General features: G+C 41.4%; 47 protein-coding genes and 1 other RNA gene (1 of these 48 running past the window's edge). 22 read left to right on the forward strand and 26 right to left on the reverse strand.

The genetic code is table 11. The annotated features are described in order from the left end of the window. Positions 1–364: 364 nt before the first annotated feature. From HMPREF3208_RS05000 to HMPREF3208_RS05010, 3 genes are read right to left on the reverse strand one after another with little or no spacing between them, the layout of a single operon-like run. Entirely contained in the window at positions 365–712 is a 348-nt protein-coding gene (locus HMPREF3208_RS05000; RefSeq protein ID WP_064347496.1) for a hypothetical protein, read from the reverse strand. Further along, positions 700–1,071, reverse strand: a complete 372-nt coding sequence (locus HMPREF3208_RS05005; RefSeq protein ID WP_004130966.1) for a hypothetical protein — start codon at positions 1,069–1,071, stop codon at positions 700–702. Before HMPREF3208_RS05005 ends, HMPREF3208_RS05000 begins: the two co-directional genes overlap by 13 nt. After that, positions 1,071–1,751: a DUF4417 domain-containing protein gene (locus tag HMPREF3208_RS05010; RefSeq protein WP_230953106.1), complete on the reverse strand. Its 681-nt coding sequence runs from the start codon at positions 1,749–1,751 to the stop codon at positions 1,071–1,073. The genes HMPREF3208_RS05005 and HMPREF3208_RS05010 overlap by 1 nt, the downstream gene beginning before the upstream one ends. Positions 1,752–2,428: 677 nt before the next feature. Here HMPREF3208_RS05010 and HMPREF3208_RS05015 point away from each other — a divergent pair. Together HMPREF3208_RS05015 and HMPREF3208_RS05020 are read left to right on the forward strand one after the other, a co-directional pair. Then, on the forward strand, positions 2,429–3,703 hold the full coding sequence (locus HMPREF3208_RS05015) for an ATP-binding protein (protein ID WP_196488963.1): 1,275 nt from the start codon (positions 2,429–2,431) through the stop codon (positions 3,701–3,703). Positions 3,704–4,076: 373 nt separating this feature from the next. Continuing rightward, complete coding sequence (locus HMPREF3208_RS05020) at positions 4,077–4,763, forward strand: DUF4190 domain-containing protein (protein ID WP_064347499.1); 687 nt, start codon at positions 4,077–4,079, stop codon at positions 4,761–4,763. 93 nt (positions 4,764–4,856) lie between these two features. On the opposite strand, the gene HMPREF3208_RS05025 is transcribed toward HMPREF3208_RS05020, so the two are convergent. From HMPREF3208_RS05025 to HMPREF3208_RS05050, 6 genes are all read right to left on the reverse strand, one after another. Then, positions 4,857–7,436 (reverse strand): ATP-dependent Clp protease ATP-binding subunit, encoded by a 2,580-nt coding sequence (locus HMPREF3208_RS05025; RefSeq protein ID WP_064347501.1) that lies wholly within the window; start codon positions 7,434–7,436, stop codon positions 4,857–4,859. A gap of 146 nt (positions 7,437–7,582) precedes the next feature. Next, complete coding sequence (locus HMPREF3208_RS05030; RefSeq protein WP_064347503.1) at positions 7,583–8,989, reverse strand: DUF3027 domain-containing protein; 1,407 nt, start codon at positions 8,987–8,989, stop codon at positions 7,583–7,585. A gap of 16 nt (positions 8,990–9,005) precedes the next feature. Next, positions 9,006–9,395 (reverse strand): cold-shock protein, encoded by a 390-nt coding sequence (locus HMPREF3208_RS05035; RefSeq protein WP_016637326.1) that lies wholly within the window; start codon positions 9,393–9,395, stop codon positions 9,006–9,008. A 225-nt stretch (positions 9,396–9,620) separates the two neighbouring features. Next, entirely contained in the window at positions 9,621–11,555 is a 1,935-nt protein-coding gene (locus HMPREF3208_RS05040; RefSeq protein ID WP_064347505.1) for a sensor histidine kinase, read from the reverse strand. 2 nt (positions 11,556–11,557) lie between these two features. Then, on the reverse strand, positions 11,558–12,298 hold the full coding sequence (locus HMPREF3208_RS05045; protein ID WP_064347507.1) for a response regulator transcription factor: 741 nt from the start codon (positions 12,296–12,298) through the stop codon (positions 11,558–11,560). A gap of 80 nt (positions 12,299–12,378) precedes the next feature. Continuing rightward, the gene (locus HMPREF3208_RS05050; RefSeq protein WP_064347509.1) at positions 12,379–13,044 is read right to left on the reverse strand and encodes a hypothetical protein; all 666 of its coding nucleotides are present in this window, start codon (positions 13,042–13,044) and stop codon (positions 12,379–12,381) included. A gap of 322 nt (positions 13,045–13,366) precedes the next feature. Here HMPREF3208_RS05050 and HMPREF3208_RS05055 point away from each other — a divergent pair, with 322 nt between their 5' ends. Beyond that, positions 13,367–13,660, forward strand: coding sequence for a WXG100 family type VII secretion target (locus HMPREF3208_RS05055; protein ID WP_032814435.1), 294 nt, complete (start codon positions 13,367–13,369; stop codon positions 13,658–13,660). Positions 13,661–13,780: 120 nt separating this feature from the next. Here HMPREF3208_RS05055 and groL read toward each other — a convergent pair whose 3' ends face one another. After that, positions 13,781–15,406, reverse strand: a complete 1,626-nt coding sequence (gene groL / locus HMPREF3208_RS05060) for a chaperonin GroEL (protein WP_032814436.1) — start codon at positions 15,404–15,406, stop codon at positions 13,781–13,783. Positions 15,407–15,609: 203 nt separating this feature from the next. Further along, positions 15,610–16,293: a LytR C-terminal domain-containing protein gene (locus HMPREF3208_RS05065; protein ID WP_064347511.1), complete on the reverse strand. Its 684-nt coding sequence runs from the start codon at positions 16,291–16,293 to the stop codon at positions 15,610–15,612. 122 nt (positions 16,294–16,415) lie between these two features. Between HMPREF3208_RS05065 and HMPREF3208_RS05070 the strand changes: the two genes are divergently transcribed. From HMPREF3208_RS05070 to HMPREF3208_RS05125, 12 genes are all read left to right on the forward strand, one after another. Further along, entirely contained in the window at positions 16,416–17,132 is a 717-nt protein-coding gene (locus HMPREF3208_RS05070; RefSeq protein WP_064347512.1) for a uracil-DNA glycosylase, read from the forward strand. Between the two features lie 79 nt (positions 17,133–17,211). Next, positions 17,212–18,345, forward strand: a complete 1,134-nt coding sequence (locus HMPREF3208_RS05075) for an AAA family ATPase (RefSeq protein ID WP_155639976.1) — start codon at positions 17,212–17,214, stop codon at positions 18,343–18,345. Then, positions 18,342–19,430 (forward strand): DUF58 domain-containing protein, encoded by a 1,089-nt coding sequence (locus tag HMPREF3208_RS05080; RefSeq protein WP_081091185.1) that lies wholly within the window; start codon positions 18,342–18,344, stop codon positions 19,428–19,430. The genes HMPREF3208_RS05075 and HMPREF3208_RS05080 overlap by 4 nt, the downstream gene beginning before the upstream one ends. Beyond that, positions 19,430–19,963 carry a hypothetical protein gene (locus tag HMPREF3208_RS05085; RefSeq protein ID WP_064347517.1) on the forward strand — a complete coding sequence of 178 codons (534 nt, stop codon included), beginning with the start codon at positions 19,430–19,432 and terminating at the stop codon, positions 19,961–19,963. The genes HMPREF3208_RS05080 and HMPREF3208_RS05085 overlap by 1 nt, the downstream gene beginning before the upstream one ends. Beyond that, positions 19,960–21,096, forward strand: coding sequence for a vWA domain-containing protein (locus HMPREF3208_RS05090; protein WP_064347519.1), 1,137 nt, complete (start codon positions 19,960–19,962; stop codon positions 21,094–21,096). The genes HMPREF3208_RS05085 and HMPREF3208_RS05090 overlap by 4 nt, the downstream gene beginning before the upstream one ends. Further along, positions 21,093–22,205 carry a vWA domain-containing protein gene (locus tag HMPREF3208_RS05095; RefSeq protein WP_064347590.1) on the forward strand — a complete coding sequence of 371 codons (1,113 nt, stop codon included), beginning with the start codon at positions 21,093–21,095 and terminating at the stop codon, positions 22,203–22,205. Before HMPREF3208_RS05090 ends, HMPREF3208_RS05095 begins: the two co-directional genes overlap by 4 nt. After that, a complete protein-coding gene (locus tag HMPREF3208_RS05100) occupies positions 22,202–22,768 on the forward strand; it encodes a DUF6466 family protein (protein ID WP_064347521.1) in 567 nt (188 codons plus the stop codon). The genes HMPREF3208_RS05095 and HMPREF3208_RS05100 overlap by 4 nt, the downstream gene beginning before the upstream one ends. 65 nt (positions 22,769–22,833) lie before the next feature. Then, a complete protein-coding gene (locus HMPREF3208_RS05105; protein WP_016637311.1) occupies positions 22,834–23,022 on the forward strand; it encodes a hypothetical protein in 189 nt (62 codons plus the stop codon). A gap of 1 nt (position 23,023) precedes the next feature. Next, complete coding sequence (locus HMPREF3208_RS05110; protein WP_064347523.1) at positions 23,024–24,673, forward strand: PGAP1-like alpha/beta domain-containing protein; 1,650 nt, start codon at positions 23,024–23,026, stop codon at positions 24,671–24,673. A 57-nt stretch (positions 24,674–24,730) separates the two neighbouring features. Further along, positions 24,731–26,173 carry an adenylosuccinate lyase gene (gene purB, locus HMPREF3208_RS05115; RefSeq protein ID WP_016637309.1) on the forward strand — a complete coding sequence of 481 codons (1,443 nt, stop codon included), beginning with the start codon at positions 24,731–24,733 and terminating at the stop codon, positions 26,171–26,173. A gap of 15 nt (positions 26,174–26,188) precedes the next feature. After that, on the forward strand, positions 26,189–28,624 hold the full coding sequence (locus tag HMPREF3208_RS05120) for a lysylphosphatidylglycerol synthase transmembrane domain-containing protein (RefSeq protein ID WP_016637308.1): 2,436 nt from the start codon (positions 26,189–26,191) through the stop codon (positions 28,622–28,624). Between the two features lie 204 nt (positions 28,625–28,828). Then, a complete protein-coding gene (locus tag HMPREF3208_RS05125; protein WP_004127774.1) occupies positions 28,829–29,110 on the forward strand; it encodes an HU family DNA-binding protein in 282 nt (93 codons plus the stop codon). Between the two features lie 357 nt (positions 29,111–29,467). Here HMPREF3208_RS05125 and HMPREF3208_RS05130 read toward each other — a convergent pair whose 3' ends face one another. The 3 genes from HMPREF3208_RS05130 to HMPREF3208_RS05140 form a co-directional block, all read right to left on the reverse strand. Beyond that, entirely contained in the window at positions 29,468–31,819 is a 2,352-nt protein-coding gene (locus tag HMPREF3208_RS05130; protein WP_016637307.1) for a RelA/SpoT family protein, read from the reverse strand. A gap of 120 nt (positions 31,820–31,939) precedes the next feature. Beyond that, positions 31,940–32,419, reverse strand: coding sequence for a dUTP diphosphatase (dut, locus tag HMPREF3208_RS05135; protein ID WP_016637306.1), 480 nt, complete (start codon positions 32,417–32,419; stop codon positions 31,940–31,942). Beyond that, positions 32,420–32,713 carry a DUF4193 domain-containing protein gene (locus HMPREF3208_RS05140; RefSeq protein ID WP_016637305.1) on the reverse strand — a complete coding sequence of 98 codons (294 nt, stop codon included), beginning with the start codon at positions 32,711–32,713 and terminating at the stop codon, positions 32,420–32,422. Between the two features lie 164 nt (positions 32,714–32,877). On the opposite strand from HMPREF3208_RS05140, the gene sepH reads away from it, so the two are divergent. Beyond that, positions 32,878–34,068 (forward strand): septation protein SepH, encoded by a 1,191-nt coding sequence (gene sepH, locus HMPREF3208_RS05145; RefSeq protein ID WP_064347526.1) that lies wholly within the window; start codon positions 32,878–32,880, stop codon positions 34,066–34,068. 135 nt (positions 34,069–34,203) lie between these two features. Here sepH and HMPREF3208_RS05150 read toward each other — a convergent pair whose 3' ends face one another. After that, complete coding sequence (locus HMPREF3208_RS05150) at positions 34,204–35,463, reverse strand: alkaline phosphatase family protein (RefSeq protein ID WP_064347593.1); 1,260 nt, start codon at positions 35,461–35,463, stop codon at positions 34,204–34,206. A gap of 159 nt (positions 35,464–35,622) precedes the next feature. Between HMPREF3208_RS05150 and HMPREF3208_RS05155 the strand changes: the two genes are divergently transcribed. Further along, positions 35,623–38,283 (forward strand): DNA gyrase/topoisomerase IV subunit A, encoded by a 2,661-nt coding sequence (locus tag HMPREF3208_RS05155; protein WP_064347528.1) that lies wholly within the window; start codon positions 35,623–35,625, stop codon positions 38,281–38,283. Between the two features lie 55 nt (positions 38,284–38,338). On the opposite strand, the gene HMPREF3208_RS05160 is transcribed toward HMPREF3208_RS05155, so the two are convergent. From HMPREF3208_RS05160 to HMPREF3208_RS05170, 3 genes are all read right to left on the reverse strand, one after another. Next, on the reverse strand, positions 38,339–39,514 hold the full coding sequence (locus tag HMPREF3208_RS05160) for an MFS transporter (RefSeq protein WP_064347530.1): 1,176 nt from the start codon (positions 39,512–39,514) through the stop codon (positions 38,339–38,341). 83 nt (positions 39,515–39,597) lie between these two features. Further along, positions 39,598–39,825: a DUF3791 domain-containing protein gene (locus tag HMPREF3208_RS05165; protein ID WP_016637300.1), complete on the reverse strand. Its 228-nt coding sequence runs from the start codon at positions 39,823–39,825 to the stop codon at positions 39,598–39,600. 14 nt (positions 39,826–39,839) lie between these two features. Continuing rightward, a complete protein-coding gene (locus HMPREF3208_RS05170) occupies positions 39,840–40,034 on the reverse strand; it encodes a DUF3791 domain-containing protein (protein WP_050567763.1) in 195 nt (64 codons plus the stop codon). A 650-nt stretch (positions 40,035–40,684) separates the two neighbouring features. Between HMPREF3208_RS05170 and HMPREF3208_RS05180 the strand changes: the two genes are divergently transcribed. Next, entirely contained in the window at positions 40,685–41,794 is a 1,110-nt protein-coding gene (locus HMPREF3208_RS05180) for a type II TA system antitoxin MqsA family protein (protein ID WP_016637297.1), read from the forward strand. 131 nt (positions 41,795–41,925) lie between these two features. Here the strand turns inward: HMPREF3208_RS05180 and HMPREF3208_RS05185 are convergent, their stop codons facing one another. The 3 genes from HMPREF3208_RS05185 to HMPREF3208_RS05195 all read right to left on the reverse strand — a co-directional run bounded on the left by HMPREF3208_RS05185 (position 41,926) and on the right by HMPREF3208_RS05195 (position 46,872). After that, the gene (locus tag HMPREF3208_RS05185; protein WP_032818735.1) at positions 41,926–44,307 is read right to left on the reverse strand and encodes a DNA gyrase/topoisomerase IV subunit B; all 2,382 of its coding nucleotides are present in this window, start codon (positions 44,305–44,307) and stop codon (positions 41,926–41,928) included. A 98-nt stretch (positions 44,308–44,405) separates the two neighbouring features. Then, positions 44,406–45,875 carry an RNA polymerase sigma factor gene (locus HMPREF3208_RS05190; protein WP_064347533.1) on the reverse strand — a complete coding sequence of 490 codons (1,470 nt, stop codon included), beginning with the start codon at positions 45,873–45,875 and terminating at the stop codon, positions 44,406–44,408. Positions 45,876–45,972: 97 nt separating this feature from the next. After that, complete coding sequence (locus HMPREF3208_RS05195; RefSeq protein ID WP_032814446.1) at positions 45,973–46,872, reverse strand: hypothetical protein; 900 nt, start codon at positions 46,870–46,872, stop codon at positions 45,973–45,975. A gap of 178 nt (positions 46,873–47,050) precedes the next feature. On the opposite strand from HMPREF3208_RS05195, the gene HMPREF3208_RS05200 reads away from it, so the two are divergent. Next, positions 47,051–48,163 carry a polyprenyl synthetase family protein gene (locus tag HMPREF3208_RS05200; RefSeq protein ID WP_032814475.1) on the forward strand — a complete coding sequence of 371 codons (1,113 nt, stop codon included), beginning with the start codon at positions 47,051–47,053 and terminating at the stop codon, positions 48,161–48,163. Positions 48,164–48,259: 96 nt separating this feature from the next. Continuing rightward, on the forward strand, positions 48,260–50,653 hold the full coding sequence (locus HMPREF3208_RS05205; protein WP_064347534.1) for a protein kinase domain-containing protein: 2,394 nt from the start codon (positions 48,260–48,262) through the stop codon (positions 50,651–50,653). A 139-nt stretch (positions 50,654–50,792) separates the two neighbouring features. Here the strand turns inward: HMPREF3208_RS05205 and HMPREF3208_RS05210 are convergent, their stop codons facing one another. Continuing rightward, entirely contained in the window at positions 50,793–51,488 is a 696-nt protein-coding gene (locus HMPREF3208_RS05210) for a lysophospholipid acyltransferase family protein (RefSeq protein WP_064347595.1), read from the reverse strand. A 76-nt stretch (positions 51,489–51,564) separates the two neighbouring features. Between HMPREF3208_RS05210 and HMPREF3208_RS05215 the strand changes: the two genes are divergently transcribed. Next, positions 51,565–52,230, forward strand: coding sequence for a hypothetical protein (locus tag HMPREF3208_RS05215; RefSeq protein WP_016637291.1), 666 nt, complete (start codon positions 51,565–51,567; stop codon positions 52,228–52,230). 160 nt (positions 52,231–52,390) lie between these two features. On the opposite strand, the gene secA is transcribed toward HMPREF3208_RS05215, so the two are convergent. Both secA and hpf read right to left on the reverse strand, forming a co-directional pair. After that, positions 52,391–55,180, reverse strand: coding sequence for a preprotein translocase subunit SecA (secA, locus tag HMPREF3208_RS05220; RefSeq protein WP_016637289.1), 2,790 nt, complete (start codon positions 55,178–55,180; stop codon positions 52,391–52,393). Positions 55,181–55,351: 171 nt separating this feature from the next. After that, positions 55,352–56,026, reverse strand: coding sequence for a ribosome hibernation-promoting factor, HPF/YfiA family (hpf, locus tag HMPREF3208_RS05225; RefSeq protein ID WP_064347536.1), 675 nt, complete (start codon positions 56,024–56,026; stop codon positions 55,352–55,354). Positions 56,027–56,235: 209 nt separating this feature from the next. Between hpf and rnpB the strand changes: the two genes are divergently transcribed. Beyond that, positions 56,236–56,608: RNase P RNA component class A (rnpB, locus tag HMPREF3208_RS05230), an RNA gene on the forward strand. A gap of 1 nt (position 56,609) precedes the next feature. Here the strand turns inward: rnpB and HMPREF3208_RS05235 are convergent. Together HMPREF3208_RS05235 and recN are read right to left on the reverse strand one after the other, a co-directional pair. Then, a complete protein-coding gene (locus tag HMPREF3208_RS05235; RefSeq protein WP_064347538.1) occupies positions 56,610–57,317 on the reverse strand; it encodes an HAD family hydrolase in 708 nt (235 codons plus the stop codon). Then, positions 57,304–57,671 carry the 3' portion of a DNA repair protein RecN gene (gene recN / locus HMPREF3208_RS05240; RefSeq protein ID WP_064347541.1) on the reverse strand. 1,423 nt of this gene lie beyond the right edge of the window, so the window shows 368 of its 1,791 coding nt (coding positions 1,424–1,791); the start codon falls outside the window, past its right edge; the stop codon is at positions 57,304–57,306. The genes HMPREF3208_RS05235 and recN overlap by 14 nt, the downstream gene beginning before the upstream one ends.

The raw sequence follows: 57,671 nt of genomic DNA on the forward strand, positions 1-57,671 counted from the left end.
GCGTACGCAACTTTTCTGTTTTTTACGTTGTCATCGACGACACTATGGAAGTGCGCAGACTTCTATATTCAAAACGAAATATTGACGCACTACTGGAATAACTATTCCTAATAACTATCATTATTATGCTAACGATTATTAAAAAAGCTATCGTTAAAAGGTTTAAGATTGGCTTAATAGCTTGATTTTAGGCAAGATATCCATTCTCCTCACACCATGTCCATGCAATATTAGATTGTTGGCTGGAAGCCGTGGTGTTCTAATAATGGGCGTAGATTTCAAGTTCAACTTAAAAATTACGCCCAAAATGGTCAACTTGCTTTTTACACGTAAAAGACACACAGAAAAAGAATTGCTCCGTACACTAAATATATTGCCCTTTATGACTTGATGACATGTATTTCACGCACCGCGCTTTCCAATCATCTTCACGAACGCAAGCAAACGCATCCGTTACAGCCTGCAAACCTAAACTTTTAACATACTTACAAGCAATATTAAAACTATTATCAATGCTAATCTCTTCATTTACTAGCAAACTATACTTTGCATACACAGAAGGAACAGCAGAGCCAATATCATCAAAAAGAAAAGGATTCATATCACTTAAAAATGAAGTCAATTCTTCACTTTTATTTTCTTTCCAATAATGATTTAACGCGTAATAAATCATAGAAAACAATTCAAACTTATTCACAACTATTCCTCCCACGGATCATTATTTAATCCTGTCCTATCATGCCATTGTCTTGGAATACTATTTTTCCCACCCTCATTTATCACTTGGTTCTGATGTCGAACCCAATCCTGAGTACCATCTACGTTAATCCTAGTATGCCAATCGTTACCATACATGTCTTTACCAACATGAAAATGCTCATCGTTTGCCAATTCAGTTAGCATCTTCCTATTTTCTGGCGTATCTGGTAGGTGTCCTTCTCTTTCTTCAAAGATATGTTTTATCTGGGAATCATTCTCAGGCAACTTTATCCTTCCCTTAAATTCATCTGGAATATTATCAGGATTATCGCCATACGTTCCCTTATATAAATCGCTCTGTCCTGCCCCCATTAGTTTTTTCTCACTATGCTAGTCCAATCTTCATATTCAACAAATTGAGTTTTCAAATATTTCTCTTTAATTTCATCTGGCATTTTACTATACACAAGAACTACTTCAGGCTCCAATTCTTCCATCATAGAGTCCATACCAGCTTCAAAATAGTATCTGTTAACTCTGTTCTTCAATTGACCATAACTACCAACAGAAACAATTGAGTGCCTCTCAACACCTAAGAACGCAATCTTTTCAGGCAAAAATTTTGTAGTATATGTCCTATCATCACCCCATCTAACACATGGTATTACATAAACACCATGCTTTTGAAAGCAATATCCAATTGCTCTGTTTCTATAAATATTAGTAATCTGAAGCGATAAAGGCATATCTCGATATATAGAACAATCAGGAGAAATAAATCCCTCATACTGCTTTAAAATTTCAACATATTCATTTGGATGAGCAAGCAAATCACTGAATTCCGTATCATTCTCATATTCACAGACAGCAAACGTTTTTCTGTCAGTCTTGCCAATCTTGCTGAATGGCACAAGTTTATTTGGGATAATAAGATTCTTGGGTTTTTTAATTATTGGAATTTCAAAAATACCATCAAACTCAGCATCTTTAACAAGTTCTGGATTGCAACCATCAGACAGCAGACCTGCGTTACGCACACCACTATCAACCACTGATTTTTTCTTTGTTTCTCTTCTTTTTTGTCATAGTATCCATTCCTCACTTCTCTTATATCCATACTTTTCTTTCTCACAATTAACATAACTAATACTAAAAAGACTCAGCCCTTCTCACAGTTAAGCTAACATCTTTCGTTTTTGCTACAAACTTCCTACTATTCGCCACTTGAACAACTCCCTTGTTAAATATCGGATTATAGGCCAAAATCAAAAGACCAGAATTGATCCGCATTGTTAAGATGCACGTCGGGTACTGTTGTCTGCACATGCTACACCAAAGTGAGTATTTTAGCAAACTAACACAAATTTTTTCTTTCTAACAAGATTATTTAGTCTTACAATCACATTCACAAACACAAACAAATGTCAGAACGAAAACGCAACTTATCACCGCGCACTAAATATTTTGCCTTTTATGATTTGATGACATGTATTTTACGCACCGCGCTTTCCAATCATCTTCACTGATGACGCCAAACATCGGAACAGAATTTCGCCAATCGTCGGAATGAAAGTTCGCCAATCATCGGAACAAAAGTTCGCCAATCGTCGGAATGAAAATTCGCCAATCGTCGGGACAGAATTCCGACAATCGTCGGAAAATGATGATAGAATTCATATTATCAGCAGAAAATACGAGCAGACTTAATTAAAAAAACAGGGTGACAGAGTTGAAAAAATATAGGAAAAGAATTGCCGACGATATTTTGAAAAGAAAGCTAGAAGGCAAAGGCGCGGTACTGATTGAAGGGCCGAAATGGTGTGGGAAAACCACTACTGCAGAACAATTTGCAGCAAGCGTTTTATATATGGACAACCCCGAAAAGAAAGAACAGAATATCGCTATGTCGGAACTAAGCCCAAAGCGATTACTGAAGGGAGCTACCCCAAGATTAATTGACGAATGGCAGCTTGCTCCAAAACTTTGGGATGCAATACGGTTTGAGGTTGATCATCGTAGTGAGCTTGGGCAATTTATACTAACTGGTTCTGCTGTTCCTGCAAACACTACAGAAATTACTCACTCTGGTACTGGGCGCTTCACGTGGCTAACAATGAGACCAATGAGCTTATATGAATCCGGTGATTCCACGGGCGAAGCTAGCTTGGAAAACCTTTTTGCGGGAACTAAAAGTATTGAGGGTGATTCAAACTTAAGTATTGACCGCCTAGCTTTTCTTGTATGCCGTGGAGGATGGCCACAATCGGTGGATATGCGTGATGAAATTGCTTTAGATCAAGCTTTTGATTACTACGATGCTATTGTACACTCCGACATTAATCGTGCCGATGACGTAAAAAAAGATGCTGAAAAAGTTAAGCGTCTTATGCGCTCATACGCAAGGAATCAAGGAGCACAAGTACCAAATACTGTGCTTTCGCGAGATATTTCTGCTAATGAAGATAAGACAATTAGCGAGGAAACCGTTGCGTCGTATGTTGATGCGCTTCGCAAAATATTTGTTGTAGAAGATATGCCTGCTTGGAATCCAAATCTAAGATCAAAAACTGCCATTCGTTCATCCGATACGCGTTATTATATTGACCCATCTATTGCTGCAGCGGCTTTGGGAATTGGACCAAACGACTTGATAAACGACTTAAATACTTTCGGTTTTCTATTTGAAACACTTTGCATCAGAGATCTGCGAATTTTTGCAGATTCTCTAGGCGGCGAAGTTTACCACTACAGAGATAAAGACGGACAGGAATGCGATGCGGTTATTCATTTAAGAAACGGTAAATACGGTCTTATTGAAATTAAACTCGGAGGCGAAAAGCTCATTGAAGAAGGAGTAAAAAGCCTTAAAGCGATGAAAGAAAAAATCGACACCAGTAAAATGAACGAGCCATCTTTCCTTATGGTTTTAACTGGAACATGCGACTTTGCGTATTGCCGCAAAGACGGCGTTTACGTGGTTCCTATTGGCTGCTTAAAAAACTAATATAAATTGAATACTACTACACAAAATAACATACAAAACAATTCATCATGATTCATATAGTTTTCTGGTATATGAAACTCTTCTTGAGACTCCGCTGCTGTTTCCCGATATACGTACGGCAAGCTCACTTCACTATAGGAAGTGTTGATTGCTGTTAGCAGAGGGTCACCAATTTTGTGTGACCCTCTAGCATAATTTAACTCTCTAAAACGGTGCGTAATTAAATTGTGAATCTCCTATCAACTTTTATCCACAATTGCGTGGAAAAATGTTGCTTTTTTTTTAAGTGAATAAGCTTAATTGTGACGTGTGCGAATTTTGGGGTTACCTCTGATTTTGCATAATTTTCAAATCGATTAAGAAAGGAAGAAAGTTGAACGAAGAGAATATGGTCATGCCTCCAGTAAATAATCAACATAATGAGTACAAGCATTTGAGTGGGCTTGGAGTGTCTGCACTTGTATTGAGTATTATTAGCATAGTATTTTCGTTTGTGCCAATTATAAACAATTTATGCCTTGTTCTTGGCGTATTGTCCATTATATTTTCTGGCTGCTCGTTCCGTGCAACAGGTAAAAAGGGAAAGAAACGCGGTCGCGGAATGGTGATTGCAGGACTTATCCTTGGCATTCTTTCTATAGTGATTACTTTGGCAATGCAAGCTAGTTTCAGCGCCTCTTTGGATAAAGCCACAGAGTCTATGAATAAAGCAAGTAAAAAGATGGATAACATGGCAAAAGGTATTGCTAATGATAACGCCAAAGAAATGAAGCTTGAAGTTAAAGGAACTGCTCCTACAGATATCAACTTAACGGTTGCTGGCTCAAGCAGCAATGAAAGTTCTGACAATGGTGTTTGGGAAAAAGTTTTGACTGGTAAGGATGCTCAAAAGGATTGGATGATTATGGCTACTCCAAAGCTTGATGTTAATAATCCAACGCCAGACAATTATAAAGTTGAATGCTCAATTACTGTCGACGGTAAGCAGGTTTCACATAAGAGCGCAACTGGATCAGCTGCCAATGTAATGTGCATGGCTTCTGACACAGCTGCTAAGTAATTTATACGTCTTTATAAAATTTATTCAAACAAAAGCCCGACGAGATTTACTCGCCGGGCTTTAGTGTATTTAGGTTTAGTTATTTAAGTAACTTTACTTACTTTTGTCGCTATCTTCTTTAGCTGCGCTATCTTCAGATTTGTTTTCCTCAGATTTACTATTTTCAGTAGCAACAACAGCAGTTGTGTCTATTGTCTCAAACTTTTCACTCTTAAAAGTGAACTCTCCCAGCAAGCCTTCACCTTCGGCATCCACCTTAATGCGTTCGCCATCAACAAGCTCACCAAGCAGAATCTTCTCGGAAATAGTATCTTCAATATCACGCTGAATTACTCGACGCAATGGTCGCGCACCCAGCAATGGATCGAAGCCCTTCTGAGCAAGCAGATTCTTAGCAGCATCCGTAAGTTCCAGCGACATGTGACGATCAAAGAGCCTGTCGTTCAACAGTCTTACATCCATGTCAACAATCTGACGAACTTCCGGTTCAGTAAGTTGACGGAACACAATCGTATCGTCCAAACGATTCAAGAACTCTGGGCGGAATTGACGTTTCAGCTCAGAATTAACCTGATCTTTCATACGCTGATACGTAGAATCTGAATTATTACCAAGCGTAAAGCCAGTATTGGCAGCCTTTGCAATATCTCGCGTACCAAGGTTAGTGGTAAGAATAATAATCGTATTCTTGAAGTCCACTTTTCGACCTTGGCCATCGGTTAAATGACCATCATCCAACACTTGCAGCAGGGTGTTAAAAATGTCTGGATGAGCTTTCTCAATCTCATCGAAAAGTACTACAGAGAACGGCTTTCTACGAACCTTTTCAGTCAGTTCTCCGCCTTCTTCATAACCAACATATCCAGGAGGAGCGCCGAAAAGTCTGGAAGCAGCGTACTTTTCAGCAAACTCAGACATATCAACGCGAATCAAAGCGTTGTCGTCATCAAACAAGAAGTTTGCCAATGCTTTAGCAAGCTCTGTTTTACCAACACCAGTTGGGCCTGCAAAAATAAACGAACCAGATGGACGTTTAGGATCCTTCAAGCCAACGCGTGCACGGCGAATTGAGCGTGCCAAAGCGGATACGGCTTCATCCTGACCAACAATGCGCTTATGAAGTTCAGCTTCCATTTGAAGCAGCTTCTGAGATTCAGCTTGCGTAAGCTTTACCACAGGAATACCCGTAGTGCTTGAAACAACTGAAGCAATCATGTCTTCGTCAACAACCATTTTGACGTTAGACTCACCTTCGCGCCAAGCTTTTTCTTTCTCAGCAACCTCAGTTTCCAGCTTTTCCTGATTGTCACGAAGGTTAGCAGCTTCTTCGAAGTCTTGCTGCTTGATTGCTTCATCCTTCTTTTTAGAAAGATTTGCGATCTTGTGGTTCAGTTCCTTCAGCTCAGGAGGCTGAGTCAAACGCTTAATGCGCAAGCGCGCACCAGCTTCATCAATAAGATCAATCGCCTTATCTGGAAGGTGACGGTCTTGAATATAGCGGTCAGAAAGCTCAGCAGAAGATTGTAAAGCGCCATCCGTAATAGTTACATGATGGTGATTCTCGTAGCGAGAACGCAAGCCCTTAAGAATCTCAATCGTTTCAGCAATAGTAGGTTCTGGAACCTGAATCGGCTGGAATCTGCGCTCCAAAGCTGCGTCTTTTTCAATATACTTACGATACTCATCGGTTGTAGTAGCACCAATAGTCTGTAGCTCGCCTCGCGCAAGCATCGGCTTCAGCATGTCGGACGCACCAAGCGCACCATCAGCAGAACCTGCACCAACAATCGTATGAATCTCATCAATAAACAGCACAATATCGCCACGTGTTTTGATTTCTTTCAGAACTTTTTTCAAACGTTCCTCAAAATCACCACGATAACGTGAACCAGCAATCATTGAACCCAAATCAAGCGAATACACTTGCTTATCCTTCAACGTTTCTGGCACATCACCTTCAACAATTTTCTGTGCAAGACCTTCTACAACTGCAGTCTTACCAACTCCAGGCTCGCCAATAAGCACAGGATTATTCTTCGTACGTCGGCTAAGCACAACCATAACGCGTTCAATTTCTTCGGAGCGACCTATAACAGGGTCAAGCTTTCCTTCTTGAGCTTCAAGGGTAAGATTGCGACCAAATTGATCAAGTAAAGCAGAGCCAGACTGAGTACGCTTATCTTGTACACTACCCGCGTTAGCTAACTCACCTTTTTCACTATCGCTGCTTGGAACATTATCTCCACGAATGAGATCAACAGTTGTGCTACGCAAATCACCAAGATCAACTTCCATCTTGATAAGCACTTGCGTACCAATGCCCTCACCTTCACGAATCAGACCAAGCAGAATATGCTCAGTACCAATATAACTGTGACCAAGCTGAAGAGCTTCACGCAAACTTAACTCCAGCACTTGCTTAGCATGAGGCGTAAAAGGAATATGACCACTCGGGGAAACTGTGCCCTTACCAATCATTTCTTCAACTTGTTTGCGAGTACCATCTAAGTCTACGCCTTTTGCGCTCAGCGCTTTGGCGGCAATACCCTCACCTTCACGAATCAGACCAAGCAGAATATGCTCAGTACCAATATAATTATGCTGAAGTGAGCGAGCCTCTTCCTGAGCTAGCACAATCACGCGTCGCGCGCGATCAGTGAACCGTTCAAACATAACTGCCTTCCGTTCTTTTCTTTCATTCCATGGTAGCGAGTTGCCATGACGCGGAATCTTACGTTGCTTACGAATACTTCATACATGTATTGTTCTGCATAACATAATTAATATTGCGAGAACTATAAGTATTCTTTGTTGATTATTTATTTATGTTGTCTACGTGACTTTCTCTTATATAAACGCATTGCCGTAGAAGTTGCACGTTGAGCATATTTTTTCGTTTGAGATGCTACTGTTTCTGTAACTTTCTCAACATTTTCTACATTCTCAACAGTGCCTTCATCTTTTTGTATGGTATTATCTTGTACACTCAACTCTACTGCGTTATCCTCGTTCTTCACTTCAGCAAAAGCTTGTACATGGTCTACATGTTCACTAGCATCAGCCTGTTCAACATGCTCTGACTCAGCTACAGGCTGCGTGAGCTGTTCGTTTTCAACTTGAGCTTCCGCTACTACTTGATCTAACTGCTCTTGAGTTTGAGATTGTGAGTCATTGGTTTCTTTATTTTGCAACGATGAATCAGCGCTATCAACTTCTTGAGTATTGCTAAGTTTGCGACGCTTACGGCGATGCTTCTTGCTATCTTCAATTGCTTCTTCAATAAGCTCAACATCAGCTCGTTCTTCACGAGGAGCTTGTTGCAAAATATCAATATGATAGTCATCGTACGCCGGAGCAGATTGTACCCACAGTTGCGATGGCTGAGGAGGTTCAATATCTGAATGCTCTCCACATGCGTGATCAAGCGAAACTACTCGCCCATCATCAGGACTCCACATGTTGGCACATACGCCAAACATGGAGCCTAAGCTTCCTGCTAATGGAATCAAGAATCCGCAAGTAGAGCATGCTTTGCCATCAGCAATCTTTGTAGACAGTGATTTTGGTCCGTGCTGTCCCGCGTACCAACGTTTTGCTGTTTGTGAAAGCGCTTCAGCAGTCATTACGCGTCTACGCGACAATCGCAATGTAGATACAGCTTCCTCAAGATCATCGTTTACAGGATACTCATCTTGAGATGAATCAGAAAGTTGCTGACTTTGATCTCGTTGCTGCTCTTGCTGCTGTTCAGTCGTATCGACTGTACTAGTAGCACTCATAGTGTCAGCTGCACCTTCACTATTCTCAGCCGACTGAGTAACATCACACGCAACCTTTGATTCATCACCAGCATGATGATGAACTGGTCGGAACCCATCTTCAAGACGCGCATCGTGCTCATCAGTGCCAATAGAATCCGTTACAGAAAGATCACTTGGTTTTAAGCGATCTTTCCACGGAATCCAAGCAGGTGGCAGTAACGATTCATCTGTAGGAACAAGCGTTGACTCATTTACAGTCCAACGCTGAGTTTCTTCATCGTGATACAACGTTACAGACCACTGCCAGCCTTCATAGCCGACTAATGTGCTTACAAAACGGAAATCAGTAACATTGTCACCAATTTCCGTAGAAGACACAAAGTCACCTACAGCATCCAAGCGCTCTGAAGCTTCCACAGCTACGCTACGAGCAAGCTCTTGTGGATTCACCACTTCATCAGTCATATACACTAATCCTGCACTACTCCTGAACGTCAAAATTATCAGCTACTGCACGCAATAATGTAGCTAGTTTCTTGCTTTCAGCTGTTGAAGGATAATGACGATGTCTTAAACCATTACCGGCAGAGTCAAGCAATTTAATAAGATCTTCTACAATTGCTGCCATGTCTTCTGCCTTTGGGCGAGTTGCTTTCACTAATGATGGCGCTGCCACAATCACATTAAGTCCCATCGCTTGTGGACCTTTACGACCATCAATGACAGAAAATTCAACACGTGTACCCTTATGCAAAGTTTTTACGGTAGCAGGCAATGCTGCAGCTGGCAAGAAAACATCCTTACCATCATCGCTAGCAATAAAGCCATACCCCTTCTGCGAATCATACCAACGCACGCGCCCATTGGGCATAACACACCTCACTCAAATAATCATTCAATATCGCATAACAAACTGCCACAAAGCACAGCACACTATTGTATGCGAAAGGTCTATAGACAGTGTACCAAATATTCTTACTACTTGTATTATTTTTTATATTGTAGCGCATACACGCGGGCAAATACACGGACTAACTTATAAGCAAGTAAATAATCTTACACATGTACTTTCACATACTTAATAAGTAACCGTTTGCTACGAAACATCTTCTATTTCTTTTATTGGAAGTACAACAGTAAGTGTTAACCCATGAGCTTGAACATCAAGCGGTCGAGATGTATTCATAGTGTCATCGAGATGTTCTGCTGTAGAATCAACAACAGTTAATGGTGTGGAAGTAGTTGCACAAATAAAACCGTGGTGTGCTTTCACAACAGATTGGGCAATAGCCATACCTAAACCAGTACCACCTTTCTCGCGGGCACGAGAAGGATCAGCAATGTAGAAACGTTCAAAAATACGAGAAAGTGACTCTTCTGGCACGCCAGGCCCATGATCAACAACACGAATAACTGCATAAGTGTTACCAGTATTAGTCGATTGGCTTACTTCAGCAGCTTCTAAGAATTCTTTCAATGACTCACTTACAGAAGGCAATTGTGAAAGCTTATCTGGCGTAATAGAAGCTTTCATAACACCTACAGCAATTTCAACAGGCGAATCAGTGGGAGTATAACGGTGAATATTACCTACGATATTAGTCATAACTTGACGTAAACGCGCACCATCACCGAGCAAAGTAACGTCAGGAAGTTTACCACTATTGAACTGCAACTTATGCTCAAAATTACAGCGAGTACAATTCATTAATTTCCATTCGTCAGAAAGTGAAAGTGAGCCTTGCTGCACTAAGCGAGCAGGATCAAGCGCATGCAAATCATTAGCAGCATCAGAAAGTATTGGTGCCAGTTTTACAATTTGCGAAGTATCAATACCACGACCTTCATCAAATCGTGCGAGCGAAAGCAAATCCTCTACAAGTTCAGTCATGCGTTCACTAGAAGCTTTAATATGCGCAATTGAATCATCTGCCTGTTTTTGTCCACCCGGCGAGTTGCGCCACATGGTATACAATTCAGCATAGCCATGAATTGCTGCAAGAGGAGTGCGTAATTCATGACTTGCATCTGAAACGAAACGCTTCATTTTTTCTGTCATAGCTTCTTGTTCATTAAATCCACGTTCGATACGAGCGAGCATCGAATTTAAAGAAGCAGCTAAAGAACCAACCTCTGTGTTTTCTGGCGCTGAAGGAACTCGCCTACTTAAATCACCAGAAGCAATTTTTGAAGCCGTTTTTTCAATACGCTTTAAAGGCCGTAATGTAGTGCGAATAATAATAGCGGCAAATACTGCTCCAAACAAAATAACAGCAATACTTACCATAATGCAGTAACGAGTAAGCGTATTAACAGTATCAAGCTGATCGCTTAAAGATAAAGCAATATACACATACCCTCGCATGCTCATACTTGAGTCGTAGCGGTTTCTTTGACCCCAAGTCAACACTAGTACACGCCAAGGCGCTTTTGCTGCTTTTACAGTAGTGTCATCACTATCGCTAACATTACCTTGAATAATTGCAGGAGATGTATACGGCTTATGAATTGCAATGTGCTTACTAGCAGAACCATCCGCCGGCAACTTAGGCATAGAAACAAAGTTGCCTCTCAGTTTCGGCACCAATGGTGTAGTTATGATTTTATTATGCGTATCTCTAATCTGCATAAAATAATCATTTGGACCAGCAGTTGATTGATTAGCATCTTTCCTACGCAATAAATCAATATTGTCATAAATAAGTTGAGCCTGATCTGCTAACTGAATATCTGTTTTTTCTAGCAGATAACCTCCAACTAGCTGACGAATTGATAACGAAATACAAAATGCAGCTATAGTAAGCACAGCTAACGTGCAAGCTAATAAGCGTGTACTTAACGGTATTGCGCTTACACGACGACGCAACCAACAAATTCTACGCGGTTTCAAATCTGCATTAGCGCCTACGCTTGGCACTATTGCCACGCTTTTGCCTATGTCAGTAGAAGTTGTAGCATTTTTACCGTCGGCAGTCGTGCTGATACTGCGTTGCGTTTCCTGCTTTTCGTCGCTATGATTACTCGGCTGCATAATCAGGCTTGACCTGCCTTTGGTTCACGAATCATATAGCCGATGCCACGTTTAGTCTCAATAAGAGGAACAACTTTTTGCTGATTTCCATCAGCATCAGTAACTTCAATACCGTCTATTTTTTTTCGCAAATAAGAGATATAGGACTCAACAATAGCCGCATCGCCACCCCAATCATATTGCCACACATGATTCAGAATTTGGCTTTTTGACAATACGCGACCTTCATTATCCATCAAATAATGCAGCAACTTATACTCAGTTGGACTAAGCTCAATCGCTACGCCGCTGCGAGTAACATCATGTGAATCTTCATTGATTTCTAGATCGGCTACTCGAATAATAGGAGTTTCTTCTTCTTGTTCTCGTGTTCGACGCAGAATAGCACGAATCCTTGCTACTACTTCTTCCAAACTGAATGGCTTAGTGACATAATCGTCACCGCCAACTGTCAAGCCCATGATTTTATCTTGCGTATCGTCTCTTGCTGTAAGGAATAGAACCGGAACCTTAACTCCATTTTGACGAATACGCCTTGTAACAGTAAAACCATCAATATCCGGAAGCATAACATCCATAACAATAAGATCAGGTTTTACTTGTTCTATGACTTCAATGGCCTCTGACCCAGATGCAGCGGTTTCAACATCAAAACCAGCAAAATGCAACGATGCAACCAAAAGTTCACGAATTGATGGTTCATCGTCGACCACAACTACAGACGCTTCAACATTCTTGCTCATACTGATTAGCATCACCTATAAAGCTGAATATTTCCTGAATAAATACTGAAAATCAAACAAGTTGCTCGATTATTTTTGGATTATCGTCGAGTGCGAGCATGACGTCTATGAGCTTTACGCAATCCTGCACGTATTTGACGCTGAACATAACGTCGACGCAGTAAAATAGCGGTTACTATTGCACATACCGCTAGCAAAACAACCAACATAACAAGTGTGGATACTAAACTTGCAGATGTACTTGTGGAAGTTCGTTTTGAACGTGCAATCTGTTGCATCATCATCATTGCGGATTGCCCCCAATGACTTCCTGAAGTAGTAACTAACGGTCGATATGCAGCATCAGATAGCGCGTCCACTGTGTTCTTACTCTTAAGCCACTCGTCGGAATTAGGTGAAACTGCAACAATAAGTCTTCCATCATGGGTAGCTACAGCAAGTAGTACTGTATTGCGCGCTGGCATTGTGCTAATAAGCAAATCGCTCGCCCATTTTGACGGATTTTTTGTATTACCAAATGTAGCTAAATATAGAAGTTTTACATTTACGCCTGTGCGCTTTTTAGTAGCTACGATAGCGTCTGAAACTTTAGTAACGGAGTCGCCCAGTAAATTCTCAGTGTCTGTTATTGAATCAGTGGCTACAATACCTAAATCTTTTACATTATCGGCAGCATATGCTGAAGTTGGTTGAATGATGCTGAACGGCGAAGGTACAAGCAGAGCAGCAGTTATTATTGCCATCATACATGAAATACTCAAAAGTAATGCCAGCAAAGAAGATGTTATACGTCGTACAAATACCCGTACTGTGCACAAGTTTTGGGAGAAATAAGCTGAAATGTGGATAAGTGGCAGGCTTTTAACCACACGCAAGCACAAAGCTTTCACATAATTTTTTGAAGGCATATATTTATCATAGCGTTACACCACACAACTCAACACAACACGCTACATAAATTATGCATTTGGGGTTATTGCTCAATGAAACTAGGTATGGTGTTTCGCAAAATTTATGAATTTATCAACCATCACGTTGAAAAAACGTGGCGACAGTACGGAGGGGATTATGCCACAATTTCGAGTTGATTCAGAACATATTCAACAATCTGCAGCAGCTGTAGGTTCATCAGTTAATGCAATTAGAAGCGCTGTTAACGGCATGTATGCTAACCTGCAGCAACTGCAAAGCGTATGGACTGGACCTGCTGCTACCCAATTTGCGTCGACTGCACAACAATGGCGTGCAGCACAACAACAAATGGAGCAATCGTTGGAAGCAATTCAGCAAGCGATGCAGCATGCTTCAGGCTTGTATCTTGATGCAGAAACTCAAGCTACTTCCCTATTTGGCATGAGATAATTTAGCAATTAAACAAAGTATTGGCGGTATGTTGTAGAGCATACCGCCAATACTGTTAGCGAACTTGTTTCCTATTATTATGATCTAACAAGTTAAGATTTTGCGTAACTAAACTACTCTTTAGTAGCCCATTTCTGCGCCTGCCTGAGGTGCAGCAGCTGGCTTTTCAGGTTTGTTAGCAACAACAGCTTCAGTAGTTAAGAACAAGCCTGCAATAGAAGCAGCATTCTGTAGAGCAGAACGAGTCACCTTCACAGGATCAGTAACGCCTGCAGCCATCAAATCTTCATAAGTGTTGGTTGCAGCATTGAAGCCTTCACCTTCTGGAAGCTCACGCACCTTATTGAGTACAACGTCACCAGAAACACCGCTATTTTGAGCAATCTGCTTAATAGGGGCTTCTACAGCACGGAACACAATGGCAGCACCCGTAGCTTCCTCACCCTTAAGTTCTGTGATAGCTGGAGTCTTTTCAATCTTTGCAGCAGCCTGAACCAAAGCGACACCACCACCTGGAAGTAAGCCTTCCTCAATAGCAGCCTTAGCATTACGAACAGCATCTTCAATACGATGCTTGCGTTCCTTAGCTTCAACTTCAGTAGCGGCGCCAACCTTAATAACAGCTACACCGCCAGCGAGCTTAGCAAGACGCTCCTGAAGCTTTTCGCGATCGTAATCAGAATCAGTGTTTTCAATTTCTGCACGAATCTGAGCAACACGAGCATCGACATCTTCCTTAGAACCAGCTCCGGAAACAATAGTTGTTTCATCCTTAGAAACAATTACCTTAGCTGCATGACCAAATACAGAAGCATCGATGGAATCAAGCTTCAAGCCGAGGTCATCAGAAACAACCTGTGCGCCGGTCAAAATAGCCATGTCCTGAAGCATTGCCTTACGACGATCGCCAAAGCCTGGAGCCTTTACAGCAACCGTATTGAAAGTACCACGAATCTTGTTAAGCACCAATGTTGGCAGTGCTTCACCATCAACATCTTCAGCAATAATCAGCAATGGCTTGCCAGACTTCATAACAAGTTCAGCGATGTGGACGATATCCTGCTGGCTGGAAACCTTACCAGAAGTGAGCAAAATGTATGGATCTTCGAGCACAGCTGTCTGATCGTCAGCATTAGTGACGAAGTAAGGGGAAATATAACCCTTATCGAAGCGCATACCTTCAGTGAAGTCCAAGTCCAAACCGAACTTGTTGTTATCTTCAACGGTGACTACACCATCCTGACCAACCTTATCCAAGGCTTCAGCGATCTTTTCGCCAACTTCAGGATCTGCTGCAGAAATAGTAGCAGTTGCAGCAATTTGCTCTTTAGTTTCTACATCCTTAGCGGAAGCAAGCAATTCCTTAACGATTGCTTCAGCAGCTTTCTCGATGCCACGGCGAAGAGCAATTGGGTTGCTTCCTGCAACAACATTCTTCAAACCTTCATGCACTAAAGATTGTGCCAAAACAGTAGCGGTTGTAGTACCGTCGCCTGCAACGTCATCAGTCTTCTTAGCTACTTCCTTAACGAGTTCAGCGCCAATACGCTCATATGGATCCTCAAGATCGATTTCCTTAGCGATAGAAACACCATCGTTAGTGATAGTTGGAGCACCATAAGCTTTATCAAGCACAACATTGCGACCTTTTGGTCCAAGGGTTACCTTGACAGTGTCTGCAAGCTTATCGAGACCTGCGAGCATACCCTGACGGGCGTCCTCTTCATAGGCAATAATCTTTGCCATTATTCCTCCGCATACGTTATTCATGGACTATTCACCAAAGTCTTAAGCAATAAGCCGTCAGCTGCTTATTATCACTCTCAAGACTTGAGTGCTAATTGAAGATTAGCACTCTATGCCCCCGAGTGCCAACTTTTTGGCGTTTATAAGAAAAATGCTGGTTAGAAAAGCAAATCTAACCAGCATTACAAACGCATATGCGTATGTTATTTACACAGCACCACTACAATTTGAGAAACAATTCCTTTTTCATTTTCAACTGCGGCAATACCTAAAGTTTTTGCAATATCTTCTGCGGCAGCTTTCTGAGTATCATCCTTATACCAAACAACAGAAGTATTTGGCACTTTACCAGTCGGATTACCTGCTGTTACATTTGCATAACCCGCTTGTTTTAAGGTGTTTGCTGTTTGTGCTGCATGACCATTGATATCGGTAGCATTAATCACTTTTACGGCAACTGTTTTGTCAACCGCAGCTTGAGATTGTGTAGTAGTATCAGTGTTTTTTGCATTATTATTGCTGGATTCATCTGTTTTAGTATCCTTAGTATCTTCAGCATTGGTGCTATCTGCTTCAGTTTTTTCGGAATCATCAGAGGAATCGTCTTCATCATCGGATTTAGGTTTTGTAGTATCAGACTTCTTCGCCACTACCTTAGATTGAGAACTCTGCTGAGAATGGTTCCATGGGAATGAAAGATGCGAAATTTCACCAGAAGCAAATGCCCATACCAAAAGACCGGCTAATACAGCGATAACCAACGTCACAACATAAGGAAGTATTATGGCATACCAAGCAGGATTTCCACGATGCACACCTACAGGACCTTCTGGTGGTTCATCAAAAGCATCAGGCGTATACGACACGCTCCGATTATTTCGCGCCATAATTGCATTCCTCCAACACGTTCATCCAAATAATATGCATCCATACTATCTAATGCTGAGCACAAACCACAAATTCAGTATGGCAGAAACTTTTATGCTACACCTTGTCATACAGTAGCCATATGAATTCTCAACATGTTAAACCTTTAGATGAACTTATGGATCCGGATTGGGCAAAAGCGCTTACGCCTGTTGAACCACAAATTAGAGCAATGGGAGAGTTTTTACGCGAGCAAATGAAGCAAGGACACCATATTTTGCCCGCAAGTCATAATATTTTACGCGCTTTTAGTATACCCCTTATGAGTATAAAGGTTTTGATTGTTGGGCAGGATCCTTACCCTACTCCAGGTCATCCTGTTGGGCTTAGTTTTTGCACTGCTCCTGAAGTACGTCCGTTACCAAAAAGTCTTATCAATATCTATAAAGAATTAGTTGACGATCTTGGAGTTGATGTCCCACAAAGCGGTGATCTAACGCCGTGGACACGTCAGGGCGTCATGTTACTTAATCGTTGTTTAACAGTTGAAGCAGGCAAAGCAAATAGTCACCAAGGTAAAGGTTGGGAAATAGTAACTGATGCTGCTATTCGTGCTTTAAATAGTCGAACCGATAGTAACGGGCATCCCTTACCTTTGGTAGGCATCTTGTGGGGACGAAACGCTCAAAGTTTAGCTCCGTTACTTACGAACGCTACACTCATTACTTCTGCACACCCAAGCCCTCTTTCAGCAATGCGCGGTTTCTTCGGATCACATCCTTTCTCCCGAGCAAATCAAGCGCTTATAGAACAAGGCGCTTCTCCTATTGACTGGTCGTTGCGCACACAAGCTGTATGATGTTCAGATTGTCATGCTACATGCATTACGCAAAGTAAAATGCTGATTTTACGCTCATCGGTACTGCATATCGGTTACCATAGTAACTATGGCATTATTCCCACCGCAACCAAAGAAACAACCACTCAACGCTCAATCAGCCATGGCATCCCCGTCTCATGCTGGTTCAGTATCCTCTCAACCAGTTCCTCCGGTATCAGCTACTTCACAAGCAGCAACAAGCATTTCAGGAGAAGACATACAGCGTTGCCAAAAAATTGCAAATATTTTGCGTGCACGTTTTGCTCAAACATTAGTCGGGCAAGATTCTTTGCGTGAGTCACTTATTCTTACACTTATTGCTGGAGGGCATATTCTTATTGAATCAGTGCCAGGACTCGCAAAAACTACTGCTGCACAGACACTTGCAACTGCTATGTCTGGAAGTTTTCGCCGTGTGCAATGTACGCCTGATTTAATGCCTGCAGATTTAGTTGGTACACAGGTTTTTGATTTTGCGTCGCAACGTTTTACTACACAAATTGGACCGATTCACGCAAATATTATTCTACTTGATGAAATTAATCGTTCAAACGCAAAAACCCAGTCTGCAATGCTTGAAGCAATGGCTGAAGGAGCAACCACTATAGGCGGCGAACGTATTGCTTTACCTCAACCTTTTATGGTTATTGCAACGCAAAATCCAATTGAAGAAGAAGGAACATTTAATCTTCCTGAAGCACAAATGGATCGTTTTATGGTAAAAGCAGTTATGACATACCCTCATCCAGATGAGGAAGTTCGTATGCTGCAATTACTTACTCAACGCGGCTCAGATGTTGTGGATCCTGCAACATTAAATATGCAGCGTATTAGTTTGCAAGATGTTGTATTTTTGCGTACTGCAGCTCGCCATATTCACGTTTCTGAAGCTGTGATGAAATATGCCGTTGATCTCGTTGCTACTTCTCGAGGAGCAGGCACTCACCCGTTACCAACTATTAATTCACTCGTACGCATGGGTGCTAGTCCTCGCGCTTCTATTGCACTTATTCGTATTGCGCAAGCTCACGCTTTACTTTCGGGACGCGATTATGTGATTCCAGAAGATGTAAAGCTCTTTGTGCATGACGTATTAAGACATCGTATTCTTTTGACGTTTGAAGCCTTGGCTGACGCTATTACTGCAGATCAAGTAATTGACGCATTAGTAAAGACGGTTCCTGTGCCATGATACGTATGAGTCGAAAACAAACTGCACCAAAGCAAAAGCGTTTGCCTCAGGAACATACTGCAGTCATGTTTGAGAATCATGTAAAACTGCTATCTAAGGCAGTAGATGCTCGTGCTAATACTTACAAGCGATCAGTTTCAGCATCGAAGCCAGTACGCTTACTCCTGTCCAAACCTGCGCAAGAAGTTCGTCGTAAAATAGAGTTCCTTGATCAGCGAATTGATTTACCTATTGCCCGTAGAGCATTAGGACTTCTAGAAGGCGAACATCCTTCGCATCGTCGTTTTGGCACTGGTGATGTTATTGATGTTCATGCTTGGCAGCCAGGCGATGAAGCGCGCATGATGAATTGGTCTGCTAGTGCTCGAACAGGGCAGCCTATGGTTTCTTCACGCGAACGTACTTCATCTTCTCATACTTGGATTGTTTGCGACGCAAGTATCCATATGAATGGTTCCTGCAATAGTGAAGAAAGTTTATATGAAGTTGCTGCAAATGTTGCCTGTTTTTTCGCATCACTAAGTTTGAAGCGGCATGATGCGGTTTCGTTACTATTCGGAGATGGTAACAATATCACTACTGTGCCTACTGCGCGTAATCTTTCTGATTTTGAACGTAAACTTGATAGTACTTTGCTTCACACTCGGCATCACATGCGCGATATTGATCCACTCATCACTGCAATAAAAAAGATTACGGATAGTAACAGTCTTATAGTGCTTATTACTGATGATTACGCTTTACAGGCACATCATACTGAATCTTTGCGTAAAATTACTCAACATCACAAACTCATAGTTATTACTATTTCGCCAATAAATTCTTTTGACAGCGAGCGAAATATGGCAATAAGTGATGGCGTTACCTTACGAAAAATTCCAGCATTTTTACGCAATCAATTTGTTATGCAGGAGGTCGAAGCTCGCAGAGATTTACGCATTCATGCGTTATACGATATGCTACATGGTGTGCAAGTTTCACTTATTCGAGGATCTTCAAGTCAAGAACTTTTCCATACTGCAGCAAAAACAGTAAGCGGTGCCGGTCATCTTGCCTCTTCATTGCCTCAGGAGGATGCCCAGTAATGAGAATGGAAGATGTTCAACAGCAATTACATAACGATACCTTGTATGCGAGCATGCTTGGCATTGCTTGCATCGTACTGCTTATTGCTGGCATCGTGCTGTACTTTTCTTATAAGCGCGCAAAAACTTCATCAGTAAATACGCGAAATGCGATTGATCCTGCGCATGTACAACGTGCAAATAAGCAAGCATGGCGTAAGGATATTGACAAAATTGTTGAACAATATCATCAACATAAACTCACTCAAGATCAAGCGTGTGCAAAATTAGCAGCCGTAGCAAGAACCTATGTTTCACGTATGAGCGGTGAAAATATTCAAACACATACTTTGGGTGACATAACTTCTTTACGCTTAACATGGCGCAATAAAAAGGGCGCCGACATGTTGCGTCAAACAATTGCCGCGTTATATCCTCCTGAGTTTGCTGATTACAAAGACAATGAACAAGCGCGTAATACGAGTGTTGAACAAGCTGCAGAATGGGTTTTAGTATTGCTTGAGGGGTGGCAAACGAAGGGACAACGCGTATGAGTAGGAACGTGTGGGAAACAGTATGGCCTTGGAGATGGCAATGGCCTTTACTTTTTGCCTTGGGTGTACTTACTTGCGTCACAATCCTAGTTGTTGTGCTTATTGTTGATAGTATTCGTCAGCATATGTTGAAAAAACAATACCAGAATCTTCATCATACTGTAACGCAAAAATTTTATACTTTTACGTTAGATGATGATTTACAAGGTGCAGTCGCTAGTCATTCATGGTATATGTGGCGTATGTTAAACCGGTTTGCTGCATCAGCACTCGTGTTTTCAATATTGGGTTCACTGGCTGTTGCTGCTAGACCATCTCGAGTATTTAATGCTAACGAGCAAGTAAGCTCCAGAGATATTGTGTTGTGTTTAGACGTTTCTGGTTCTGCTTTGCCGTACGATCGCGAAGTGCTTCAAGCGTATCTTAATTTTATTGAGCATTTTCAAGGCGAGCGAATTGGTTTAAGTATTTTTAATTCGACTTCCAGAACTGTTTTTCCACTTACAGACGATTACCGCTTAGCTAAAAAACAGTTACAGTATGCTGCTAATTTGCTGGGCGGAGTGCAATCGCAAAATCGTATTGATCATTTACAGCAACGCCAATATCAAGAGATTTCAGACTGGCTTGAGGGTACACAAAATCGCAAAAATGCAACTTCTCTTATTGGAGATGGTTTAGTAAGTTGTGCTGCAATGCTCCCGGGCTTTATTTATGGAGCTGCACACAACACTCATAAGGCACCGAATCGTTTTAATAGAAGCGCTTCGATTGTATTAGCAACCGATAATGTGGTTTCTGGGAAACAAACATATTCACTCAAACAAGCATTGGATTTAACAAAGCAAGCACGAATCAGTGTTGACGGATTATATTCAGGAGCTCCTCAGAATGAACATGATGATACTACGCTTGAGATGAAACAGCTGATTGAATCACATGGTGGAATGTTTCTTGCACAGCATGATACTGATTCTGTACTTAATCTCGTTAAAGAAATTGAGCAACGTCACACTATTACACCACAAAATACTGCGCAATCTGCATTTAGCGATGACCCAGGCCTGTGGGTTCTTCTTACAACAGTAAGCGTTGTCATATGGTTAGCTCTTGCGAAGAGGATGAAGCGATGATTTCTCAACTATGTTCTTCTACCCTACTGTCAGCATTTGGCAAGATTATTGCTGCTGATACTTCTCAAGCAGGTCAGCTTGTGTTTGCTCCTTCTTACGGATGGATTGTTGCAGCTATTGCTGTAGTAATTGTGCTTATAGCAATGGTTTTGGAAATTGTTCCTTTGCATAAAAATTCTACATACACCGATGAAACTATTGGTATGAGATTACGTCGTATTGGCATATGTTTTATACTCATAATTTGCATACTCTCCCCGAGTATTATGCGCGCTACTTTACAGCGTGCAGTGAATGCAACAAACGTGATTATTGCACTTGATATCACAGGCTCTATGCGTGCTGAAGATGCTAACTATGCACAGAAAGAAAAAATAAAAAGAATAGAAGCAGCACAAAATATTATTCATAACATCACACAATCGTATGCTCACGCAAGTTTTGCTGCTCTCTCGTTTGGAACGTCAACTTCAGTTGACGTTCCATTAACACCAGATGCAAGAGCAGTGACCAATTGGATTGACACTTTACGAACAGAACCAACAAGTATTGCCACAGGAACTAGTCTTGACGCTCCAATAGATCAAACTTTACTGACAGCAAAAGCTATCCATGACGCTCACCCAGATGACACAACAGTTTTATATATTCTTAGTGACGGCGAAGAAACTACGCAACGCAAACGACGCACATTCTCATCTCTGAGAGCTTATATTACCCACGCTTTTGTTATAGGTATCGGCTCAGCACAAGGCGCGCGCATACCATTGGAACTCACTCAATTAGAAATCGACGAAAATTTAAAAAATAGTTCCTCGACAAAATGGGTTATTGATCCTGCTACCGGCAAGCCTGGTATTTCCAAACTCGATGAAAAAAATTTGCGCAATATAGCCGATGAACTGAGCGGCAAATATATGCACGCAACATTACATAAGACTTTTGGAGCAGAAGCAAAACCAATTCTTTCCCATCAATGGCGTATGAACGAAACAGCTAAACCACGTTTACGCCCAGAACCAATCATCTGGCCATTCGCACTTATCGCTGCAATACTACTTATCTGGGAATTAATGGCTTGGTTCATTACATCAAGGAAATTAGTATGAAGCACATAATTACCAAAAAAACAACACGTATTGTTACCATAATTTGCTTGCTTGCTGCCATTGCAATTGCATACTGCACTATTACTAACTGGCGTTCAGAATACTCATACAACGCTGCAACAAATAGTCTTATTGCAAATATGAAAGCAGCAAATAGTATTGATAGTGATAAAAATATATTACTCACTCAACAGCAGCAAACAGACGCTCAATTCAACGACGCGCGCTCGCAATACGCTATTTTACTTCCTCAACTCCGAAATAGCATTAACCATAATGCAGAAATATCGCATCAATTCACTGAAACATTAAAGAAAAAAGTACGTAATAAGCCCACTTCTTCTCCAGCGAAGAAAAGCAAATCACAAAATCACGCTAACTCGAAGAACAATAATCAATCCGAGCCAACAAAACCACAGCTAAATACTACTCAACGCAATAAAGTAGAAAACCTACTGCAACAAAATAATCACGTTAACTCACAATCTTCTCAAGATCAGCAAGAACAAGAAAAAACAACCAAACGTACGACTACCGGCGATAACAGCAATAAGCCCTGGTAATAGCTTTTAACCACATTGCTTGTTCTGTAGTGACTTTGCTGCAATAAACGTGTGTAATACGTATTATGCAAACATATTATGAATGGCAATGGCTCATACAGCGCACGCAACAGTGCGCTCGCTGCATTCTCGCTGAGTCTGCAGCATCAAGATTAGAAGATTGGCAGGGGCTGGCTGCTGAGTATTTTCGACAAAATATGGTTGATCTTGCTCAACAAGCATACGCACTTTACGACGTTCGTGGAGGAATATAGTATGCCTTGGAAAGTTCAATCATCAATTGTCGGCGGTAGATCGCTGAGTGTAGCAAAAAGTCAAGCGTACAGTAGTGAAGCGAGAAAACTTTGTTCTCTTGCTAATGAATTTTCTTCGCTTGGTGCATCTTGGCAGCATGCAGCAATGATTATTGCTCAACAAACATCTGTTTTTCAGCGATCTGCTAATAAAACAGTTTGGCAATATGAATCTTCACCTTTTGCAAAACAAGCTAGTCGATGTGCATTAACCTCAAACATGTGTACGCACTATGCTCGAAAATGTCAGCATTTGTCGCAGCGTTTACAGGAACTTGCTTCACTTATCGTAAGAGCAAACAGTTTATATGGAGATGCCGAATTACGCGCAAAAGAAAATTTTGACAATCAAATTGCATTACTGACTTCAGTTATGCCTTTTACATCTATACCATTTTTTGCTGGAGCTGCACTCGCTGCTCTGGATGATGCAAAACAGCATACTGGATTTGAACATGTTGCTCAATGGTCACGTGCAACTCAATCAGTACAACAAGGAACTATTCGTGGGTTAGCTCAACATATGATGCTTAATCCTGTTACTGGTTTACCAATATTTGCTTTAGGTGTCATACAAAGTAGCCGCAACCATCATTCTTCAACAAAAGGTAGATTTAATAAGGTTCATACTAATTTTTTGCGCTCTATGACACATCATTTCCAATCACCAGTACCGTTTGTTTCAAGTGCATTTAGTTTAATCTCTGCACCAATAAATAATCACATGCAAGGCAATACTTTACGTGTTCATCGCATAAGCCAGCCTTGGAGAAAACCTGCTTTCGTGTTGCCTAGAAAAGGTCGCAATCTTCGTGAGACTCTTGACAATTTAACGGAATTGGGCAGTGGTCATTTAGGAGTTCGCCCTCCTCTTGCTAATCCAGATGCTGCAACTATTGCCATTCAGCGCTTTAAACGAGCTGATGGACGTACTTCATGGTTAGTTATTATACCTGGAACTGATGGTAAAGCACATTCACCATTTGGTTGGGAACAGAACGCCGAAGTTATGAGTCACTCACCTCTTACTAGGAAACAAGCCGATAGTACCCGTATGGTTCTTGAAGCGATGAAACGTTCTGGCATCCAGCGCAAAGACCCAGTAGCTCTAGTTGGACATTCACAAGGAGGCATTGTGGCAGCGAGTATTGCAAGCGATTACGCAAAACAGTATAACATTCAACATGTTGTTACTGCAGGCTCTCCTATTGCTAATCATCCTATTCCCCAACATACTTGGGTTACGAGTATAGAAATGGAAGATGAGCTAGTACCTTCTCTTGATGGGAAAGAAAATCCTCGTAGGAACAATTGGGTTACTATTCATGGACGCGCGTCACATGTTCGAAAAACTCAACGACCTTTACCTCCTGGAGTGACACGATTTTCTGGGAGCATGTATTCGCGACGAAAATTTGATAATACCGGTATTCTGGTCAATGATGTTCCCGAAGAAGGCACATTAACTCATGATCTTCATTACCATACTGCAGCTTACGAGGACGCATTACAATTAGGTTCTCAAAGTGTCCGTAGACAAGATCAACATTTTCAGAAGATTATTGATGGCGAATTACAAAGTACGACACTATGGCAAGGAGTAATGCAGTAAAGCTACGCAATTGCACCAAAATCCTACTCATTCGCAGCATGATGTAACCTTGCAAGTATGAAGCTTACTGATATTTCTCCTGCAATAGCTCTGACTCCTCTTGATGGTCGTTATCATCATCAAACTTCAGCACTCGTCGAGTATTTAAGCGAACCTGCGCTTAATCGTGAACGCATGCGCGTTGAAGTTGAGTGGATGATTCTTCTCACTAATGGTTATGAGGCGAATCAATGGCAGCCGATTGTTAAAGGTGTTCAGCCGCTCACGGATGAAGAGTGCAAGTATCTCCGTGCTATCCCTGAGAATTTTGATGCTGATGGTATTGCTCGTCACGCTGCGCATGAAGCAGTAACACATCATGACGTAAAAGCAGTAGAATACTATATCGATGATGCATTAGATGATGCGGAACATAAGTTAGGACATAGCACCCAGCTATCATCTTTGAAGACACTAGTACATTTCTCTTGTACAAGTGAAGATATTAATAATCTTTCTATTGCTCGCTGCGTGAAAGATGCTGTAGCTCATGTGTATCGTCCAAATCTAGAAGCGATTGTTCATTATCTAGTGGAACATGCACAACAGTATCGTGACTTACCTATGCTTTCTTTAACTCATGGTCAGCCGGCTACACCAACGACTTTAGGTAAAGAACTCGCAGTATTCGCATACCGTTTGAAGCGTCAACTTCATCATCTCGACAATCAAGAGTATTTAGGCAAACTTAATGGTGCTACTGGTACTTTTGGTGCACACCTAGCAGCTTTCCCAGAAGTTGATTGGATTAGTGTTTCTCAAGAATTTGTTGAGAAACGTATGGGTCTTCAATGGAATCCTTTAACTACACAAATTGAAAGCCACGATTGGCAAGCAGAATTGTATAGCACAGTAAGTCACATAAACCATATCTTGCATAATCTTGCAGTTGACGTGTGGATGTATATTTCTCGTGGCATTTTTGTGCAAGTTCCTGTAAAAGGTGCTACTGGTTCTTCTACCATGCCGCATAAAGTTAATCCTATTCGTTTCGAGAACGCCGAAGCTAATCTTGAAATTTCGTGTTCACTATTCGACACTTTGTGTGCAACACTTACAGAAAGCCGCTGGCAGCGTGATCTAACAGACTCGACTACGCAACGTAATGTTGGTTCTGCATTCGGTTATGCGCTTCTTGCTTTAAACAATCTCTTAGGTGGATTGCAATCTATTCACCCTAATACTGATTTTATGGCTCAGGAGTTGGATGCTAATTGGGAAGTTCTTGGCGAACCAATTCAGACTGCTATGCGCGCTGAAGAAATTGCTGGTGTACCCGGCATGGAACGACCATACGAACAAGTGAAAGAGTTGATGCGGGGACATCATATTTCGCAGCAAGATGTAGAATCCTTCATTGCTTCTCGCGCTTTTGATGCAACCACTTCAGCTAGATTGCAAGCAATGACTCCGGCTTCTTACACTGGCTTTGCTTCACGATTGGTGGATTTTGTTCAATAAGTAGACGGTAGCGTTATGCAATCTCACATAAACCCAAATCTCATTATTGAAGATACGCAACCAAGTTTAGTGCGCAATTGGGCTGATTTGCTGTATGCATTGTCGGCAATTATTGTCGGTGTGCTTACTGTTTTATCAACTATGTGGCTGTCAGCAACAACAGCTGGTGTAGAAATTGATGCTCGCAGTGCTAGTAAGATTATTGGATTAACAGTTACTGGTATTCCTTATGCACTCATTCAACAAGCTCTTACACTTATTGTAGTAGCTACCGTAATTGCATATAAAGCTGCTGCAAAACATTGGGTTGATACAGCAATTTCTGTTATTACCTTGTTTATAAGCTATGGAGCAATATGGTTGTTGTCTGGACTACTGTCAGCAACACACAATATTCCGCTCTTGACTTCATTGCACTATCAGACGAATGCATCGTTAACAGAATTACTTCCCGATATGTATGCAGTGATGGTTGCATTCCTCACTGTAAGTGGGCCTAAAAGAGAATATAAGTATGTCAAGTGGGGCTGGAATGCGCTGTTCATTGTTTCTGCAATACTCCTCTTTTCTTCTTGGGATACTTGCGCCGGTGCGCTTATTTCTTGTTGCGTAGGTAGGGCAATAGGAACTCTTATACGTTTTGCAAAGGGTACTCGAAGCAAAGGCGCATGGGGTGATGATATTGTTCTCGCACTACAAAATATTGGTATAGACAATCTTACGCAACTTACTCGCAGAACTCAGCAAGCTGATCATACTGGAGTGCTTCGCTCAAGTCTTGACGATGATTTAATCGAAAATTCGAGGCTGTATGATGCTACTGATATTCACGGAATGCGTTACGTAATTTCTGTATTAGATAATCAAGTTCACTTACCTGGATATTTGAATCAGCTTTGGCAGTGGGTACGTTTAATTGATATTCCTACGCGTAGAGATCGTTCAGCTCGACATTCTGTGCATCATCATCTTTCAATGCTGCTTGTTCTTCGTAATCTTCATTTGCCAACTGCAAATGTTTATGGAGTAAGCGATAGTGATAAATCTTCAATAATGGTGTTTCATGCTGCGAATGCTCTGCTACCCTGCAATTTAAATACCTTGACTATTCACGATGCTGAAAAACTCATGCGCTATGTTGATGCCGCTAATATGCGTGGTGTTACGCACCGCCGTATTACTCCAGAAACCTTAGCTAGATTAGAAGATGGAACTCCTGTGATTGCAGGATGGCAGAATGGCGATGTTGCAAGTGATTCAACTAATATTGCTCTCGATAAAGTGCAATTACTTACGCTTATTGCAGCATGCACAGATATTGATACTGCGATTGAAGCAGCATTGAACACTTGGGGTGCAGATAAATTAGCCGAAATGTTACCATTTATGCAAAAAGCTGCCATTCCTGCTTCTACACGAGGATTGCCTTCTTGGAATAAGAAAGTTTTTGAACATCTTTGCGATAAACTTGGTCAAACAGTTGCTTTACATACTGATGAAGAAGATTATGATACAGTGCGTTTAGCACGTTTTAATATTCGTTTCTTTGTGAGCCTTGTATTAGCTATTGTTGCTGTTGCTGTTATTGTTACACAATGGCATCCACAAGAAGTATTTGCTGCACTTCGTCATGCTGATAGCATAATGGTACTTTTATGCATGGTTTGTAGCATGCTTGCTTGGTCAGGTTCTGCTATTACTCTCGGGTCGTTTATGGATGATCAAAAACCTTCAGCACGCGTTCTTTTTGCTTCGCAAGCAGCATCTGGGTTTACAGCGGTTTCTATGCCTGCTGGCATTGGTCCCGCATTTGTTAATATGCAACTCTTAAAGAAAAGTGGCTATACGTCCACACAAGCTACTGCTATTACGAGTGCAGTATGGCTTATTCAGGCGCTAGTAACTTCTATCGTTCTTATTATTATTGGCATTTTTACTGGCAAGAATGTGCTTTCAGGTATGATTCCAACTCATATGCTTATTACTGTTATTGGAATTATTACGCTGATCGTATGTACACTTATGGCTATTCCTGCGACTCGTAGAGCTCTTCGTAAACATTATTTGCCGATCTTGTCTGACTATGGTCGTCAAATTAAAGAACTTATTTCGCACCCATCGCAGCTTATTGCTGGCTCTTTCGGTGCACTAATACTAGTTGCTTGTACTGGCTTGGGCTATTGGATTGCTTTACTCGCGTTCGGATATTTTACGAATCCGTGGGAAACTATACTGTTATTCTTACTTGCTAATACTGCCGGTTCTGCTGTACCTACGCCAGGCGGTTTAGGTGCTGTAGAAGCGTCACTTACCTTTGCTTTTACTTCTGTGGGTATTCCACCTACCATCGCATTATCTGCGACATTACTATATCGACTTATGTTCTATTGGCTAAGAATTCCAGTGGGTGCCGCAGCTATGAATTGGCTTAATAGCCACGAATTAGTATAGTTCAGTTTGCTTGCGCTTGATGATTCATGCCGAAATATCACATTATGATGTCAGTTATAGTGTTTTTTGTAACGCATAGGGAAAAAATATTAAGAGAATGCGAAGAAAATAAGCAAAATGGCTACATTTGTAGGGAAAATGTACTATTATCAAGTATGAACGTGGCCTTTACAAGAGGAAGGCCCCTAACACAAAGGATGCTGCATGGCATACAACAAGTCTGATCTCGTTTCAAAGATCGCACAGAAGTCCAACCTGACCAAGGCACAGGCCGAAGCCGCCGTCAACGCATTCCAGGATGTGTTCGTTGAGGCTTTGCAGTCCGGTGAAGGTTTGAAGCTTACCGGTCTGTTCTCCGCAGAGCGTGTAAAGCGCGCTGAGCGCACTGGCCGCAACCCGCGTACCGGTGAAACCATTAAGATTCCAGCCTCTTACGGTGTACGTATCTCTGCTGGTTCTTTGTTGAAGAAGGCTGTTGCCGCCTGAAATTAGGTGTTATACGTAAAAATTACGTGTATATAAGAAGAAGGACATTCCAAAGTTGAGTTGTCCTTCTTCTTATATTTGAGATTTTATATATTATTCATCAATTGCATCATCCGCTCATACATCATCTACTTATCACATATTGATAAAATCTACTTTTCGTTGAGATATCAGTTCACATTAAATGCGCGTATGTTACAAAACATATATATGCCAAATCTGACGTCTTCTAAAAACATATGCTGCCAGTATATGCAAATATCCTATTAAGTATGCAAAAACTTAAAAACCTTTTAATAAGCTAGATACTTACAGTTTATTACGCATACGCCTGTGATATAGAGAAAAAATAGAAAACTAAATATCTCCACGTTCCATTTTACGTAAACGAGGTTCTGCACTATCTTTTGCACCCGTAATACGATACACGTCAAAAACGCCTTCAATCTTACGAATAGCAGCAAGTAACGTAGCCAAATGCTGAGGATCAGCCATTTCAAACGTAAATTGGCTAGTTGCAACGCGGTCATCTCCAGTTGCAATAGTTCCAGAAAGAATATTTACGCCATGATCTGAAAGTACTCGAGTAACATCTGATAACAAATGTTGCCTATCCAAAGCCTCAACCTGAACCTTAACTAGGAACAAACCTTTATCGCTAGTCCACTGCACAGGAATAACGCGCTCAGATTGAGTTTTTTGTAAATCAATCATATTCTGACAGTCAGTTCGGTGCACAGATACGCCCTGATTTCTTGTAATAAAGCCAATAATAGTATCACCAGGAACTGGCATACAGCATCTAGCAAGCTTTACCCAAACGTCACCAACACCCTTAACTGATACTCCTAAAGCACCGTTTGATTTACGATTACGTTCTACATGACGAAGTGGAAGTGCTTCTTGTTCTACTTCCTCAGCAACTTCATCAGCACCAGCATCTTTCACTAATCGTGAAATAACATTTTGTGTCGAAACTTGACCTTCACCAATCGCTGCATATAGAGAGTCAACATTAGTCGGCAAATTCAATTCATCAGCAACGCCAATTAATGCCTGCTGAGTCATCAAAGTAGTTAAAGGCAAGTTACGTTTACGCATAGCACGAGTTAGCTCGTCTTTGCCCTCTTCAATCGCCTCAGAACGGCGTTCTTTGCTAAACCATTGACGTATTTTATTTCGAGCACGAGGAGATTTTACAAAACTTAACCAATCACGAGATGGCCCTGCCGTATCAGATTTTGACGTAAGTACTTCGACTGTATCTCCGTTAACAAGCTTAGTATCAAGCGGCACCAAACGACCATTCACTCGCGCACCCATCATTCTGTGCCCAACCTCAGTGTGCACAGAATATGCGAAGTCAACAGGAGTAGCATCTTGCGGAAGAGCAACAATACTCCCCTTTGGCGTAAACACATATACTTCCGAAGCTCCAAGATCTTGCTTCAATGAGCCTAAAAACTCATCAGAATCTGGTGTTTCACTTGTCCAATCAGCAAGCTGTTGAATCCACTTTAAGTTGTCTGCCTCACTCAGCTCTTTGCGCTCTTCAAGCTCACCTTCACGTTTACGATCATCATTATCTGGTTTGCTTAAAGCTCGACCTGCTTGTCCGTTTGCCTTATACTTCCAGTGAGCAGCAATACCAAATTCTGCTCGCCTATGCATATCCCAAGTGCGAATTTGAATTTCTACAGGCTTTCCACCAGGTCCAACAACAGTAGTATGCAAGCTCTGATACATGTTGAGTTTAGGAGTCGCAATATAGTCCTTAAAACGACCTGGTACCGGACTCCATCGCGCATGGACAGCACCTAACGCTGCATAGCAGTCGCGAATAGAATCAACAATAATCCTAACGCCCACAAGGTCATAAATATTGGCAAAATCATGACCGCGAACAATCATTTTTTGATAAATAGAGAAATAATCTTTTGGTCTACCTTTTACTGATGCTTTAACGTGTTGTTCTGCAAGATCTGCATTAATTTCTTCAAGAATTTGCCGTAAATAAACTTCGCGTTGACCGGCTCTACGAGCAACTAAAACCACAATTTCGTTATAAATTTTTGGATACAAAACTTTAAAGCTCAACTCTTCAAGCTCAGTTTTAATAGCATTCATACCAAGACGGTTTGCAAGAGGTGCATACACATCAAGCGTTTCGCGCGCTTTTTTATGTGAACTCGTTGGTTTAACGTATCGCCAAGTTCTTGCATTATGCAAACGATCTGCAAGTTTTACTACGAGTACACGCACATCTCTACTCATTGCAACTACCATTTTGCGAATGGTTTCAGCTTGTGCGCTTTCACCGTATTCCATTTTTGATATTTTGGTAACACCATCTACGAGACCAGCAACCGTGTCACCAAACTCTGCACGACATTCTTCAAGTGTATAATCAGTATCCTCGACAGTATCATGTAGCAAGCCTGCAGCAACAACAATTGGACCCATACCAAGATCTGCAAGAATCTGCGCAACTGCAAGAGGATGAATAATATAAGGTTCGCCAGATTTACGACGCTGCCCAGTATGTTGCTTTACTGCACGTACATATGCCCTGTGAAGAATACTCATATCTTCACCAGGATGATGCCACTGGCACATGCTTAATATTGGCAATAACGGGTTGCGAGAATCCACACTGATTTCACATCCAAGTCTATGAGCACCTTTTACATCTTCTTGAAGTTCACCCATTGCAACACCTCCTGGTATTGTTTACTATCCTACCTGCAATATGCCTTCTGCTCTACAAAATTGACAAATACATACAATAAATCCGACACAGTTTCTAACTGGTCGGATTGTGAGATGAGATTATTGCACGCCTGTTGAGCCAAAACCTTTATTAGCACGATCGGAGCTAGGCAATTGTGCCGCTGGAATAAATTGAGCTTCTACGTAGCGTTGAATAACTATTTGTGCAATACGATCACCACGATGGAATTGCACTGTATGCTCAGCATCTAAATTAATAAGCGGTACTTTAATTTCACCACGATAACCAGCATCAACAGTTCCAGGAGCGTTCAACACAGTAACACCCTGCTTTGCAGCTAAACCAGAACGAGGATGCACTAAAGCAACATATCCTGCAGGCAACGCAATAGCTACGCCAGTTGGCACAAGTGCACGCTCAAAAGGACGCAGTGTAACATCCTGCGTAGTACGCAGATCAGCACCAGCATCACCGGCATGCGCGTAACAAAGCGGAGGCAATGGAGACGCTTCATTATCGAGGTATTGTATTAACACCTCAACCTGTTCGGGGCCAGTATAGGTCTCGTCGTATGCCATTTAAGCTGCGCACTCCTTACAAATCGGTTGACCATCAGCAGTAGTTTCAGCCAACTGACTACGATGCTTTACTAGGAAACATTCAGAACAAATAAATTCATCACCTTGCATAGGAATAACAGTTACCGAAGCATCCTCATTGCTTAAATCAGCACCCGGTAACTCATAGTCTTCAGCAATAGCGTTTTCATCATCATCAATATCGTTGCTTGTATTTTGAGAACTTTTACTCAAAGCTTCCAACGACTCTTCGTCCTCATCTTTACTACGAGGAGAATCATAATCCTGTGCCATTATGGTCCTTTCGTTTTATCATCAAGAATATCTACGCGCATAGCATACATGGAATGCTACCCTGCATATTACACATTTTTTATTTTACATAACATAGTAAAGAATGCAGTGCATGGACTAAAGTATATACATAGTATTGTTAAAAGCGAAGAAAGTGGTGCATAATGCTTGAAAATCCGCCAAAAGAGGCGAGTTTCGACCATGTTGACGCAGACGGCAATTTAATTTTTATTTGCGAAAACACGCCGTTATGTGTACAAGTGGACGACACGCTGGAGCGCGCTATCGCTGAATCACGCCAGATTATGAATAAAAACAGCGATAAAAGTAACGCAGCAGACGCTGGGTTAGTATCCTCGTCAAATACTGCGACTTTGCCTATTTCACAAATTCAGGCTTTGATTCGTGCTGGTCTTGATCCTTCGCACGTGGCACAACGCTATCATGTGAGCGAAGCACAAGTTCGTCGTTTTTCCGCTGGCGTTGAAACAGAAAAACAATATGCAATTGAGCAGTTTCTTTTGGTCCCTGCTCCAAAGCAAAGCAATATGCGTACGCTCGCTGATTTAATTGAACGCACACTAGCTAAAGCACATATTGGCATGGAAACAATACAATGGCGTGCAACACGCCGAGGTTTAGAACCATGGCTTATTACTGCTACGTTCAAAACAGCTACTCGCACAATCAAAGCTGAGTGGACATGGAACATGCACGATAATTCAGTAACATGCGCTAATCCTTCGGCACGCTTACTACTTGGTGAAGAAATAAATGTTGCTGATGCCGCTAAACAAGCACCATATGGCGGTAATTATCGAGATACAGTAAGTATTAATTTCCCATTTACTAGTGAGGAATTGCCTGGTAATTCTATTCGTTCGGCTCGTATTGAGAGAGCAGTTTCTCAATGGGAACTTCGCAATAGCGATAAGCTGGCTGAGATTTCTTCTCAAACAGCAGCAAGCAGACAAGATAATGCATCAAATGCAGCTCAACAAGCAATGAACAGTAGTACAGTAAACGTTTCTGGTGATGTATCTGCAAATTCAGCAGAAAATGGCACAAATCAGGCACCTAAAACGCAATCAACTAAGGTTACTGAAAATCAATCAGTTCAAGTAGCAGAATCACAAGCAGCACAACAATCATTAGCTGCGAAAGTTCGCCAAGTAGAAGCAGCTCATACTGAGATCACACAGTCACAAAATAATACGCTTGCTCATGAGACGGCTGTTGATGAGCAGAGCCAAGAACATGAATCTGGAGAGAAAATTTCTGCAGATCATAACAAGCGACGCAGTGGCAGAGCAGCTGTACCAAGCTGGGATGAAATTTTATTTGGTGAAGGTTAATTTTTAAGTAGTCTCTACTTTCGCTGTAGCATATTTCAAGCATATTCCAACAATACTGTGTGGCACTCTGGTATGGAGTGTCACACATTTTTATATTCTAATATTGCCTTATTCTTAGTAGGCAAATCTACAATGCTACGCTACATCAATAAGACACGGGATATCTACTTCCATGCGAGTCATCGAACCATGTACACTTGGTAAGCTCATAGCTTTTTCTGTTTGTATACGAGAATCAACAATCGTATAAGCATCACGTGCTTGTACTAAAACATCTCCAAGAACAGCTTCTGCCCTAGTATCAACTTGACCAAAAACGCCATCATCAATAGCTTGTCGTTTACTACGGATAAGAGCATGATCACCAAGTATTTTTTGCCAACGAGTAATAATATCTTCAGTACTACTGTTTTGTTGAGCATACAGCATAAGCGAGCGAGGCTCACCACCTACCATAGATACTCCCCGCATAAGTTCTTCATGTTCTGCAATATTAATGCACAAGCGTGGATCAGTCTGAATCATTCCATGATCAGCAGTGACAATAATCACTGTTCCTGGTACACAATTCTGTTGCAATAAACGCAGTTGTGCATCAACCTGCTCAAAAGCTGCAACCCACTGTTCAGAATCCCAACCATAATTATGACCTACTTTATCTGTATCTCTAAGATACAAATATGTTATTCCAGGAGTGCGCGTTGTAGCTGCAGCTTTCATAATACGCGCTCGAGGCGTTCCTGCAGTAATATAATTCGCCCCACGAAAAGCAGCTTGAGTGAGCGGAGAATGCTCAAATTTTGGCAAACTCACGCTATCTGCACGCACACCTTGAGCAACCAGGCTCTCAAATACCGTTGGCTGCTGCTGTAGTTCTAAAGGATTCGGAGCATCTTTAAATTGAATAAGCTGCGCAAGCTTTCCTGTTTGCGCATTTTTCTGCGTATAAGCAGTCATACAAGTAAGACCAGGACATGTGCCTGTGCCAAATGTCGCCATTGCAGCAACCGTAGTGCTTGGCAGGCAAGTACTAATTGGGCGTTGATTAGTTGATTCGTTAAACAACGAACGCAAATATGGTGCATGACCTTGTCGCATAAGAATATTCCAATAACCCAAACCATCAACTAGCACTACAATTGCAGCATGCGCTTGAGGAATCCCAAGGCTTTCACGTAAAGCTTTGGGATTATGATGTACAGCAGTGCTTACAGGCGCATCTATCGCATCGCTCAAAGCTGGCAAAATTGAAGAAAGATGTAACGCTCCGCCTCTCTTCCCAACACTCGCAGCGCCGGGCAGATTAGCATCAACAGAACTTACGTCAGAATCGTTATAAACAACATTACTTACAAACTGCAACAACTCTTTTTTAGACGGAACATCAATACTCATACTCACTATTGAACCACCGATAAAGCGTAGTGCAAAATAAATCCATATTTTACACATATCAAAACTCGCTATACGGTCATAAAATCAACGAATAAACGCAATTTGTGCATAGAAATTGATAGAATTGAGAGCCGTAATATCATCCAAGGAGTTTACAATATGCCTTCACGCCGTCATGCAACACAGCAAACTTTTGATCCACGGAAAGTAAAAGAGCGTATTGTCGAAACTCCATTGAACGAAGAAATGAGTAAATCGTTTCTTGAATATGCTTATTCTGTTATTTACGCTCGAGCTCTTCCAGATGCTAGAGATGGCATGAAACCAGTGCAAAGACGCATTATTTACCAGATGGGCAATATGAATTTAACGCCGGATCACGCTTATATGAAGTCTGCTCGTGTAGTTGGTGAAGTGATGGGTAAGCTGCATCCTCACGGTGATTCTGCAATTTATGAAGCAATGGTTCGCCTAGCTCAGCCATTTTCACTACGACTTCCACTTGTTGATGGTCATGGTAATTTTGGTTCTCTTGACGACGGTCCTGCAGCATCCCGCTACACGGAAGCACGCTTAGCTCCTGCAGCTCTTGGCATGAATGCTGATATTAACGAAGATACTGTTGATTTTGCACCAAATTATGATAATAAACTCAAAGAGCCTACAGTATTACCAGCTGCAATTCCGAACCTGCTAGTGAATGGTGCATCTGGCATTGCGGTCGGTATGGCAACTAATATGGCAACGCATAATTTAGGTGAAGTAGTTGCTGCCGCAAAATACGTGATGAAACATCCTGACGCAACGTTGGATGATCTTATGAAACTTGTACCTGGACCAGATTGGCCTGGTGGCGGGATTATTATTGGAAGAAGCGGTATTCGCGAAGCTTATGCGACTGGCAGAGGCGCATTTACAACACGCTCTACAACGCATATTGAAAATATTACTGCTCGCAAAAAAGCAATTATTGTTACCGAGCTTCCGTTTATGGTTGGTCCTGAGCGTGTTCTTGAACGCATTTCACAAGGTGTAAAGGCTCGCAAACTCGATGGTATTTCTGGAGCTATTGATTTAACAGATAGACACAATGGCACTCGCCTTGTTATTGAAATTAAAACTGGTTTTGATCCTCACGCCGTATTAGCTCAGCTTTTCAGGCATACACCATTGCAAGAAAGCTTTACCATTAACAACGTGGCATTAGTGGACGGCAGACCGCACACTATGGGCTTACGAGAACTGTTAGATGTCTGGATAGCACATCGTAGGACAGTTGTACGCAGACGAAGTGAATTTAGGCGTACGAAAGCACAGGAACGTTTGCATTTAGTAGATGGTTTACTTCTTGCTTTACTTGATATTGACGAAGTAATACAAGTAATTCGATCTTCTGAAGATGCAGATACAGCAAAAGCTAAATTAATAAAAGTTTTTGATCTTGACGAGATTCAAGCGCAATACATTTTGGACTTGCGTTTACGCAGACTTACTAAGATGAGTCGTATTGAGCTTGAGGCTGAACGTGACGATTTGCTTAAAAAAATTGAGAATCTTACTCAAATTTTGAGTTCTGAAGCTAAACTCGATCATGTAGTGATCACAGAAATGGATGATGCTGTAAAACAGTGGAATACCCCTCGTAGGACAATTCTTCTTGATGAACAGGAAGATGGAAGCTTTACTCCAGTAACAACCAACGCAGACGACAATGCTGAAAAGCTCGCTATGCAAGCAGTACAATCAGCGAATCAGCTTACTTCCGCACAAGCGGATATTGCTGCAGCGAATGCAGCAATAAAAGCTGGCGAAACAGAAGCAGCTTCTGCTGCATTACAATTAAGTGATGATCCTTGCGCAATAGTGTTGAGTACTTCTGGTCGTATAGCACGAACAAGCATGGCAATGTTTGAACGTTGGAAAGCTCACAATACTAAGGTATTTGACACTCCTTGCGCAACTATGTTTGCTACTACAACTCGAGCAACGTATGCACTAATTACTACTGCAGGTCGTTTAGTGCTTGCACATGCTGCTGATTTACCTCAGCTACATGATGAAGAAGAAAAACCTGTAAAACTTACTCATGGCGTACTAGCTAAAGAACTGCTTATGTCAACGGAAAGCACTGAGCCTGTTAAAGGAGAAATCGTAGCTGCAGCAATAGCATTTGACGCATCACAAAATGCTGTACCACTTGCAATTGGTACACGAAATGGTGTAGTTAAAAGATGGAATTTTGAGGCTCCGACAACTATGGATTCGTGGAGCGTTATTGATCTAAAGAATGGTGACACAGTTGTCGCTGCTTCACCAGCACGAGACAATGATAGACTCGTGTTTATTAGCACAGATTCTTCATTGCTAACTTTTGAAGCCAAACAAGTTCGTCCTCAAGGAAGAACAGCAGGAGGCATGGCTGGCATTCGTTTATCAGAAGGCTCAACTGTCGCTACTTTTGCAGTAGTGCCGAAAGAAGCTATTGCTTGGCATTATGAAGAGGGTGAAAATGGTTTGTTCTCCGCTACTGGCACAGTAGTGTTCACTGTAGCAGGCGACAGCGAGGCACTTCCTGGCACAGAAAATGGCTCTGCAAAGATTACTCCATTTGATATGTATCCAACAAAAGGTCGTGGAACTGGCGGCGTACGTTCACAACGTTTTCTTAAAGGACAAGATACTCTTATTCATGCTTATGTTGGCTACTACCCATTGCAAGCAGTCACTGAAGGCGGAAGCTTTGTGGAACTACCTAAGCCAGATATGCGAAGGGACGCTTCTGGAACTGAGCTTGTTTCCCCAATTGCACATATTGGATAGCATTACGAACAATTTCTAGAAAATTACTTACTTTATTGCAATAGACGAAAAATTATTATGCACAAACGCGCATCAGACGCACGTGCATAAAAGTCATTACAGCGAGAAGAATAAGCAAATAAGCCGGAAGCAGCACCATAGAAACATTCTGCACGATTATTCCAAAAATCGCAGGCATTACCATAGATCCAATATATGCACTTGCCATTTGCATGCCAACAATAGCTTGCGACTTATCTGCACCAAAATAATGAGGCGTTGAATGAATAATGCATGGGTAAACTGGAGCGCATCCTAGTCCAATAATTACAAATCCTGCAATAAGCTCAATATGATTCGGCAAAGGAAGCAGCAATACTAAAATGCCAACAATCATTACGCATTGTCCAATACGAATCATGGTTGCATCGTTAAAACGCATAGTAAGAAATCCGCTTACAAAACGGCCAACCGTAATGCCAACATAAAACAAGCTTGCCCAACCTGCCGCCACAATTCGGCTAACTCCTCCATGCAAAACCATGTAACTGCTGGCCCATAATCCTGCAGTTTGTTCTAAAGCACAATAGCAAAAGAACATAATAAGAATATTTTTAGCTCCTGGAATGCGCAAAACTTCTGCGTAAGATAGCATCCCAGAAGATTGTTTCTTTACCTTAGTAAGATTATGCGGTTCTTTTCTTGTATTATTTTTCCACAGCGGCAAACTTATGAATAACACAAGAGTGAGAGCAATTTGTATAACGGCAATATACTGGTATCCTGCAGGCCAACGTTGTCCGTGAGAAAGCGCAAAACCCATAACGTAAGGGCCTGCCGAAGCTCCAATTCCCCACATGCAGTGAAGCCAGCTCATATGCCAGCTTTCATAGTGAATTGCAACGTAATTATTAAGAGCAGCGTCCACTCCTCCAGCGCCTAAACCATATGGTATAGCTAGAAAAATAAGCACAAGATAATTCGGAGCAAAAGAAAAACCCAGCAACGCTAAAGCTGTTAAGGAAACTGAAATAAGCGTAACTTTTCCAGGGCCAAACTTATGCGTAAGCCTATTAGATAGTAGCGCAGAAACAATTGTTCCTGCAGAAATAACCATTGATATTCCGCCAGCCCAAGAAATTTGCGCACCAACATCGTGACTCATCGTAGGCCACGCAGCTCCAAGAAGAGCATCCGGCAAACCTAAGCTAATAAAAGCAAGATAAATAACAGCAAGAAGAAGGTTAATCATATTCACACATCAATTCATCAAACGAGTTATATGTTTTAACATTAGGATTTAGGTAGGATTAAAAAACGCCAGCAATATAACATTTACAAATTGTTTTTCTCACTAGATTTACGTATCTCATCAAGCAAATCCTGAACCAAATACTCATCACTCATACAATGCATATCCGAAATACCATTACGCATTAAATCGTAAGTAACAGAATGATAAAACACGTCAAGAGCCTGCTCATAGCTCAACCCAGCACGCTCAGCCAGAAGACTTACAACTCTCACATACTTCTTTTGCAACAAAACAGGATTCGCCTTCAAAATCCCTCACTCCCCTAAATATTTGCCACACCTTTTTCGTGCATGAAAGAAATAATATCGTTCGTAATATATTCTTTGCCTTGAGTATGCAAAACATCATAAGATGGAACAATATAAGACATAAGAATATTACTTTTCTTAGTCAAAGCATCATACGTATCACGAGGGTTTTTATTAAGTTTCTTAGCAACATTTTCAATACAAAATATTGCAAAATCAAGCTTATATTTATCAAAGCCTTCTTGCTTATCATTTTAAAGCATAAAAACAAGCCAAACACATTAATAAGGCTAATAAATTTTATTCTAGAACACATGCGCAATCATTTATGCATCAATTGATGCGTTTTTCTTGATAAATGCACTTATTTTTTGTATCATACTTCTGGAGGTGGTATATGAACAAGAACTATAATCAGAATTACACAAAAGAAGAAATTTCAGCAATACTCGCAAAGATAAAAGACTGCATAAAAAATGACCGCTTTACCATCTCATTAAACGAAAATCGTCAAGAAAACATAAACTTCATTCGAGAATACAACATACGATCAGATATTCAGAAAAATATACTTCTCAACATTGAAGTAGAAGATTTTTGTCATTCGTTAAAAAACAAAAAAGAGGCTATGAGTATGAAACACTTTACGTATTCGCGCCACGAGTAAAACTATCACACGTAGGTAAATGTGAGATGGTAAACATTTACACGAAGTTTAATATCATTACTATTTCTCAGCAAAATAGGACAGTTGTTATTTCATTTCATAAAGCAAATAAACAGATAGATTATTTATTTAAATAATCTAATAAACAACTCAAAAATAATAAATCTGCTAATTCTCAACAAAAGGCTCATAATGAAAGATAATAAAACATTTTGCGAAGAATGCAGGAATGATGTTGAGTACTCAACAAAATCCGTTCCAATGACTGCATCTATTAAAGGAAAACAATATTCCTACCCTGGCACAGAAGCACACTGTAAAGAATGCGGTTCTGACGTATATGTACCAGAAATTATCGACGCGAATCTTAGAGCATTGTATGACGAGTATCGTAAAGAAAACAATATTATTCCGCTTGATGAAATCAACGAAATACCTGCTAAATACGCAATAGGTAAGCGACCACTATCACTACTGCTCGGTTGGGGTGAACAAACGTTTTCTAGATTTACAGACGGAGACATTCCCTCAAAACAATATTCTGACATTTTGCAACGCATTTATAATAACCCGGAATATTACTTGCAATTATTAATCAGCAATAAGAATAATCTGAAATCCGCGCTTAGCTACGAAAAAAGCTACAAGGCAACTCAAAAACTATTGCTTAAGTCCAACAATTCTTCAAGCAATAACGACTTTATTAACACAGATTCAAGCAACAAAATAAACGATGTAATACAATACTTGCTCGTAAAATGCGAGGACATTACTCCCCTTGCTTTGCAAAAATCATTGTACTATATACAAGGTTTTTACTTTGCGTTCTATAAATCGTTCTTATTTACCGATGATTGTCAAGCATGGGTTCATGGACCTGTGTACAAAGACGTCTATTTACGCTATAAAGACTACACTTTTACACCAATCGATTCCTCAACAACAGAAATATCAGGAATTAAATCATCAGGAAAATTAGCTGATTACAAATACGATCAAAAAAGCGAAATCACGAGACTTACAGCAGAACTAACAACTACACTATCCGCTACCGAAAAAGCAGTATGCGATAGTGTGATTGATAATCTTTGCTGCTACAGCGGTAAAGAGCTTGAACGATTTACGCATCATGAGGAGCCTTGGATACTTACTCGCGGCAATCTAAAAGCTGATGATTCATCAGATAAAATAATCAGCAAAAATATGATCGGCGAATACTTTACGAAAATAAAAGAAAAATACAATATGATAAATCCAGATGACATTCACCAGTATGCAAAAGACATGTTTTCTAGTAAATAAACTAACTAAATAACTGTGTTACATAAAAATCCTCCTGCAGCAATTCACTAGACAGGAGGATTTTGTGTAAGTAATTTACGCGTAATTGATAATTCAGTTTCACTTATCAACAAAGTGTTTATATAACAAAATCAGGTATCGATTTTGGAACGATCAAAGTCGTCCGCATTATCAACAATAAACTGCTTGCGCGGAGGAACATCATCGCCCATCAGCAAATCGAATACTTCACTCGCTTGCTGAGCATCTTCCATACGAATCCTTCGAAGCATACGAGTTCTAGGATCCATGGTTGTATCTGCAAGCTGATCCGCATCCATCTCACCCAAGCCCTTATATCGCTGAATATCACTGTTAAAATCAATGCCCTTAGCTTGCAAATCGTTGAGCTTTCCAGCCAATTCATCGTCGGAATACGTGTAAATATACTCGCCCTTGCGCTTTCCAGTGAGTGCAATTCTGTGAAGCGGAGGCACTGCAGCATACACATGACCATGCTCAATAAGCGGACGCATATAACGATAGAACAACGTTAGCAGCAAAATACGAATGTGCGCGCCGTCAACATCTGCATCGGTCATCATAACAATCTTGTTATAACGCGCTTGCGAAATATCGAAACTTGCGCCAGATCCTGCTCCAACAACCTGAATAATTGCAGCGCACTCTTTATTGGAAAGCATTTGCGCAAGACTTGCTTTTTGCACGTTCAAAATCTTACCGCGAATAGGAAGAAGCGCTTGGAAAGCAGAATTTCGAGCAGCTTTTGCAGTACCAAGTGCAGAATCACCCTCGACGATGAAGAGTTCTGCAACATCGTCGTTTCCAGGCTGGCAGTCAGAAAGTTTTGGCGGCATAGAAGCAGACTCAAGAGCGTTCTTTCTGCGAGTAACTTCCTTAGTTTTACGCGCCTGAATACGCGCATGCATTTCGGAAACTATTTTTTCCAAAACTCTAGCAGACTGCTCTTTGAATCCTCGCTTAGATCCGCTAATCATCTCTCCAAATTGAGAGTCCGTCATTTTTGTAACAATCGGCTTAACTTGAGCAGTCCCAAGAACATCCTTAGTTTGACCTTGGAATTGAGGTTCAGCAATGCGAACAGTTATAACAGCAACAAGACCTGCCATAATGTCATCGCGTTCAATTTTCGTATTAGCATCTTTAAGATTTACTTTTAGCTTGCGCGCGTTATCCTCAACTGCTTTTCGTATTTGCTTAGTAATACCCTGCAAGAAGCCATCTACATGCATACCTCCGCCTGGAGTTTCAACCACGTTTACGAAACTAATAATGTTAGAATCGTAACCGTTTACCCAGCGCAAAGCAATATCCACTCCACATGTACGAGTCACTTGCTGAGCATGTAATTCACCCGAAGCATCAACCGCTTGAGTTTCTTCAACGTATGTATCTTCGCCAGAAATACGCCAGATGTCAGAAACAGCTTCACCCTTTGAAAGAAAATCAACGAAATCTTTGACGCCACCATTATGCAAAAATTCAACAACACGAGGATGATGTTTATTTTGCATTGAGTTAGCAGATGCAACATTTATAACAGATTGTGCAGCTGATGCTTCAGATTCAGCATTTTCAGTCGCGATATCCTCAATCTCATCTTCTACTTCACTGTCAGAATCACTATAAGTCTCATCATCAGATTCTAATTCAGTCTTTAAGTCAGCCTCAGATTTTTCACTATTTTCATAGCTGTTATCAATAAGATTACCTGATATAACATTGTCTTCCGGCGTATCAATTTCTTCAATATTAGATAATTCACCTTCAGGCACATGCTCGTCAATAACAGTAATTTTTAAGCCTGGAACCAGGAAACTTGTTTGACGAACGCGAGCAATAAGCTGCTCGTAACTAAAATGCGCAGTTGTATTGAAAATTTCTGGATCAGCCCAATACCGTACGCGCGTACCTGTAGTTTTTGGAGAAACCGTGCCAATAATTTCCAGCTCAGTAGGCTTATTCTTACGCGTGCGCTTAAAAGGTGATGCTGGAGACGGATGCAATGGATCCACGTCAGTATATACACCAGGGTGTCCTTGATGGAATGCCATATGATGCGTTTTACCATCTCTGTCAACTTCAACATCCAAGCGTAAACTTAAAGCGTTTACAACAGAGGAACCAACACCATGCAAACCGCCAGCAGCATTATAAGAAGCGTTACCAAACTTAGCTCCAGCGTGAAGCTTAGTTAAAACAACTTCGACGCCAGTAAGTTTCGTCTTAGGCTCAACGTCTACTGGTATACCACGACCGTTATCTGCAACTTCAATAGAACCATCATCGTGAAGAGTAACAATAATATGGTCACAGGCACCAGCTAAAGCCTCGTCAACCGCATTATCAATAATCTCCCAAAGGCAATGCATCAAACCTTGACTGTCAGTAGTGCCAATATACATTCCAGGACGCTTACGCACAGCATCCAAGCCCTCTAACACAGTCAAACTATCAGCATCATACTGTTCTTGCTCTTTATGAGAGACCACTTCTACCCCTTGTAGCAAACTTCTGAGAACATGCAACAAGTGCCGCACTACTACCAGCAATAATACGACACTTTTTTAAGTACGCTAATATTGTGCAATCACTGATCTAAGAAGTCACGTAACGTTTGCGAACGTGAAGGATGACGTAATTTAGACATGGTTTTTGACTCAATTTGACGAATACGTTCACGAGTAACACCGTAAACGCGGCCAATATCGTCTAAAGTCTTTGGCTGACCATCTTCCAAGCCATAGCGCATCTTAATAACTCCAGCCTCTCTAGGGGCCAAAGTTTCCAAAACTTGCCTAAACTGTTCTTGAAGGAGCGAGAACGCAACAGCATCAGATGGTGCAATTGCATCGGTATCTTCAATTAAATCACCAAATTCAGAGTCACCATCTTCACCAAGTGGCGTATGCAAAGAAATAGGTTCACGGCCATACTTTTGCACTTCCTGCACTTTTTCTACAGGCATATCAAGTTCGCGAGCAAGCTCATCTGGCGTAGGTTCACGACCTAAATCTTGAAGCATCTGGCGCTGAACCCTAGAAAGCTTATTAATTACTTCAACCATATGCACTGGAACTCGAATTGTACGAGCCTGATCTGCCATAGCACGAGTAATAGCCTGACGAATCCACCAAGTTGCGTAGGTCGAGAACTTAAAGCCCTTCTTCCAATCGAACTTTTCAACTGCACGAATTAAACCAAGGTTACCTTCCTGAATCAAATCAAGGAAAAGCATGCCTCTACCCGTGTAACGCTTAGCAAGAGAAACAACAAGACGCAAGTTTGCTTCAAGAAGATGATCTTTAGCTTTCTTTCCATCTGCTGCAGCCCACTTAAGCTCACGCTTACGCTTAAACTCCATTTGGTCAATTTGTGTATCAAGCAAATGCTGAGCATACAAGCCAGCCTCAATGCGCTCAGACAAATCAACTTCCTGCTCTGCGTTTAACAAGCTTACGCGGCCTATCTGCTTCAAATAATCCTTCACAGGATCAGCAGTAGCACCAGTAGCAATAACGCGTCGCTTTGGGTTGCCAGATGGAGTCAGATTATCGTCGTCGTCATCATCGCGAACAATAAAAGCGCCTTTAGCTTGTGGAACTTGAGGAACATCATGCTTATGCTCATCATGCTCATCAATATCGTCAAGATCATCTGGTTCATCATCAAGATCGGCAACATCATCATCAACAACATCACTAAGATCATCAACGTCAGTAATATCTTCTGGCTGAATATCTTCCAAATCATCCAAATTCATTTGCTCGTCTTCATCGTCAAGATGAGCATCATCTAATGAATCATCGTCGAAAGATAATGACGTGCGAGATTGCGCAACCATGTTATCTTTCTGCTCATCTTGTTCAACCTCTGATGACTTAGTTTCAGTATCAATCTGATTTTCTTCTTTTTTCAAACGAGAACTACGCGTCTTGCTAGCAGGTGACGAAGCTCGAGTTGCACCCTTCTTAGTTGTAGCTGTTTTACGAGTTTTTACAGGTTTCTTATTTTCTTGTGCTTCATGCTGATCGACAAATGATTCAACTTCGCTCGTCAAACTGTTTCCTCCTGTAGTATCCCCTTGTGGCGCAAATAGGCATAGTTCACGCAAGGGCAAGTCTTACCTTAAGTAGTAAACCATTTAAGCAAGACGATTATTCCCTCTTCCTATTTTGCGGCGTGGCGTAACACTCACACCATGCAGGTTCAAGGTGATGTTCATCGGCGCCAAGAACAATTTTTGCCATAGAACAATCAGGATCAATACTTAATGCACGATGAGTATAATGCTGTACATCTCCCAAATGGAACCACCAACTAATATAAGCTAATAACGCGTAAATTTGCACAGTCAACTCTGGGATACTGTGTGTCACAAGTGCCATAGCTTGCAATACTTTGCAAGCATGTACTGCCCGTGATACATCTGGTTTTTTAGTTGTCTGAGCAAACTTAGCTTCCAAACAATGCCTTAAATTACGAGATATTTCTGGAGTATGTGGACAAAATGCAAAATCTACCAAGGTTTTTTCATCATACCATTCTTGGTTTTCATCCAAAATAGTAATAAGCATCGCGTCTCGCACATTGATGTTATGCAACATAGCCATAGGCAATGCTATGAAATCAGAACCAAGAAGATTCCCATCGTTTGAGAACATGTTGTACCAACGTCCAAGAGCTGTAATAGCAAGATTATTAATAGTGCATTGCTTACCATATTCAGTAACATGTTCAAGAAAACCATCAGCTGCCACAGGAACCCAATATTGTAAGCCTTCAATCCATTGTTCATGACGACTACAATGAAGACCTATATACTCTTTGGGGAATGTCATAAAATAACAACATTCTTTTGAGGGATATATCTTCCCCTTAATATCCGAGATTTCTTTCCCCGCAAACCCATTAAAATCTTCTAAACCAACAAAATCTAAACAACCATTAAAAGAATGAGCACTTTCTCCATAAATTTTCATAAGACCCTGAATATCAAAATCATCGACACATTTATGTGGTACTTGATCTTTTACATCAACATTTGCTATTGCCATATCAATTTCCTCCCTATAGACATGCTTATAAGTTGCATCAAGCAGGTAACTTGATGATGCTAGTTTCTCAAGATGCACATAAGCATGCAATAGAAAAAGATTCCTGCGGTGAAAAGGTCGCAAAATGTATGAATCACTGCGTTTTGTAATGTTCAGCCCTGTGGATAACTTTCATATTATGAGCACATTCGTAGATAGCAGTTGCACTCTCAAAGATATTGAATTACGCATTGCGTCTTTAATTTCTCAACAATTTCAAACGCACGTAAACATAAATAACCATCTTTCTTCAACATGTGCACATACGCTACAACAAGTCATACGGCAGGCTATTGTCTCAAGCGAAGGCGGCAAACGGCTCCGAGCATTACTCATGCTCGCAGCATTCCAATCGCTAGCTGATGGAAATACCATTCAAAAAAATCAGGAACAAGCAATATTTGATATTGCGTGTGCTTTGGAAATATTCCAAACCGCAGCATTAATTCATGATGACATTATTGATGAATCTGCTTTGCGACGCGGTAAGCCGAGCGCACACTATGCTTTAAGCAGTGCATGCAGTAATCGACACATTGGAACTGGTCTTGGTCTTATGCTCGGAGACTTGCTCGCTACGGAAAGTTTTGATATTACTCGCGGAGCTGCGAAGCATTTTGCTTATGATGAGGAGTTATTAGCAGCTTTCGCATCTATGCAACGTAACGTTGGCATTGGTCAAGTGTTAGATTTATCGATTGAAATGATGCAATTGGATGATCCCGTAAAACTTGCTGAATCTTCCTTAAATGTGTTCCGTTGGAAAACAGCAAGTTATACTACTATTGCTCCGCTTACGCTTGGTCTTCTTGCAGCATCCATGGAACCACATGAAGCATATCAACTTGCTCACAATATTGGCGATCCTCTTGGTATTGCTTTTCAGCTTGCAGACGATTTGCTCGATATTGTTTCCGACAGTAAGCACACTGGTAAACCTATTGGCGGCGATATTCGTGAAGGCAAACGTGCAGTACTACTTGCCGACGCACTACAGCACAGTAACAAGCATGAACAAGATATACTACTAGAGGCTTATACCAGCGACAGTCGCAGCGAAGATGACGTACAACGTATTATACAGATTTACCATACTTCTGGAGCAATTGAACGTTCTCAACAACGCATTATGAATCTTTGGAAACAATCACAAAATGCTATTGATGCTAGTTCACTAAACAGCAATGGGAAAACTATTTTACATACTATAAGCCAACGCTTTATACCTGAAGCATGGCGTAATGTACAATAGAATATGAAAGAGCGCTCAAAAACTATCTTTCTTTGTTATGTTGCTTGTACACTCATAAGCGGCAAGTAGGGTTTTACGCGTGTAAGGATTGTGACAATGGATGAAGCTACACAGGTGCAGCTAGGCATGTGCATTGAAAATCGCTATCGCATTGTGCGCAAAATAGCTCAAGGCGGTATGGCAACTGTCTATCAAGCGCAAGATGAGCGTCTTAATCGTACTGTAGCTATTAAAATCATGCATACTCAGCTCGCTCAAGGAGTGCACCGCGAACAGTTCGTTGCAAGATTCCGCCAAGAAGCAACTTCTGCCGCAGCAATAGCTAACCCCCATATTGTGCAGGTTTATGATACGGGCGAATATGAAGGTCTTGATTACCTTGTGATGGAGTATGTTCATGGCGTTAATTTGCGTTACGAAATGAATATGCAAGGTACATTTAGTGTACGCGATACGTTGCGTTTATTAGCGGAAACATTAGATGGGCTTGCTTCGGCGCATCAAGCTGGCGTTGTACACCGCGATATTAAGCCGGAAAATATTTTAATTAATGACCGCGGTCATGTGCAAATTACTGATTTTGGTTTAGCTCGCGCAATTTCTCAAGCAACACTTTCGTCTACAGGATTACTGCTTGGAACTGCAGCATATCTTGCTCCTGAACTCATTGAGCATAATCTAGCAACGCCGCAAGGTGACTTGTACTCTGCCGGCATGATGTCTTGGGAAATGTTAGCAGGAAAAGTACCTTTTGTAGCCGATAATCCAGTAACGCTTGTTTTTAAGCATGTGCATGAAAATACTCCTTCGATAAGTACAGCTTGCCCAGGTATCAACGAAAAAGTAGCGCAATTTATAGCAAAACTTACTGCACGCAATATGAATGAGCGTCCGCAGAATGCAAGCGAAGCGTTGACACAATTACGTGCTCTTTCAATGCAATTAAGCACTGAAGACTGGCAGTACAAGTTAGACGAACAACATAACGATCAGAATATATTTAGTGAAACTCCACTCAATAATTTGCGCGCACCATCCGCACTAAATTATGACAAGCAGGAGAACGCTACACATGATGCAGATATGACACAAGCAATACATACTGCACCTGACTATGCTACACAACATAATACTGATTTTGTAGATGAATCTTTTCACGATGAAACTCTTGCGATACCCCATGTTGAAAATGTGAGTACATTAAAAGAAACAGCTAACAATAGGATTTCTGATAATGAAACTCGTAACGACAGCATGAACAATACTGTTTTATTAAATGACGATTTTGCTGTTGATACGCTTCAACAAAAAACACAAGCTATGCCATGGTCTCCTGTAGATCCAAAGAGCGCCGTTAATGACACCCAAGATAATCCACTGTCAGAGTTTGATGATAGCAATATGCCGACAATAGCTATCAATGCGCACAATTTTAACAATAATCAGCATGATACATCATCACTAAAATCGCCTGTTTCTGATAATAAGCCAAGCAAAAAATCTTCACATTCTTCGCATAAACGAGCATTCATTATCGCAGGATGCTGCAGCTTTGGCGTATTAGCACTCGCTGCTATTGGAAGTTTCTGGTATTTACTCGGCCCTGGTAGCTATTGGTCGTTACCAAAACCTGATGATCTCCAATGCGCAAAACAACATATTTGCAAGATTACTGATGTTAATTGGAAACAATATGAACGCACACTAAAAGTAGCTGGAATTCCTTATGATGTATCACAAGACTATAGTGACACCATTCCTGCTGGTAAAATACTGACTACTGATCCAGATATTGTCGGCGGGCATATTGCTAAGCATAGCAATAACCGTCTTCATGTTGTACTATCGCTAGGTATTCGTAAAGCTACTATTCCGGACGATATTGCAGACGCAAAGACTAGTAACGGCAAAAAACCATTGCAAGCACTCCATAAAGCTGGATTCACTCATATTGTGCATCATGCATCATCAGACGTGTATTCTCTTGAAGTGCCAGCTGGTAGTGTTATTGATATTAATCCAAAGCCTGGCACTCGAATGAACCATAATGAGGAAGTGAGCATACTACTTTCTAAAGGTCCTATGCCTGTGCAAATGCCGGATATTGTTCATCGTACTAAGGCTGAAGCTGATACCGCTCTTCGAGATATTAAACTCGATGTTACCTACGATGAAGAAAATAGCGATACTGTGGAAAAAGGTAAGATTATCCGTTCGTCTGTTGACGCCGGAACCCAATTACATTGGGGAGATAGCGTGAAAGTAACTGTTTCTAAAGGACCAAAAACAGTCACTTTACCAAATGTGTGTGGGAAAAATACTACTGAAGCTCGTAAGATTCTTGAAGCTCTTGGACTGCAAGTACGAGTATCTGCACCACTCGGCGACTATATGCACGTAGTGCGCTTCCAATCTCCTGGTGCTGGCAGTGAGATACCTTTGAAGGATTCACATGGTAATCCTTCAACTATCACGCTTACTGTAATTTAATAATTCTTTTCAACAAGCTCGTGAAATACAGTGGCGGAATCATTATAGCTTCCGCCACTGTAGACTATGGAGCAACATGCATATCAATGTTACTACATGAACAACTCAAGTAGTAACCAATAGCATTATTGTGTTATGTTTAATTTTTTTGACGCTCTTGACGCATGCGTTCTTTGACAATTTGCGCATACTCATCAACGTATTCTTGACCGCTCATATGCTTAATTGCTTGGGTTACCTGATCAGTAATTTCTCGTAAACGCTCATGCGTAATTTCACTAGAATCATGAACACGCTCAACGTAAATGGGTTCTCCATAAATAGCTTGCGTTTTTCCTTTTGCTGGAATAATTTGTCCTTGAACTTGTAGCTCTCTTGTGCCAATAATAGCCACGGGAATAATTGGGCAACCAGTTTCAAGAGCAAGTCGCGCAGCGCCAGTATGACCACGATATAAACGACCATCAGGGCTTCTCGTTCCTTCGATATGAATACCAAAAAGTTGCCCTTTTTCCAATATTTCTCGAGCATGGTTCAAAGCGCCGAGTGACTTAGAACCGCCAGAACGATCTACTGGGAATACTCCAACAGAAGTAAACCACCATTTTTTAAAACGCCCTTTTAAACCTTTGCCTTCAAAATATTCTGCTTTACCCATAAAGTGAATCATTCGAGGGCATGTCAAAGGCAAAAGCGCATCATCTATAACAGCAAGATGATTTGCTGCAATAATAGCGCCACCTTCTTTAGGAATATTTTGAACACCTTGTGCTGATGGATGAATCCTCATGCGGGCAATACCCCCAAGTCCCTTCACGAAGAACCAATACAACATACGATTCCTTTCTGTAACGCCTATTTTCGCAACTTCCGCGTGCAAACTATCAGGCAGACTTGCTACAGTATAGTTCATGACTTCTTCTAAGAATACCAACGCCCCTCGCCGTGAGGACGAGCCTGCGTCGCATCAACACGAGCATCATAACATTGACGCTGATTTAGATCATGATTGGTCAGCTTTTATGTCAGAATATGCTGATGATTTAAATGATGTTTTACGCTCGCGTATTGCGAAAAGTTTTGAAAAACATGTGCAAAAAGAGTTAAAAGAGCAAGAAAAGCGCGAGACTGCTGTTAGATCAGCTTATGAACATACTAACAATGCGCCAAAAAATAATTTTTCGCTTAAAAATTTAAGCAGTCAAAAATCGTATATTATTCCTCAACGTATGCAAGATTCACATATTCAGTTCGTTACCCCTCATGGGCCGCGTGATAATATTCGCAGCAGTTGGTTGGATTTAGATAATACTATGGAAGATTATGGTGAGGATTTTGTACCACCAAATCCTCACTTTGACAATGTTTCACTCATTACAGTACTACTTTGGCTGATGTTTGTTGCTGGTATTGTTGGCGTTATTCTTTGCGCTTTCTTACCATTATTAGCGAGTATCATAGGCATCGCAAGCGGGTTACTTATTCTTCTTGGCGGTGCAGGGTTACTTATGCGACGTAAAAAACATGATCTTTACCATGAAGATTACACTGATTATGGTGATGGAGCGCGAGTATAATCGCTCTGCTATATGATTTATTTCTGTTCTATTTTTCCATAATTTTAAACAATAGAAGGCTGATACATTTCGATGCATCAGCCTTCTATTCGGTACTCTTAGCACGAAGTAGGTGTCAACAGAACTCCTCATATAAAGCTCAGCTAACACCTATTCTTATTTATTCAACTTCACTATTAGGCTCATTCTGACCATGGCAAAGCTTGTACTTTCGACCAGAACCACATGGGCACTCATCATTTTTATTCGTACCAGGGAAAGTACGACCATCAGACCATGGTGTCTTCCACTCTTCATTCTTCGGACGCATGCTTAACGGAACTTCACCTTCAGCATGGCTCAAAGGAGCAGGGCCAACAATACCTGCTGACTCTTCTTCAGCATCCACTGTGGCAGAAACTTGAGCAATATCCTCATCCATAGCAGCATCGGAATCATCAGTTGAAGCAACCTGATTAACATCCATATGGAAGAGCAACTGAACAGTTTCTTCCTTGATTGCTTCAATCATGGAATTGTACATCTGATAACCTTCACGCTGATATTCAACCAGAGGATCGCGCTGACCCATACCACGAAGGCCAATACCATCCTTCAAGTAGTCCATCTCATAAAGGTGTTCTCGCCACTTACGATCAAGCACAGCTAATACGACTCGACGTTCAATCTGACGCAATGAGTCACTTCCGATGCCAGCTTCAAGCAAACCATAAATTAACTTTGCGCTTTCAAGAATCAAATCACGCAAAGCAATAACAGCTTTCTCGCCCTTAAGATTGTCAATAGTCTTGTGAACTTCATCCCAATCAAGCGCAACTGGCATCACCATGTTAAGTGCCTTATGCAAGCCCTCCAAATCCCAGTTTGCTGGCTTATCCGAACCGTTCATTGCGCCGCGCACATAACTCTCAGCAGTATCACTCATGAACTTCAAAATATCTTCATGAATGTCTTCACCCTTAAGAACCATTTGACGTTCAGAATAAATAACAGTACGCTGCTTATTCATAACGTCGTCGTATTTCAACACATTCTTACGCATTTCAAAATTGCGCGCTTCAACAGTCTTCTGTGCTGTACGAACACCGTTAGAAACATACTTAGATTCGATTGGCTCACCTTCTGGCAATCCTTTTGCCATAACACGAGCCACAAGCTGCGTGTTAAACAAACGCATCAAATCATCTTCCAAGCTCAAATAGAAGCGAGACTCACCTGGATCGCCCTGACGTCCAGAACGACCACGCAACTGATTGTCAATACGACGTGACTCATGACGCTCAGTACCAAGCACATACAAGCCGCCGAGCATCTTTACTTCTTCATGCTCATCTTTAACTTGTTCTTTAACTTCAGCTAAGACTCCTGGCCAACGCTTCTCATACTCTTCAGGGGTATCGTCTGGAGAATATCCTTCAGCTTTCAATTTTGCATCAGCTAAGAATTCAACGTTACCGCCGAGCATAATATCAGTACCTCGACCGGCCATATTAGTAGCAACAGTCACAGCACCCTTACGACCTGCAACAGCAACCACACCAGCTTCCTTAGCGTTCTGCTTAGCGTTCAAAACTTGATGAGGAATACGAGCGACATCAAGCAATGAAGAAAGAATCTCCGAAGATTCAACAGAAGCAGTACCGAGTAATACTGGCTGACCCTTTGCGTGACGCTCAGCAACATCGCGCACGATAGCAGTAAGCTTTTCCTTCTTAGTACGGAAGATTAAATCATCCTTATCTTTACGAATAACTGGACGGTTAGAAGGAATTGGCAAAACACCAAGCTTATAAGTACCCATAAATTCTGCGGCTTCAGTTTCTGCAGTACCAGTCATACCTGCAAGCTTGTCATACATACGGAAGTAGTTTTGCAACGTAATAGTAGCAAAAGTTTGATTCTCAGCTTTTACTTCCACATTTTCCTTAGCTTCAATAGCTTGATGCAAACCTTCACTATAACGACGTCCTGGGAGCACACGACCAGTATGCTCATCAACAATTAAGACTTCACCGTTAGTAACAACATAATCACGATCAAGAAGGAAAAGTTCCTTAGCCTTCAAAGCATTGTTCAGATAGCCAATAAGAGCAGTATTTGCTGGCTCATACAAGTTATCAATGCCTAAGTAATCCTCAATTTTAGCAATACCAGCATCGAGAATACCAGCAGTCTTCCTCTTCTCGTCGATCTCATAATCAACATCACGAGTAAGCTTCAAAACCAACTTTGCGAATTCACGATACCAGTGAGTAACATCGCCTTCTGCTGGGCCAGAAATAATCAACGGTGTACGAGCCTCATCAATAAGAATGGAATCAACCTCATCGACGATGGCGTAATGATGACCTCTTTGTACGAGTTCACTCTTTTCCCAAGCCATATTATCGCGCAGATAGTCGAAACCAAACTCATTATTAGTGCCGTATGTAATATCAGCATTGTATTGCTTACGGCGTTCTGGCGACTGCTGATCAGTAATAATACATCCAACGCTCATACCAAGGAATCTATAAATACGACCCATAAGCTCGCTCTGGTAGCTGGCGAGGTAATCGTTGACTGTAACAACATGTACGCCTTTGCCTTCCAAAGCGTTCAAATAACTTGGCAAAGTCGCAACCAATGTTTTACCTTCACCAGTCTTCATTTCTGCAATATTGCCCCAATGCAACGCAGCACCACCCATAAGCTGCACATCGAAATGACGCTGGCCAAGCGTACGCTTTGAAACCTCTCGCACAGTAGCGAAAGCTTCAGGCATCAAATCATCAAGCTTTGCACCATTGTCTAAACGCTGCTTGAATTTAGCAGTTTGACCCTTCAATTCTTCATCGGAAAGCGCGGAAATTTCATCTTCCAGCGCATTCACAGCCTTGGCTACGTTCTCAAGGCGCTTTAATTGACGACCTTCACCCATACGCAAGGCTTTATCGACGATATCTACCACGTTTTGCTCCCTTAGGTCATGTCTATGACGACGGCCTAGCCAACATAGACGTAAACTGTGCCTATATTACGCGACGGCTGCGATTTTTGTAAGCACGCGAGTCTGAAATCTCAAAAACGCCCGCCTGACATTACGCCAGACGGGCATATACTTCATTCTATAACTTTAATTTTATTTACTTTTTTTGGCGACATTTTCAGGAGTATCAATCTCAAACACGCCATAACTCCAACCATGCCTACGATATACAACCGATGGTCGCATAGTTTCTTTATTGACAAACAAGAAGAAATCGTGACCAATAAGCTCCATCTCGTATAAAGCCTCATCAATACTCATTGGTTCTGCAATATGCAACTTACGGCGAATCACAATAGGCGTGTCACCAACACTTACTTCCACAGATTCACCTGGACCAAGATCTGAAGCAACAGCAGCATCGGCACTATTAGATTCAGCTTCTTCTGGTTCCTCAACAGTGGTTTCTACTTCTGGCTCCACAACACCCATATCTACCGGAACCATCTCACTATAGCCACGGCGATGATCCTTGCGGCGATCACGTGTACGACGCAAGCGAAGTGTTAACTTATCAAGTGCCATATCCAAAGCACTATATTGATCTGTGCTAGAAGCTTCTGCACGAATTACCGTACTTCCAGCAACAACCGTAATTTCAACACGTTTTGCAGTATCTGCCTGCCTTGGATTACCTTCATGCGTCAACACAATTTGCACACGTTGCGCATCAGGTGCAATGGCGGTCACACGATTCATCTTACTTTCTACAACGTCACGGAACCTTTGATTAATTTGCGTATGACGACCAGTAATGACGATTTCCATGCGAAACCTCCCCGTATAGACTCGAACTAAGTTCGATTTGTATCATCCGACTGCCACGATGCCGTCGGTAGTTCTATTATATCCGCTAAAGCAATAAGAACCTAGCAACTTATCAAATTTAAATAAAAAAATTCATATTTATTACAAAATTTTTCGCATAACAACGAATTTTTTACGAAATGAAGAATATCTGCTATAATCAGGAAGGTTGAGGTTTCACGATGACCGCGGTCACAATGTTCATTCGGAGTGACTGAGGAACTTCCGGGCTCCACAGAGCACAATGGCGGATAACGTCCGCCCAGGGCGACCTGAGAGATAGCGCAGCAGAGAATAGACCGCCTGAACGTTTCGTTCAGGTAAGGGTGAAACGGCGGTGTAAGAGACCACCGGACTTCTGGTAACAGTTAGTCGCATGGCAAGCCTCATTGGGAGCAAGGTCAAGCAGAAGACGATAAGGGTTGCTCGCCCAAGTCTTCGGGTAGACTGCTAGAGTTTGGCGGCAACGTCAAATCGAGATGGATGGTCATCCGCATGTATCCATACATGCGACAAAACCCGGGGTATGTGAAACCTCACTAACTCAACTATTTGCAATATTCGCATTAAAAATTTTGGGTGCAAATGCAAAATCTGAAAATATTGACACGCACTTTTGCAAAGGCGAATCTTCACTAATTTCAGCATTGATGTCATCTACTACCCCATATGTTTGCATCCCAGCTTGCTGCGCTGAGCGTAAAGCGACATGAGAATCTTCAAATACTGCGAAATTATTCGGAGCAATATGAAATTGACTTGCTAAATCAAGATAAATTCGTGAACTATGTTTGCCGGCTTCTGGTAAATCTTCCCCACATTGTAAAAAGTCAAAACAATCTGCAATACCAACTCTTGTTAAAGCAGGCAAACATAAACGTTGAGAAAGTGTTGTTACAAGCAGTAGCTTTACTTTGTTGGCATGCAAATAATGCACATAATCGTACGCTCCTTTTTTAAGAGGAAGCTGGTGAGCATATGCATCAAAAGCCATATCTGACCATTCTTGCATTAAAGTTTCAGGAGAATCAGTAAACCCACAATGTTCAATAACATAATCTGCGATTTGATGAGGATTCATAGCAGCAGTAGTATCTGCAAAAATTGAGGGGACACTCATGCCTCGTTTTGCAAAACTCCGTTTGTCAATATCATCCCATACGCCGAGAGAATCAAGTAACGTACCATCAAAATCAAAAATTGCTGCACGTATAGTGTCAGCATTTACCGACGCAATATTACGCAAGACCATCTAGCATCTTCCTACTGTTTGTAAGCAACTCATGCGCATGTTCTAAAGATGTTTGCGATTCACTACCAGCAAGCATTCGCGCAATCTCTTGCTCCCGAACAGCACCTTCGAGTTTGGTAACAGTTGTAGCTACGCTTTGAATGCACGCGCTATTCGCATCGATCACTTTACCCATAACTGCTTTCTTTTGAACGGCAAACTGAACATCCGCGAACGACGCAACTTGAGGCAAATGGGTAACCACAATAACCTGCGCATGTTGAGCAAGTTGAGCTAAACGTTTACCAAGTTCTACTGCAGCAACACCACCTACACCAGCATCAACTTCATCAAAAATAAATGTCATCATTGCAT

The sequence above is a fragment of the Gardnerella vaginalis genome, from assembly GCF_001546485.1.
Classification (GTDB): Bacteria; Actinomycetota; Actinomycetes; order Actinomycetales; family Bifidobacteriaceae; genus Bifidobacterium; species Bifidobacterium vaginale_D.

Coding starts and splice junctions, on each gene's coding strand:
- HMPREF3208_RS05005 (WP_004130966.1), bottom strand. CDS start 1,071: ATGGGGGCAGGACAGAGCGATTTATATAAGGGAACGTATGGCGATAAT.
- HMPREF3208_RS05025 (WP_064347501.1), bottom strand. CDS start 7,436: ATGTTTGAACGGTTCACTGATCGCGCGCGACGCGTGATTGTGCTAGCT.
- HMPREF3208_RS05030 (WP_064347503.1), bottom strand. CDS start 8,989: ATGACTGATGAAGTGGTGAATCCACAAGAGCTTGCTCGTAGCGTAGCT.
- HMPREF3208_RS05035 (WP_016637326.1), bottom strand. CDS start 9,395: ATGCCCAATGGGCGCGTGCGTTGGTATGATTCGCAGAAGGGGTATGGC.
- HMPREF3208_RS05040 (WP_064347505.1), bottom strand. CDS start 11,555: ATGCAGCCGAGTAATCATAGCGACGAAAAGCAGGAAACGCAACGCAGT.
- HMPREF3208_RS05045 (WP_064347507.1), bottom strand. CDS start 12,298: ATGAGCAAGAATGTTGAAGCGTCTGTAGTTGTGGTCGACGATGAACCA.
- HMPREF3208_RS05050 (WP_064347509.1), bottom strand. CDS start 13,044: ATGATGGCAATAATAACTGCTGCTCTGCTTGTACCTTCGCCGTTCAGC.
- HMPREF3208_RS05055 (WP_032814435.1), top strand. CDS start 13,367: ATGCCACAATTTCGAGTTGATTCAGAACATATTCAACAATCTGCAGCA.
- groL (WP_032814436.1), bottom strand. CDS start 15,406: ATGGCAAAGATTATTGCCTATGAAGAGGACGCCCGTCAGGGTATGCTC.
- HMPREF3208_RS05065 (WP_064347511.1), bottom strand. CDS start 16,293: ATGGCGCGAAATAATCGGAGCGTGTCGTATACGCCTGATGCTTTTGAT.
- HMPREF3208_RS05070 (WP_064347512.1), top strand. CDS start 16,416: ATGAATTCTCAACATGTTAAACCTTTAGATGAACTTATGGATCCGGAT.
- HMPREF3208_RS05080 (WP_081091185.1), top strand. CDS start 18,342: ATGATACGTATGAGTCGAAAACAAACTGCACCAAAGCAAAAGCGTTTG.
- HMPREF3208_RS05085 (WP_064347517.1), top strand. CDS start 19,430: ATGAGAATGGAAGATGTTCAACAGCAATTACATAACGATACCTTGTAT.
- HMPREF3208_RS05090 (WP_064347519.1), top strand. CDS start 19,960: ATGAGTAGGAACGTGTGGGAAACAGTATGGCCTTGGAGATGGCAATGG.
- HMPREF3208_RS05095 (WP_064347590.1), top strand. CDS start 21,093: ATGATTTCTCAACTATGTTCTTCTACCCTACTGTCAGCATTTGGCAAG.
- HMPREF3208_RS05100 (WP_064347521.1), top strand. CDS start 22,202: ATGAAGCACATAATTACCAAAAAAACAACACGTATTGTTACCATAATT.
- HMPREF3208_RS05105 (WP_016637311.1), top strand. CDS start 22,834: ATGCAAACATATTATGAATGGCAATGGCTCATACAGCGCACGCAACAG.
- HMPREF3208_RS05110 (WP_064347523.1), top strand. CDS start 23,024: ATGCCTTGGAAAGTTCAATCATCAATTGTCGGCGGTAGATCGCTGAGT.
- purB (WP_016637309.1), top strand. CDS start 24,731: ATGAAGCTTACTGATATTTCTCCTGCAATAGCTCTGACTCCTCTTGAT.
- HMPREF3208_RS05120 (WP_016637308.1), top strand. CDS start 26,189: ATGCAATCTCACATAAACCCAAATCTCATTATTGAAGATACGCAACCA.
- HMPREF3208_RS05125 (WP_004127774.1), top strand. CDS start 28,829: ATGGCATACAACAAGTCTGATCTCGTTTCAAAGATCGCACAGAAGTCC.
- HMPREF3208_RS05130 (WP_016637307.1), bottom strand. CDS start 31,819: ATGGGTGAACTTCAAGAAGATGTAAAAGGTGCTCATAGACTTGGATGT.
- dut (WP_016637306.1), bottom strand. CDS start 32,419: ATGGCATACGACGAGACCTATACTGGCCCCGAACAGGTTGAGGTGTTA.
- HMPREF3208_RS05140 (WP_016637305.1), bottom strand. CDS start 32,713: ATGGCACAGGATTATGATTCTCCTCGTAGTAAAGATGAGGACGAAGAG.
- sepH (WP_064347526.1), top strand. CDS start 32,878: ATGCTTGAAAATCCGCCAAAAGAGGCGAGTTTCGACCATGTTGACGCA.
- HMPREF3208_RS05150 (WP_064347593.1), bottom strand. CDS start 35,463: ATGAGTATTGATGTTCCGTCTAAAAAAGAGTTGTTGCAGTTTGTAAGT.
- HMPREF3208_RS05155 (WP_064347528.1), top strand. CDS start 35,623: ATGCCTTCACGCCGTCATGCAACACAGCAAACTTTTGATCCACGGAAA.
- HMPREF3208_RS05160 (WP_064347530.1), bottom strand. CDS start 39,514: ATGATTAACCTTCTTCTTGCTGTTATTTATCTTGCTTTTATTAGCTTA.
- HMPREF3208_RS05180 (WP_016637297.1), top strand. CDS start 40,685: ATGAAAGATAATAAAACATTTTGCGAAGAATGCAGGAATGATGTTGAG.
- HMPREF3208_RS05195 (WP_032814446.1), bottom strand. CDS start 46,872: ATGGCAATAGCAAATGTTGATGTAAAAGATCAAGTACCACATAAATGT.
- HMPREF3208_RS05200 (WP_032814475.1), top strand. CDS start 47,051: ATGAGCACATTCGTAGATAGCAGTTGCACTCTCAAAGATATTGAATTA.
- HMPREF3208_RS05205 (WP_064347534.1), top strand. CDS start 48,260: ATGGATGAAGCTACACAGGTGCAGCTAGGCATGTGCATTGAAAATCGC.
- HMPREF3208_RS05210 (WP_064347595.1), bottom strand. CDS start 51,488: ATGTTGTATTGGTTCTTCGTGAAGGGACTTGGGGGTATTGCCCGCATG.
- HMPREF3208_RS05215 (WP_016637291.1), top strand. CDS start 51,565: ATGACTTCTTCTAAGAATACCAACGCCCCTCGCCGTGAGGACGAGCCT.
- hpf (WP_064347536.1), bottom strand. CDS start 56,026: ATGGAAATCGTCATTACTGGTCGTCATACGCAAATTAATCAAAGGTTC.
- HMPREF3208_RS05235 (WP_064347538.1), bottom strand. CDS start 57,317: ATGGTCTTGCGTAATATTGCGTCGGTAAATGCTGACACTATACGTGCA.